The sequence below is a fragment of the Ginsengibacter sp. genome (assembly GCF_057362405.1).
Genome location: NZ_JBMQQG010000024.1, coordinates 1 through 48,833, shown reverse-complemented (window position 1 = coordinate 48,833; position 48,833 = coordinate 1). Strand labels below are relative to the sequence as shown.

Genomic DNA, 48,833 nt, shown 5'->3' with positions numbered 1-48,833 from the left:
ACAATACGTCAGAAAATATTACTGCTCTTGATACAGAAGCTGGCAACGAATTTCCGATGTGGCATAATGACGAAATTTATTTTCTTACCGATCGTGGACCAGAGTTAAGAATGAATTTGTGGAAGTATAATACTAAAACAAAAGTTGCGCAACAGATTACCAATTTCAAAGATTATGATATTCATTTCCCCTCTGCTGGCCCCGATGATATTGTTTTTGAAGAAGGAGGAAGTCTATACCTCTATAATTTTTCTTCACGCAAAATAAACGAAGTAAAGGTTTCGCTGGTAAGCGATAAAACCTTGCTGAAACCAAAAATGGAAAAGGTTGACAAGTATATTCAACACACGGAAATAAGCCCTGATGGTAACCGTGTATTGATGGAAGCAAGAGGAGATATTTTTTCCTTACCTGCGGAAAATGGTTTTATAGAAGACCTTACAAGAACTTCGGGTACAGCTGAGCGTTACCCCGCATGGTCTCCTGACGGAAAGACGATTGCTTACTGGAGTGATCAATCGGGAGAATACGAATTGTGGATAACGCCTTCAAATGAAAATAAGCCTCGCAAACTAACAAGCTACGGACCTGGTTTTCGCTACAATCTTTTTTGGTCGCCTGATAGTAAGAAGGTTGCTTTTATTGACAAGGCTATGAAAATCCAGGTATATGATTTTGAGACGGATAAAACAACTTTGATTGATCATGCAATACATTACTTCCACGGTGCATTAGAAAATTTTTCGTGTTATTGGTCACCCGATGGTCAATATCTCACTTTCAGTCATGACCTTGATAATACCCATAGTGCGGTTTATATTTTCGATTATAAAAATAAAAACCTGCACCAGGTCACCAGCGGATTTTATAGTTGTTCCAATCCAATATTTGATAGCGAAGGAAAATATCTTTACCTCTTAACGAACCAATCCTTTTCGCCTAATTACAGCGACCTCGACAATTCATTCATTTATGCTAATTCAACCCAACCCGCTGTTATTACTTTAGAGAAAACAACACCTTCTATTTTATTTCCAAAGAATGATACGGTAAGAATTATTGCGTCTGAGCCTATCACAAAAGTTGTTGAAATCAAACATAAATTTAAAAGCTTAAAAGACACCGTTGAAACGAAAAGAGAAAAGGTGAAACCTGTGGAAATTGACTTTGATGGAATTGAATCCCGCCTCGAAATTCTTCCTTTGTCCGCAGGAAATTATTCGAAACTTGGATCCGTAAAAGGAAAATTTATTTATGTTAAAACTCCACCACGTGATGAAGAAAAAGCAAAACCTTCTTTGAAATATTTTGATATTGAAAAGAAAGAAGAAAAGACCATTCTTGATAATGTCAACAATTATAAAATGTCTGCCGACAGGCAAAAATTGCTGGTGCAGCAAGGAGAATCTTTTGCAATAGTAAAGCCCGAAGAATCACAAAAGTTTGAAAAACCTATCCGCGTTGGTGAAATGCAATTGCTGGTGAATCCAATGGAGGAATGGAAACAAATTCTTACGGACGCGTGGAGAATTGAGCGTGATTATTTCTACGATCCCAATATGCACGGTGTAAACTGGAACCAGGTAAAAGAGCGATATACAAAAATGCTGGAGGGCGCTGCATCGCGGGAAGAATTAAATTACATAATAGGTGAAATGATTGGCGAATTGAATTCGTCGCACACTTACCAGGGCGGCGGCGATCTTGAGAAAGAACATAGCGAAGACGTAGGATATCTCGGAGTAGATTATGAAGCGGATGGAGATTATTATAAAATCAAAAAAATTATTAAAGGTGCCACCTGGGATGCAGAAGAAAGATCTCCCCTGGAAATGCCCGGAGTTAATATACCCGAAGGAAGTTATTTACTTGCTGTAAACGGAGTGCCGCTAACAACGGCCCAGGAACCATTCGCCATTTTCGAGGGTCTCGCCGATAAAACAATAGAGCTGACATATAATTCCACTCCATTATGGAATGGTTCAAAAACCGCCCTTGTTAAGGCAATGACAGATGAAGGGAGATTACGTTATCTCAACTGGGTGGAAACTAACCGTAAAAGGGTAGACGAAGAAACTGCAGGCGAGGCCGGATACATTTATGTTCCAAGTACAGGTACTGATGGCCAGGATGAATTGATGCGACAGTTCAATGCGCAGTGGGACAAAAAAGCGTTGATAATAGATGAACGTTTTAATAGCGGAGGACAAATTCCCGACAGGTTCATTGAAATGTTGAATCGCAAACCGCTTGCTTATTGGGCCATACGCGACGGAAAAAGCAATCCATGGCCACCCTTCGCCAACTTCGGTCCCAAGGTGATGTTGATTAATGGATGGAGCGGCTCTGGTGGCGATGCCTTTCCTGATTACTTTAGAAAAGCAGGATTAGGGCCATTGATAGGAAACAGAACCTGGGGCGGACTGATTGGAATAAGTGGAACTCCCGATCTTATTGACGGCGGCGTTGTTACTGCTCCTTCTTTCAGAATGTTTAACCCGGATGGAACCTGGTTTAAAGAAGGTCATGGTGTTGATCCCGATATTTTAGTTGACGAAGATCTCGGCTTAATGGCCAAAGGAATCGATCCACAATTGGAACGAGCAATTACAGAAATTAAAACGTTGATAAAAGATAAAGGATACAAAGTACCGGCCACTCCTGCCTACCAGGATCGTGATTAAATGGCGATTGAAACGATGGAAGTTCTTTATTGCTTCCAAACATTATTTCCACGGTTACTATCGGGCAACATATTCGCCGGATCAATGGTTACAGATTGCAAAGGTTGTGTTGTTTGCAGGTGAATGGTATGTACCGCATTTTGCAGCCATGTTTCCACAGGTAACGCTAAATTTTGTTTGCTGCCGTCTTTCAAAATTATTTCAACGGTACAAGGCATTGCCATTTTTTGAAGATTGACAATCGTTATATCGGCACCATTTTTATAATTATTGTCCTTGTAGGAAACTGATTGAACCGCTATATCGAGTTGCCAATTGTGTTGAAACCATTCCCGCCAGAACCAGGTAAGATCTTCTCCCGCCTCATTATCCATTGTTCTAAAAAAGTCATCAGGAGCAGGATGTTTAAACGACCACCTTTCAACATATTTTTTGAAAGCGTAATCAAACCTGTCGTGTCCCAATATCACTTCACGTAGTAAAACCAAACCAAATGCCGGTTTAAAATATTCAATAGGATGGCGATATTTTTCTGTGAATTCATCGGCACGATCCATCATCGTTGGAGCATCAGCATCTTTCAGATAAGGAATAATTTCATCCGCAGGATTTCCTTTGCCAGGTGCATATTCGCCATCCCTTTTTGGCGCATATTCACCATGATTGAAATTATCCGACGCATACACATCAATAAAAGTATTGAACCCTTCATCCATAAACGCATGGCGCCTTTCATTACTGCCTACTATCATCGGAAACCAGTTGTGACCAATTTCGTGGGCCGTTACCCAGTATAGTTCTCCCGCTTTATCCTGCCAGCCGTCAAAAACAATTCCGGGGTATTCCATGCCGCCCGCAGTTCCTGCTTCATTAACAGCTACCGGCCAGGGATACACGAACCATTTCCCTGAAAAATATTCAATTGACTTTTTGAGATATTCCGTAGCTCTTCCCCAGGCGCTATCGCCTGCACTTTCTACGGGATATACTGACATTGCCAAACATTTTTTACCCCCCGGCAAATTAACTTTCGCCGCATCCCATACATAAGCTTTTGAAGCACCGAAAGCAACATCTCTCGTATTCTGCATTCTAAAGTGCCATGTTTTGGTACCGGTACTTACCGGGTGAGCTACTCTTTGATCGACTTCCTTTACTGTCCGTATCATAACCGTTTTATCGCTGTTCCTTGCTTCATTGAGCCTTTGCAATTGTTGGTCCGAGAGAACTTCTTTCTCATTCTGCAACTCACCACTACCGGCAACGATCATATCATTAGGTACCGTTACGGTGTAATCGAAATCACCATATTCGCAATAAAATTCTCCGCTGCCAAGGAACGGCAATGTGCACCATCCTTCCACATCATCGTACACACACATGTGTGGATACCATTGTGCTATTTCATAAATCTTCCCATTTTTAGTAAGAACATAATCGTTTCTTCCTCCGAAAATGGGAATGACGTAGTAATATTTAATTTTGATATCAATGGTACTTTTGGAAGATAAAGCCTGCGGCAAACGAATCTGCATTCTCGTATCGTTGATGATATAATCTGCCTTAAAAGTTTTTCCTTTATACGTAACCGTTATGCTGTCAAATTGAAAACCGTTAGTGTGCCTGGTTGATCCAAATTCGGAATAGAAATTGGAACGGGCATCTTCGCGGTAAGTATTTTGATCCAGTTCCAGCCACAAAGATTGCAAGGAATCAGGACTGTTGTTAGTATAATGAATTGTTTCATTACAGGCCAGCATATTCTTCACAGTATCTATTGCAGCCTGCAAATTATAATCTGCTTTGTTCTGCCAGTACTTGGCGCCGGGAGCACCACTGGCAGAACGAAATTCATTTCCATTCTTTGTATAAAAGTTCTGTGCAAAAATTTCCTTTGGGTTGTATAAAGACTCAACTCCGGTCGGCATTTGAGCAAAAGAAGTTAAGATTGAAAGAGAAAGGATTATCGTTAAAGGATGTTTTTTACACTTCATCAGGGTACCATTTATTCAAATAAAATTATGATGTGCAAAGTAAAAGATTCAAAAAGTAAAATTTGAAAAAAAATTCCATTGACAAAAACTACATCATAAAGTATGTAAAAATGCGACATGAACTTTTAAATAGAAATCCGCTCATAGGCTAACTTTTGGCCTTAATAATTTAGTCGTTCATTGTCATTTAGTTTATCATCATTTTACAACAAATCTTCTGTATGAGGTTATTTTTATCGCTCTTTGTAATTATGCTCTTGAGTACACTGGCACACGCTCAAACGGGCAACACCGGAAGCATAACAGTCTATATAAAAGAGAATACGCAAACGGCGTTGGGAAATGTGACGGTGTCGCTTCTCAAGAATAAAGATTCGTCATTGGTTAAACTTGGCATTACCGATGATAAGGGTGCTGTTGTTTTCGATCGTCTTGCTTTTGATGCTTACCTTATTAAAGCAACAATGGTAAATTATGATAATACTTATTCTCCTTTGATCAATGTCACTTCTTCAAAAAATAATGAGGTTACACTTTCATTACATCACAACTCTTCTGTTTTGAAAGAAGTAAAAGTTGAAGCGAAAAAACCTTTCATTCAGAAACTATCCGACCGTATTGTTGTAAATGTTGATAATAGCATTATTAGCGCCGGCAGTTCTGCTATGGATCTGTTGGAACGATCTCCCGGTGTAAATATTGATCAGAATGATGTAATTAGTTTGCGCGGAAAACAAGGTGTAATAATTATGATAGATGGAAAGACGACACCGATGACCGGAACGGATCTTGTCAATTATCTTCGCGGCCTTCCTTCCGATGCAATTGACCGTGTCGACATTATTACCAACCCGTCCGCAAAATATGATGCAGCGGGCAATTCCGGTATTATAGATATTCACATGAAGAAAGATCAGCGTTTAGGCGCCAACGGTAGTGTTACGGCGGGGTATGGGCAGGGCGTTTATCCCAAATCAAATGCAGGCATAAATTTCAATTATCGCAATAGAAAAGTAAACGTTTTTGGAAACTATAATTACGCCTATCGTAAAGGATTAAATCACCTCATACTCGACAGGAATTTTTATACTAACGGTGTTTTTGATGGGGAAGACAAAAAGGATAATTACACTACGTTTCCCCTAAACTTTAATGTTGCGAGGCTGGGCGCTGATTTCTTTTTAGATAAGAAAACAATTATTGGTTTTGTTGTGAACAGCAATTTTATAAACTATCATAATTTCAACACCAATAACTCCACCGTAATCGACAATCAAAAAAACCCCTCCTATACTTTTCAAACTCATGAAAACAGCACGTCAGGGAATAACAATACCGTTGGCAACATCAACTTTAAACACACCTTTGATAGCAGCGGGAAAGAACTTACGGCAGATATCGATTATGGGGTATATCATTCAAATGCATTAACCAACAATTCGACAGACTACTATAACCTGGATGGTAGCAAGATGCAACCTTCGTACATACTATTGGGAAATCAAAAAGGGAAACTTATACTCAAAACAGCAAAAGCAGATTATGTAAATCCTTTTAAAAATGGTGCAAAGCTTGAAGCAGGGTTTAAAACCAGCGACGTATCATCTGATAACGACGCAAAGTTTTTTGATGCGAGCAACGGAACGCCACAAAACGATACCACCAAAACCAATCACTTTTTGTATGAAGAATATAATAACGCTGCATATATAAATTTTAGCAAAGAATATAAGAAATTCAATATTCAGTTAGGGATAAGGGGAGAACAAACCATTCTTAAAACGCACCAGGAAAAAGGGGACATACGTTTTGACTCTTCTTACTTTCAACTATTTCCCAGTGCTTTTTTTAATTATAAAATCAATAAAGATCAAACCTTAGGCGTTTCCGTTAGTCGCCGCATTGACCGCCCTAATTATAGTTTACTAAATCCATTTTTATTCTTAATAGATGTAAGCACTTATAATACCGGCAACACCGCTTTGCTGCCACAATTCACCTGGTCGTATGAAATGAACTATACGGTAAAAAATTTCAATTTTGCCTTGAGTTACAGTCACACTAAAGATGTTCTGAATATCGCTATCGCTAAATTCAAAGACGTATTTCCCAATAGTAATTTTGCAGACTCAAATATAACAGTAGAGATTCCCGTAAACCTCGAGGCTTCCGATTATTTTGGCTTATCTGTCTCTGCCCCTGTTCACATCGCTTCTTGGTGGAATATGGTCAATAACGCAGATTTTTATTATAATCATTTTCGCGGCAACCTTGGAGGATCCGCATTGAATAATGGAGCGCCTGCTGCCGACATTAAGACCAATAGCAATTTCACTCTTAAAAAAGGATGGACTGCAGAATTGATCGCCAGCCTTAATTCGGGTGGCCGTGATGGTTATATGGTGGCCCAACCACAGTGGGCAATTTCACCCGGCATTCAAAAATTAATTTTGAAATCAAAAGGGACTTTGAAGTTTAGCTATACTGATATCTTCTGGACCAACTTGCCTAAAGCCGTAATTACTTATCCTGGAAAATATATCGAACGCTGGCACGCTTTCCGCGAGAGTCGCATAGCGACCATAACTTTTACTTACAGGTTCGGGAAGAGTACCGTGCAAGGGGCACGAAGAAGAACCACCGGCTCAGAAGAAGAAAGACAAAGAGCGGGCAGTTAAGGAACCAGCTCATCTTAAAAACGCTAGCGCAACCCTTCTAATAATTTTAGATGTGGCTTTAAATTTTGAAGTGTTTCTTTCTGCAAAAACTTTTTGAGGTGCTTGTAGAAATGACTCTTGTCGTAGTAACCATAATGAGAAAAATGAAAGTCAGCGGGCGAGGTAGCCAGTTGATGTGTTGCCTTTCTTATTCTTAATATTTGCAATGCTTGCTTACTGCTTATGCTCGTGGTTATTTCAAAATAACGTTGAAGCGTACGTGTAGAAATTTTATATTTTGAAGCAAAGGTTTGAATTGAAGTTGTAAAATTATTTGTCGCATTGCATTGCTCAAGTATCTCCGTAACAATCTGCACGGGCCGTAAAGAGACAGAATTCCTTTGAACCATAGTTTGAAAATGAACGGTTAAAATATCTACCCGTTCGTTGAAATCAGAGGCCTTTTTTACTTCTGTGATAATTTTTTGATCGAGCAAGTAACTTAGTGGAAAAATATATTCACGGTATTCAGAAAAGTTCACTTTCTTTTCAAATATTACAGGTGACACTTTAAACTTGATTCCGAATAACCGGTTACCTGGTCTGTGAAAACATTCAATAGATTTATTTCTTGGCAAAAATCCATCTGATTTCATTTCAAAACGTTCTTGATCTACCTGCATTGTAAAAGGTGTGCCGAGGTTAATAAGGTAAGTGTATCCAATGTTTGGGAACAGCGCATCTGAAAATCCCGCGGGGTTTTGTTGCAGCAGGTCATCAAACTTCGTTTCCCAAAAGAAATCTATGAAGTGAATGATCTCTTTGGCCGGCTTAACCCTGTGATAATAATTTTCAAAATGGTCAATATCGAAAAACTCAATATGCTGCACGGTAAATATATATGCAGTAAAGTTAAGTGAGGGGAATATGTAACAATGATGCTTTTATTTAAACGGCTTAGTCAACAAAAAGCAAAAAGGACATTTACGTAATTGTGATTACAAATCTTTTGCAGGAAGTTTAATTACACCACCTTTTTTATCGGAGATAACAAGATAGCCGTTTCGGGCTTTTTCTTCAGCAATAACTTTTTCAATAGCCTTATCCAGGGCTATCTTTATTTTTCCACTCAAATCTTTTCTATTTTTAACTGGATTCATTTCGAAATGATTTTATTAAAGATTTCAAAGTTAAAGATTTCAATTTCGCTATCAATCTTACTGGTCAGTAACATTCGATCTGCCAGAGTTTAGTAATTTATCAATTTCTGAATCATTTCATCCAATCTTGATTTGGCCAGGAAGTTCTTTTCCAGTTCTGTATTAAAAGGAACAGGCGTATTAAGTGACCCACAACGCATAACAGGCGAATCTAAAAACTCAAAACAATTTTGTGCAATCCAGGAGGCAATTTCGCCCCCTATTCCACCAGTATAAGTGTCTTCATGCAGCACCAAAGCTTTACCGGTATTATTAACGGAAGTTCTAATCGCCTTATAATCCAACGGCAACAAAGTTCTCAGGTCGAGAATATCTATTGAAATTTCAGGATGGGCATCTGCATATTCTTCGGTCCACACGACTCCCATCCCATATGTAATAACGCTAACGTCGTGGCCTGCACGAACTTGTTTTGCTTTGCCGATCTCTATTTCATAATACTCTTCTGGCACTGGGCCGCTGGCACTTCTATATAATCCTTTGTGTTCGAAAAATAGTACGGGATTAGGATCATTAATAGCTGCAATCATTAAACCCTTCGCATCTTCCGGGTTAGACGGATAAACCACTTTCAAACCCGGTGTGTGCACAAACCAGGCTTCATTGCTTTGGCTGTGAAACGGCCCTGCACCTACACCGGCGCCCGTTGGCATGCGAATTACAACATCCGCATTTTGTCCCCACCGATAATGAATTTTTGCAAGGTTGTTTACAATTTGGTTAAATCCTACTGTAACAAAATCTGCAAACTGCATTTCTATTACACTTTTAAATCCCTCGAGACTTAAGCCTAAAGCTGCGCCCACAATGGCACTTTCGCATAAAGGCGTATTCCGCACTCTTTCTTTTCCAAATTCATTTACAAAACCTTCGGTTATTTTAAAAGCACCGCCATATTCCGCAATATCCTGTCCCATTAAAATAAGATTGGGATGCTCAATCATAGATTGATGCAACCCTTCCTTAATAGCATCAACAAACCGAAGCTGCTTGGCGCCGGTAGAATTAGGATCTTCCGTTTTTTCGTATCGATACACTGAAGGAGCATAGACGTCATTTAATTCATTAGCAGAATTAACGGCAATTTTTAATTTATCCGTTTCCTGGTACAGAGAAGTTTGTTTCAACTCACTTTCAATCGTTTCTCTTAACTCATCTCGTATATGCGCAAGCGATAGGTTTGTTACAATTTTTTCTTCGAGAAGAAAGCGCTCATAATTTTTAATCGGGTCCTTATCAATCCATTGGGCAAACATTTCTTTAGGCACATATTTTACGCCACTTGCTTCTTCATGCCCCCGCATTCTAAAGGTCATGCATTCGACTAAATATGGCTTTTGATTTTGTAAGCAGTACTCACGAACCTTCATTATGGTTTCATAAACCTGCAGGATATTATTGCCATCAATCTGTATTCCTTCCATGCCATAACCAATTGCTTTATCCACCAGATTTTTACAACGGTATTGCTCACTAACGGGCGTACTTAAAGCGTAGCCGTTATTTTCAACTACAAAAATTACCGGCAAATTCCACACGGCAGCAAGATTCAACGCTTCATGAAAATCGCCTTCGCTGGTTCCACCTTCTCCGGAAAATGCCACGGCAACTTTTTTCTCTTTTTTTAATTTAGCTGCAAGCGCCACACCATCTGCTACCGCAAGTTGTGGCCCGAGATGCGAAATCATACCGCAAATAAAATGTTCTTTGCTGCCAAAATGAAAGCTTCGTTCACGTCCCTTACTATAACCATCTTCAGCGCCCTGCCATTGCTGAATTAATTTATGCAAGGGCATATTGCGTCCTGTAAATACGCCAAGATTTCTATGTAACGGCATTATCCATTCATCGGGCTGCAACACATAAGTTACGCCCACGGAAATAGCCTCCTGTCCAATGCCACTAAACCATTTTGAAATTTTGCCTTGGCGTAATAAAAGCAACATCTTCTCCTCAATCAATCTCGGGTATAATAATCTTCTATAAAGTTCAAGTAATGTTTCGTCTTTAAGATTGTTTCTTTGGAACTGCATGTTGCAAATTTCAACTATTCAAGTGTAAATAAAAAAGTGGAGAAGAGAGATTACCGGGTCTTCTTTTCAAGATTCGTCAAGATGGAAGATAAAATGGACAAGAAAAGGCCGAAAACAAATGCCCACCAAAATCCCTGGATATGAATTCCGTCTACCAATTTATCTGCAAGCATAATCATTAATACATTAATCACCAGCAGAAAAATGCCAAGCGTAAGAATGGTAATTGGTAAAGTGAGAATTATTAAAATCGGTTTCAATATAGCATTAAGAAAAGCAAGCACCAATGCGAAAATTAATGCTGTAACGTAAGAATCTATAATTACATGCGGATTTAAAATCATCGATAAGCCGTAAGCAATAGCCGCTGTTATGAGAAGACGTATTAGAAATTTCATAATTTTTTTATGAAAGCTAAATCAAATTACCACCAACTCAAAAAATTCTTCTGGTTGCAAATACTTATTGGCAAGCTCTTTCAGCTCTTGTGCTGAAATATTTTTAATGGTATTCATTGCATCATAAAAATAATTTTCATCCAGGTCATTCAGGATTAAACTTTTCCATCTTGAAATTACATGGAAGGGGCCATCAATATCTCCAAGATTAACTCCCATCATATAATTTTTTACGAGCAATAATTCTTCATCGTCAATTAATTCTTCTCTAAGAATTGCCATTTCTTTATAGACTTCGTCAATCGCCGCTTCGCAAACATCCTTTCCGGCTTCCGTACTTATTACCCAGGCGCTTTCACGAATATGATTTTCAAGAAAACTATGAATACCATAAGTATATCCCTTGTCTTCCCTGATATTGCTCATAAGTCTCGAACCAAAAAAACCACCAAATAAACTGTTCAACACCATCACTTTTTTAAAATCGGGATGGTGGCGGTTTGGAAATGAGCGTGCTAAACGTATAGCGCCCTGCACTCCGTTAGGATCATTGGTTATCCTAAACTTTTTTTCAGCCGCCATTTCAGATTTATGAATTACAGAAGGAATTGATTCATTAAGGTGAAGATCACCGAAAGAATCATTCAAGAGATTCTCAAAATCTGCCGGAAGTTTACCGGCCGCAAAAATTTTACAACTGCCATTTATATAAAAATTCGCAAAAAAGTTGGCCAGATCTTCCCGGGTAATGGCCTGGAAACCATCAACACTGCTCACTCTCCCGTAAGGGTGCTGAGCGCCATATAAGTATTGGTCGATAAGCCTGTTTGCTATAAAATCACATTTCTTAAGATTCACAGAAAGTTTTTGAATACTATTCTGTTTAAAAATTGCCAGCTCCTGTTCTGGAAAAATTGAATCTGTAATTATTTCTCTTATAACAGGAAGCAGTAAGCGCAAATGTTTCGACAAACAATGCAGGGTTATTACCGAGTTCTCGTTGTGACAACTGCGATTTAAATGAGCGCCATAATATTCGAAATGTTCATTTATCTCAAGAGCTGTTTTTATAGAGGTTCCATTTTTTAAAAGATAGTTGGTGGTTGCTGCCACTAAATTTTTATTTTCAAAAGAGTTACCGGCATTAAAGACCATTTCAATTACTGCAACTTCTTCCGTTCCGTCGTTAATATAATAAACCGGGGCTCCGTTCGAAAGGGAAAATTTCGTATACGGTTTTAGTATCAGGTTAAACTCCACTGCATCTTTTATTGGTGGCGCTATTGTTCTGTTTAAAACCGAATCAGTATCTGTAGTAGAAATCATTTTTTAAAATTTAAGTAAGTGATCATCTGGTTTAATTGTCACTCAGGTAATACATCGTGCTGCAATTACTATCAACAAAAATATTGCGGCTTACATTTTGAATTTCTTCTACTGTAACCGCCTGGTATCTTTCCAACTCTTTATTCATCAAATCTGCATCGCCCAGTAATTCATAAGTGGCAAGGCTATTGGCCCTGTTTACCAAACTAATATCTTCAAAAGCCATCAGGCTTTCTGTTTTATTTTTTACTTTTTCTAATTCGGAAGCATCTACCAATTCGTCTTTCATTTTCTCCAGTTCAATGTTTATAGCGTTTTCCGCTTGTTGCATCGTTACTCCTTTTACGAGTTTCCCATCAATAAAAAGAAGCCCTGCATCAATACTACCAAAATGAGAACACTGTATGTTGCTGAACAGTTGTTGTTCCTTAACCAGGCTTTGAAATAAACGTGAAGATGCGCCGCCGCCTAAAATTTCGGTTATAAGGTCTGTTGTGTAGTACGTTTTATCAAGCCTTGAAGAAATATGCCAGCATTTGTATAATGCATCCAATGGTACGGGAGCCTTTACTTCAAGAAAAGCAGGAGCGATTTGCTTTGGTTCCTGCGGAAGTTTTCTTACATATTTTTCGCCCGAAGGAATATCGCCAAACCATTTTTCCGCTAGTCTTTTTACCTGTTCTAAATTTAAGTTACCCGCTACCGTTAGTATTGCGTTGGCAGGAGTATAATGTTTAAAAAAGAAATCTTTTACATCCTGAAGTTGGGCATTTTCAACATGACTTAATTGTTTCCCAATGGTCATCCATTTATAAGGATGCACTTTATAAGCCAACTCCCTCATCTTATGCCAAACATCGCCATAAGGCTTGTTTATATAATGTTCCTTAAATTCCTCCACAACTACCTTTCTCTGCACTTCCAGCGAGTTTTCATCAAATGCCAGAGAAAGCATCCTATCGCTTTCAAGCCAGAAAGCGGTTTCAATGTTTTCTGCAGGGATTTGTAAATAATAATTAGTGAGGTCGTTGGTTGTGTATGCATTATTTTCTCCGCCGGCCATTTGCAGCGGTTCATCATAAGACGGAATATGAATACTACCGCCAAACATCAGGTGCTCAAACAAATGTGCAAAACCGGTTTGCTTCGGATCTTCATCTCTTGCGCCAACATCGTATATAACATCAAGAACCGCCATGGGCGTGCTCCTATCTTCGTGCACAATTACCCTAAGCCCGTTATCTAAAGTAAATTTTTCAAATTTGATCATGGCAGCAAATTTGAGCCAAACCAATTCATTTTCCCAAAAAGAATTTTGAAAGTATTGCTAATAAATGCGGCCAACGCGAAATTCGAATATCATTGGCAGGTTATTACGTAGGACGAGCAGCGTTATTTTCTGCCCAACAACCTGCATCAAATTTTTATAAACATTTATATCGTTACTAAAATTTGAGTTTACCGCCACTATAATATCATCCTTTTTAAGTCCAGCCTTGTACGCAGGGGATTTTTGGATTACTTCATCTAAAACAATTTTGCCTTCAATATAATACATGTTAAGCCCTGTGTAAGAGTAATCGAAATCATCATTGAAATGGCTGTTTGGTAAAAGATGTATTTCTCTTTTACTATAATTTAAAATAACATTAAAACGACGCAAGATGTCGTTTCCAATAACACCGCCTAAAAAGGGATAAGAGGTAGCATTATATTCATCATTAAGAATGTCAGTTGGAACCTTCCTGAATTTATAAGGGCCTAATTGAACTTGCTTAATTATAGTGAGCATCATTAGTTTTCTGCCTCCCAAACCCTGTACCTGTATTTCAACCGGTTTCCTACGCTTTTTCAAAACCATACTATCATCTTCAAATTGTTTACTTATCAAAAAACAAAGCCCTGCACCGGTATCAAAGTAAAAATTAGCATTAATAGTTCTTGCATCCTTTATTATTAATGGCTGAATTGGCAACGCTGTAAAGAGTGGGTGTAACAAATAACCCTTCTTCGGATATTCAATTCTGCCGGGAGTGTACACTTCGATTTTCGAGCTATCGTAATTAATTTCTACAATATAACGGCTTAGAAAACTGTAACCCATAATCCCATCAATCTTTTCACCATACACGCTACTCAAAATATCATAATTATTGATGTAAAAATCGAGGCTATCAACAGTAAGTCCGGGCAAAACCAGTTTGTTGTTTTTTGTATAATCAACTTCCGATGATCCTGCAATACCATTAATAGATTTTCCAGAAGGAACATGCGGAATATTAAACTCTGCAGCTGTTGTGGAATCAAGCGAAATAGCCCCGCTGCCGGTATCGAGAATAAAATTGAGTGGCTCGGTAATTTTATTAAATTTTGCTTGTACAATTATAACTCCGCCGGTAAGCTGCCTGAAAGGAAATTTCGTAATAAACCTTGCGGGCTGCTCGTAAATTTCCTGGCCATTAGAAAGGTTAACAGAAAACGCCCATATTATTAAAAGCAATCCTCTTATCATAGCAAAACTGAAATTAAGTTATATGCGTGTATTTTTGTAGTCGTTTTTACAAACGGCAAATATGTTTGATACAAATAAAAAATTATGACTATTTCAAAGCTTCTTCAAAAGGCAATGCGATTTGAAAACCTTTCTGTTGAAGAAGGCACATTTTTATTTAACAATGCTGCATTATCAGAATTAATGCTCGTTGCGAATGAACTTCGTAAAATCCAGGTACCCTATAATAAAGTAACGTGGATTATTGACAGGAATGTAAATACAACTAATGTGTGCATTGCCAATTGCAAGTTTTGCAATTTTTATCGTGTACCCGGCCATGAGGACGCATATATAACCGATATAGAAACGTATAAAAGAAAAATTGACGAAACCTTTAGATATGGTGGGGAACAATTGCTTTTGCAAGGCGGCCATCATCCTGACCTGGGGCTTGATTATTATGTTGACCTGTTTAAACAATTGAAAAAATTATACCCAAAATTAAAGTTACATGCACTTGGGCCTCCGGAAGTTGCCCATATAACCAAAGTATCAAAATCAACTCATCGCGAAGTTTTAATCGCTTTAAAAGAAGCTGGCCTTGATTCGCTGCCCGGACCAGGAGCTGAAATACTAACGGATAGGGTTAGGCGCTTAATTAGTAAGGGCAAATGCGGAACCCAGGAATGGCTTGATGTAATGACGGAAGCACATAAACTCAATCTTACCACATCGGCCACCATGATGTTTGGCCATGTAGAAACGATTCAGGAAAGAATGGAACATTTAGTTAAACTAAGAGAGGTCCAGGCAAAGAAACCCGAAGGAGCTAAAGGCTTTTTAGCATTTATCCCGTGGACCTTCCAGGACGTAGATACCCTTTTGGCCAAAATAAGAGGTGTCCATAATCTTACCACTCCCGAAGAATACATCAGGATGATCGCTATGAGCCGCATTATGTTACCAAACGTAAAAAATATCCAGGCAAGCTGGCTTACGGTTGGTAAAGAAGTTGCGCAACTTTGCCTGCATGCGGGGGCAAATGATTTTGGAAGTATAATGATTGAAGAAAATGTGGTAAGCGCTGCAGGCGCTCCACACAGGTTTACCAGCAAAGGAATACAAAATGCCATCAGAGAAGCAGGGTTCGAACCTCAATTGAGGAATCAGCAATACGAATTCAGGGAAATGCCTGAATTAATGGAAGAACAGGTGATCGATTACTAAAAATAATCTATACTTTTTGCGCAGATACCGCTCTTGTAATCCTTTTAATTATTCTGCGTATTATATGTACTTTACAAGCCATTTTTTTCTTATCTAAACATTTCAATAATGAAGAGGTTTTCGATTGCCATTATTTTGTGTTTCACCATTTTTAGAGCCAGTGCCGATGAAGGAATGTGGCTCCCAATGTTGCTCGGCCAGCAAGTATATAGCGATATGGTGAAACATGGGTTGAAGCTTACCAAAGAACAATTGTACAGCATCAACCAACCTTGTATAAAAGACGCGGTGGTTATTTTTGGTACCGGGTGCACCGGTGAAATCGTTAGCAATCAAGGTTTAATTTTTACTAACCACCATTGCGGTTATGGCGTTATTGCCGGTTCAAGTACTGTAGAGCATGACTATTTGAAAGACGGCTTCTATGCATATACAAAAGACCAGGAAATAAAATCTGATCTCACAGTAACTTTTTTAGAAAGAATTGTGGATGTTACTGACCAGGTAGAGAATGCTTTGAAAGGATTAAACTATGCTGAAAGGGCAAGGAAAACAGCGGAGGTTTATAAACAAATCACGGATAAAGTCGCTGACTCTGCTAATTCCATAAGTGGGAAAGTCTACAGCATGTTTAAGGGAAACCAGTACATCATGTATGTCTATAAAATTTACAGGGATATAAGGCTTGTGGGTGCTCCGCCCGAAAGTATCGGCAAGTTTGGCGGCGATACAGATAACTGGGAATGGCCAAGGCATACCTGTGATTATTCCATCTTCAGGGTGTATACCAGCAAAGATGGAAAGCCTGCTACCTACAGCTCCGACAATGTTCCAATGAAACCTAAATATTTTTTACCAGTTTCTTTAAAGGGATATAAGGATGGCGACTTCGCTATGATTTTCGGGTATCCTGGCAGCACTAACCGTTATGAAGTTTCCTATGGCATTAAATTAAAAAACGAAATTGATAATCCGTCATTGGTTCATCTTCGGGATGTTCGCCTGAAATTTATGCATGAAGAAATGGTAAAAGACCCCGCGGTGAAATTAAAACTCGCAGAAAATTATGCGTCGGTTGCCAATTACTGGAAATTTTTTGATGGCGAGACAAAGCAACTTGAAAAATATCATGTATATGAAAACAAACAAGCCGCAGAAAATAAATTTGGGGAATGGGCAAAGGATAAGCCGGAGTATCAAAACGTATTGAGTGACTATCAAAAAAATTATGCCGCGTGGACGCCTTACGCGAAGGAGCGTGTGTATTTATATGAGGGAATTTTAGGCTCGCCCCTTATCGCCTACGCTTCCTCTTTAATAACAGTAGAAAGAGCATTGACTCAACAGGGAAAAACGGAGGCAGACGTGAAAAATGCCTTAGATGCCGCCAATGCCAAAAGGAAAACATTTCTTGAAAAAGAGAACCTTGTTAGTGATAAGGAGATCTTAGCGGCTACTGCCATGATGTTTTATACCGACATTGATAAAGATCAGCAGCCTATTGGCTTTTACCAGGGGATAAAAGATAAATTCGGTTCATTAAATGATGAGGCAACATTTAAAGCGTGGGCCAATGCGGTATTTGATAATACCATGATTTTAGATTCTGCAAAATGGGCGGCTTTCAACGCTAATCCCGATGCTGTTACACTGCAGAACGATCCGGCCTTTGCGTATGCTTCGGCTTTCGTCCAAAATTATACGCTAAAATACAGTAAGCAATACAGCGATTTTCTGGCGAAAAATGAAGATTTAGGCAGACTTTATTTAAAGGGAATTATGGAAATGAACCCTGTAGCCGCTAAAAAAATGTACCCCGATGCCAACTTTAGTATGCGTGTAAGCTACGGTAATGTAAAAAGTTATAGCCCGAGAGATGCTGTGCATTATGATTATGAAACTACCGAAAAAGGAATCTTGGAAAAATATGTTCCTGCTGATTATGAATTTAATCTTCCTGAAAATGAAATAGATTTGTTGAAGAAACGTGATTTCGGGCAGTACATTGATAAAGCAAGGAATGACCTTGTAACTGATTTCATAACTACTAACGATATAACGGGGGGCAACTCAGGTTCGCCGGTTATGGATGGAAAAGGCAATCTTATCGGTCTCGCGTTCGATGGCAATTATGAGGCATTGAGTCATAAAATTCAGTTTGATAAGGATTTGAACAGGACGATTTGTGTTGATATTCGTTATGTGCTTTGGTGCATTGACAAATTGGGCAATGCAAAAAATATTATTAATGAATTAAAGCTCGTTCGATAAATAATTATATATGAGAAGGAATGCGTTGTCTTACAGGGAGGCAGCGCATTTTTTTTTGGCTCCCATTTAAAAACTCACCCCAAGTTCTCTCCAAAGGCGAGGGACATTAACACCGGCCCTAAATGAGGTACTTTCTATTTTAATTATTTTTGAAAATGGCCTTACAAACTTTTACTCCCGAACAAGCGATTCCTAAAATAAAACAATACTGTGCATACCAGGAAAGATGCCATGCAGAAGTAAAAGATAAACTGTATTCGTATGGTTTACATAGAAAAGAAGTTGATGAAATTATTGTTCAATTAATTGGAGAAAATTATCTGAACGAGGAAAGATTTGCTATTCAATATGCCGGTGGAAAATTCAGGATAAAATATTGGGGAAAGAATAAAATAAAACAGGCGCTGAAACAAAAAAAGGTAAGTGATTATTGCATTAAAAAAGCATTGAAAGTAATTGATGATGCAGATTATAGAAAAACATTCGAAAAGCTAGCGGAGCAAAAATTGGCAACACTTAAAAGTGAAAAAAATATTTTTATAAAGAAAAAAAAGCTGCAGGATTTTTTATTGATGAAAGGCTATGAAAGCGAGTTGGTTAATGCAGAGGTGGCAAAGATTGGGAAGAAGTAAAGAAATGCTTCACTGTTTTATCTCTGGTCAATCCAATAACTTTACAGCATGTCATCTCTCACTATAACTCTAATACAAACGAATCTACATTGGGAAGATAAAAAAGCAAATCTTGAAATGTTTTCTAAAAAAATTGAAAGCATCAAGGAAATGACTGAAGTAATTATTCTTCCCGAAATGTTCAACACCGGTTTTAGTATGAAACCGGAAACACTGGCGGAAGATATGAATGGTGATACGGTACTATGGATGAAAAATATTGCTGCTCAAAAAAAAGTGATTATTACAGGAAGCATTATGGTTAAAGACCCTTCGACTAAGGCTCAGGGTGACAACAATTATTACAATCGTCTTATCTGGATGCTGCCCAATGGTGAATATGGATACTACGATAAGCGGCATTTGTTTGCTTACGGTAACGAACACGCGCATTTTAGCCCTGGTAATAAAAGATTGATTGCTTCTGTAAAAGGATGGAAAATAAATTTGCAGGTATGTTACGATCTTCGGTTTCCAGTCTGGGCAAGGCAATCGGGCGTCGGCGCCGGGCCCGAATATGATTTACTCGTATATGTTGCCAACTGGCCGGAGCAAAGAATTCATGCATGGAAAAGTTTATTAACAGCAAGAGCTATCGAGAACCAAAGCTATGTTGTTGGTGTGAACCGGGTTGGTAAAGATGGTAACGGATTTGTTCACACCGGTGAAAGCATGATCATCGATCCGCTGGGAGAAATTATTTATGGAAAAAAAGATGATGAAGATATTTTTACCTGTACGTTGCAAAAAGAAAGATTAGCCGAAATAAGAAATAGATTTCCTTTCCTCAACGACGCTGACTCCTTTATTATAAATACATAGTTTATGTCTACTGCATATTCCGCAGATAAAATTTTTACAGGCCGGCAATGGTTAAACAATTCGGCAGTGATTATTGAAAATAATTGTATTGCCGATATCATACCGCTTAGTGATCTGCCTGTATCCATTGCTGTTATACAACATGCACCCATACTGGCGCCGGCATTAATTGACATTCAAATCTATGGCGCAATATCAAAACTATATTCTGTGGATCCTTCAGTGGATACGCTTCAAAAAATGAAGACGTATTGTAACAGCGGAGGTGCAAAATATTTTCTGCCAACCATAGCAACCAATTCTGCTAATGTGTTTAGGGCAGGCATTGATGCAATGCATGAATATTGGAAGAGCGGTGGAGATGGCATTCCGGGTTTACATATTGAAGGGCCGTGGATAAATAAAATTAAAAGGGGTGCTCATATCGAAAAATTTATTCATTCCCCCGAAATTCAGGAAGTAAGAGACTTATTGGAATACGGAAAGGGAGCCATAAAAATGATCACGCTGGCGCCGGAAGTTTGCTCCAAAGAAATTGTTGAGTTGATAGAAAGCTATGGAGTTATTGTTTCAGCCGGGCACAGCAATGCGTCTTACAATGTCGCAAACGATTTTTTTAAATACATCCACCTGGCAACTCATTTATTCAACGCCATGAGTCCTTTACATCATCGTGAACCTGGCCTACCGGCTGCTATAATGCTGCATCCTGAAGTTATGGTAAGCATTGTTGCCGATGGCTATCATGTTGATTTTGCGATGATACGCCTGGCGAAAAAATTAATGGGCGATAGATTATTTTTAATCACAGACGCAGTTACTGAAACAAAAGAAGGACCTTATCCGCATGAATTAAATGGTGATAAATATGAATCTAACGGCATACTCAGCGGCTCTGCATTGACCATGATGAAGGCTGTAAAAAATTGTGTTGAGTATTGTGAAATCCCTTTGGATGAAGCGCTGAGAATGGCAAGCCTTTACCCTGCAAGAGTTTTAGGAATTGATCATGAAACCGGAAGAATTGAAAAAGGATATAAAGCCGACCTTTTGTTGATGAATGAAAAATTTGAAGTGCTGAATTGTGTGTAAGCCTGGCAAAATCTATTGCTGCTTTTCCTTAATAAATTTTCGAACCCATTCCATCTTTGTATCAACACCATTCACCACATCTTTATAAACAGGCTTAATATACACGTCAGGAATTACGCCGGTTCCTTTTTCGGCAATATGGTGGTATTGTACAATACGAAAGAACGGTAACCTCACCCGTAGTTTCGTATTCGGCAACTTAATATCAGGAATCATGATGCCTGAATTACCGTACCAGCCCCCGCCGGTTTCTTCACCTACCAATGTTACATTTGGTTCGCCTTTAACCGCGTTGCAAAATAGTGTGGAAGCAGAAAAGGTTAAGCCGTTAGTAAGAACATATACGTCTCCGTCAAAATGATTTCTTCGTTTAGGCGTAAACGTGCGCCGTTCCCAAAACCCAAAATGATAATTACCATCCGTTTCTTTATGGCTCAAAAAAAACAGACCGATATTATTAAAAAGGCCGGAGGTGATGTGCCTTGTGTAAGGCCTAAAGTTTTTACTTTTTGAATACGCGGTATCAGCCACCTTAAACGGTGTATTTCTCAAAAACTTCGCGAGCACTACGTAATTATTAATATCTCCACCTCCATTTGCTCGAATATCAATAACGAGATTCTGAATTTTATTTTTATGCATTTTACGAAAGGACCTTTTAAAAAAATTTTTTAAATGCCCTTTTGAAAAACTATTAATCGTCATCAGGGCAAATGAAGTATCAATTTGCAACGACCGGATATTTTCCAGTCTGCCTGATCTGCTTATTTCTTTTTCAGGTTTTTCCTGCTTCTTTATTTTGCCGGTTGAATCGGACGGCGGGTTGAAATAGGGAATTGAAATAAATTTTTGCGCCCCTGTGCTATCAATATATCCAACGTTATAGGTTTTATATAATCCAAAGATATTGCGATGAAAGTAGGGGAAGCTGGTGCTTAAGCGTATATAATTTACATTGTCTGAATAACCATCTTCTACCATATAATCAAACATGATGTTGATGATATCAGCGCTGCTGATTCCATTAATTGAGGTGATGATAGTTCCTCTTTTAATAACAGAATCATTTTTATTGAGATTGTAATTAACCACCATTGTATCGTTCCATATTTTCAGATATAAAGGGAAAGAAGGGATACTCTTATGTCTTATAAATTTATTCCATCCCTTACTCATACTAAAACTGGTATGCCCGCAATGAATGGTAGAAGTTAGGGGAGCCAATATCTTCCAGCCAAATTGCAGTTCCGTCATTGAATCTTCAATGGCTTTGTAGCCTTCGTTAAAAAAATAATCCATACTATCCTTTGGCGTGTACCAGTATAATGACGGATGTTTCTTTTCCAGGATATTACGGAGTAATGTATAATCCTGTTGTAAAGCTTCTTTCGGATATTTTTTATCAGGATCATAATTTTTCGAAACCGAGCAGGAACTAAAAAACGCAACAATAAGCAGGGGGGAAAAAAGCCTCATGGTTTGCAAAACTCTGTATTAAAAATGTAATTCGGTGGTAATAGTTTAAGAGGAATTTTTGTTAGCAAAACTTATTTCACTTAAAAGCATTCCATCCCTGCGCCGTTAGTTTATGGGTATTTCCTCCCTTGGTAATAAGAACAGAACCTTCTTCCTGTTCGGTTACATGGCCTACAATACTTATGTCGTTATTTGATGCAATGTTATTGTAATCGCCCTGGTCGATTGTAAAAAGTAATTCATAGTCTTCGCCGCCACTTAGTGCGCAAGCCGTTGGGTCTATTTCTAATTTATAAGCAAACTGCCGGGCCATTTCATTTATGGGAATTTTTTCTTCGTATAAGACACATCCTTTTTTGCTCTGCTTGCAAATATGTAATATTTCACTGCTTAATCCATCGCTGATATCAATCATAGATGTGGGCATAATTTTTTCAGTAACAAAAAATTCAATAATGTCTTTTCTTGCTTCGGGTTTTAAAAAACGTCCGATAATATAATCCTGGTTTTCGAGATCTGGCTGTACACCTTTCGTTTCGAGGAATACTTTTTTTTCTCTTTCCAACAGCGTTAATCCCAAAAAAGCGCCGCCTAAATCGCCGCTTACACAAATAAGATCGCCGGTTTTTGCGGTACTTCTTCTTACATATTTGTCCGGGGCAACTTCGCCAATTGCAGTAACAGAAATGACAAACCCTTTTTGAGAAGAAGTAGTATCTCCACCAATTAAATCGACATTGTATCTTTCGCAGGCAGCATAAACGCCTTCATAAAACTCATCAAGCGCTTCCAGACTAAAGCGATTACTGAAAGCAATGCTTAAAGTTACTTGTTGCGGCGTTGCATTCATTGCGTATATGTCACTCAGGTTTACAATTACACTTTTATAACCCAAATGTTTTAACGGCGTATACATTAAATCAAAATGAATACCTTCTACCAACATGTCGGTTGTAACCACCACTTGCTTACCAAAATGATCAAGAACCGCAGCATCGTCGCCAACACTTACAATGGTAGAGGCATTCCTGATCTCATTATTTTTTGTGAGGTGATCGATGAGACCAAATTCGCCGAGCGATGATATTTCTGTTCGTTCTGCCATAATTTTTTTAAATGTACGATGTTTGATGTACGACGTCAATGATTCCGTCACCCTATTTTTTTCTTAATGTTTTTAAAGCAGAAACAATCACTTTTAAAAGTTGTTCTCCTTCTTTATATATCTCCGATCTTATCTCTTTTGTCTTAATTAAATTCTACAATCATTTCAAGAAAGAATAGAGATTCATCTAATTCCTCTTCTACAATTTTAAATTTATTTATAAAATCTGCATTTGATTTTGCTCTTCATGTCGCCCGGTAATTTGCACCTACTGAGCCACCTGATCAAATTAATTGCCGTAAGCAAGATTAACTGAATTCATTTCCAATGATAAAACTAAATGTCCTCAATTAACAGCAATTTGATTTGCCCGTTTCAACATCTCATCAGTTGTCATAGACATCTTTTTTTTTGATAGGATAACTATGGACCGAAATCTTCTCACACATCGTACATCAAACATTATACACCGTACAATATTAGAGATTCACATCCTAACTAACTCTTCCCTGCACCCATTCTATCAGTTCATCATGAATTATTCCATTTGTTGCAATAATTCCGGGCTGGTAGGGAGAATATGTATCTCCTTTTAAATCTGTCACCTTTCCGCCCGCCTCTTCAACGATGATAAAACCAGCGGCGCTGTCCCAGGCATTCAACTGGTGTTCATAAAATCCATCGAAGCGGCCGGCTGCAACCCAGCAAAGATCGATGGCCGCACTGCCGAGTCTGCGAACAGGAATTCCTTTTCTTATTAATCTTTCAAAAACCTGTAACGGACCGTTGGGTTGATCTAAATAAGTATATGGAAACCCGGTAACCAGGCAACTCCTTAGTACTTCCGTTTTATTACTAACTGTAATTTTTTTATCATTTAATGTTGCGCCTTGTCCTCTTTCTGCAAAATAAAATTCTTTAAATATAGGATTGTAAACTGCACCCATAATCATTTTTTCATTTTGCTCCAGGCCGATGCTGACACAACATATAGGAATACCATTAGCAAAATTAACCGTACCGTCGATCGGATCAACAATCCATTTAAATTCACTTGCCGTAATTTTTTCTGCAGTTTCTTCACTCACAATTCCATGCTCAGGAAAGGCCTTTTTTATCACTGCCTGGATTGCTTTATCGGCAGCGTGGTCTGCTTCAGTCACTAAATTATTGATTCCTTCTTTGTTACTGATAGTAAATGTGCCGTTAAAGAATCGCATTAATTCCTTCGCTCCGGCTTCTGTTGCTTCTATAAGAGTTTGTTTATACATTCCGCAAAGATTATAAATGTTTATTTATTTTGCGGCATTAATTGATTTATCGTTTAAATGCTGACTCTCCGCATCGACATCTATATTAATTTATGGCCAGATTTTTTACAATTTTTAACACTCACCCTTTAACCACCTAACTATTCATTAATCTTGCTACTCTCGGTAATCATAGTAAATTATAACGTAAAGTATTTCCTTGAGTATTGTCTTTACTCGGTTGTAAAAGCCTTAAAAAATATTGATGGAGAAATATTTGTTGTTGATAATAACTCAACAGATGGAAGCAAAGATTTTTTCCAAAATAGTTATCCAGGAGTAAATTTTATTTGGAACACAACAAATGAAGGTTTTGCAAAAGCCAATAATAAAGCACTGCTGCAAGCCTCCGGAGATTATATACTTTTTCTTAATCCCGACACAATTGTTTCCGAAGATTGTTTTGAAAAATGTATTGCGTTCCTCCGGTCAAAAAAAAATTTAGCAGCTTGTGGTGTCAAAATGATTGATGGCTCCGGCAGGTTCCTGAAAGAAAGTAAGAGGGCGTTTCCTGCACCAATGACTTCTTTGTATAAGTTAACCGGACTTTCAAAGATTTTTCCCAAGTCAAAGACCTTTTCAAAATACCATCTTGGTTATCTCGATGAAAATAAAAATCACGAAGTTGATGTATTGGCAGGAGCTTTCATTATGGTTCCCAAAATAATTATAGACCAAATTGGGGGCTTCGATGAAAGCTTTTTTATGTATGGTGAAGATATTGACATAAGCTACCGCATTCAAAAAGCCGGTTATACAAATTTTTATTTTGCCGAAACCTGTGTGATTCATTTCAAAGGTGAAAGTACCAGGAAGGGAAGTCTTAATTATGTAAAGATGTTTTACAAGGCCATGAGTGTTTTTGTAAAAAAACATTATGGAGGAACTACAGCGGGTTTGTTTAATTTTTTTATACATGTTGGTATTTTTTTCAGAGCAGGTTTATCTGCTACTGCACGTTTTTTTAGCCTTGGAAAACCCAGGATGCCACACGTAAATAATGAAATAACTGAATCAATTATCGCCGGATCAGAGGAAGATTTCAAAGAGGTTGCAACTCTGTTTCAAACATGCGGAATAAATAGAAGCGCCGTTGGCCGCATTTCAGGAGACGAGATCGCCAGAGCTAATAACACCGGGTCTTTGAATAAAATAGTTGAAGTTCTATCAGCAAAAAATGCGAAGGAAATTATTTTCTGTGAGGGCCAACTCTCTTTTAAGCAAATTATTTCGACGCTGCCTTACATTCCAAACGGTATTGACATTATTTTTTATGTTGCAACGCTGCATTCGTTAATTAGTAGTTCCAATAGAAACGAAGCAGGGATTTTTATTTCGAAAGAAAATAGATAGCGTATAGGCGACCCCGTTGGCAGCTGAATACTATTTTAGCGATTAAAGTCTGCAACAATTATAGATTTTTTCTGTTCGTATTAGGGTTAATGTGTTAATATCATTATCAATTTTAAATTTCCAATAACTATTTCCGAAATTTGCACGCTAAACAAAATAATGAATGGCATATAATAATTACAGACCGTCTCAAAAAATTCCACCGGTTGTTTTAAACCTTATTATCATTAATGTTATTGTTTTTGTAGCTCAATTGGTTTTTGATGACACCTTCAATCTTACGGGCAGATTTGGCCTTTATTCTTATAACGATCCACGTTTTGAGCCTTATCAATTGGTTACGCACATGTTTTTACACGGCGGGTTCATGCATATATTATTCAATATGTATGCGCTGTGGCTCTTTGGGGCAGTATTGGAACGAATCTGGGGGCCAAAAAAGTTTTTTATTTTTTATTTTGTTTGTGGACTTGCCGCAGGTTTAGCAGAAATGTTTTTTGTGCCCGGAGGTCCCGCCATTGGCGCATCGGGCGCAATTATGGGACTTCTCGGAGCCTTTGCTTATACGTTTCCTAACACTGAATTTTTTATTATTCCATTCCCTTTTCCCATTAAGGCAAAATATATGGCGGCTATTTTTGCAGCCTTCGACCTCTTTGGCGGATTTGCCGGAGGAGATAATGTGGCACATTTTGCGCATATAGGAGGCCTGGCGATGGGCCTCATTTTAGTAATCATCTGGAACCAAACCGATAAGAAAAGGTTTTATTAAATTTTTAGCAGGCGTCTTTAACTGGAAGGAAATTGGTAATTTTATATCCCTTTCCCTTATAAAACAGAATAGAACAAAATGGGAGAATCCGAAAGATATATTGACCGTCGAGTTAAAAAAATAACCCTTGGTGAAGACAACAATGCGCTCATCGCCCTTATCAGCATAAATGCAATTGGGCTGATTATTCCCGGTTTAATTAAAATTATTTATAAGATTGTTGATCCTGCAAGCACGGCTTTCTACACTCATATTTTGCCCTGGTTTATATTACCGGCAAAACTCGCTGGTCTCGCACGGAATCCGTGGACGGTCTTAACTTATATGTTTGTGCATACGCAATTTATTGTTGCATTCACGAACATGCTTTGGTTGTGGGCTTTTGGTTCCATTTTGCAGGATATGTCGGGTAATAAAAAACTAATTCCGATCTATTTATATGGTGGCCTGGCGGGAGCCCTTGTTTTTATAGCCACCAGTTATGCTTTCCCGCCAAGTAATTTCCCTTTTTTTGAAGGAGCCAGTGCTTCTGTTATGGCAATAGCAATTGCGACAACGGCCCTTGCTCCCGATTATCGCATTTTTCGAATGTTGAATGGCGGTATCCCCCTTTGGGTGCTTACAATTTTATTTGTCGTACTAGATTTTGCCAGTATTGGAACCGGTGCACCTGCACAACATTTGGCACATTTTGCCGGAGGCCTCATTGGGTTCTTTTTTATTGTTGCTCTTCGCCGTGGGCACGATTGGGGGGGTTGGATGATTAAATTTTATAATTGGTTCATGGATCTGTGCAATCCTGATAAAAAAATATTGACTCCCCAAAAAACCCGGGAAAAAATGTTTTATAAAACCGGTAACCAAAAACCTTTTGAAAAACACTCGATCATTACCCAGCAACGAATCGATGAAATTCTTGACAAGATTAATCAAAAAGGATTTCATTTATTATCCGAGGAAGAGAAAAATATTTTAAAAAGGGCGGGGGAGGCTGATTTTTGATAACTGCTTATTGTTTTCAACTCATCTTATTAAAGTGTTATTTATGTAAATGGAAAAACCATTTCTGCGCAGGTTTGCAAAAAAAATTTTTATTGTTACCAACCTTCTCATCGCAATATTATTTCTTGCTGGTGCTTACGTAAAATATTTTAATCCCGCCCGTTGGTGGTTTTTGGGATTGTTCACTTTTATTCTTGCATATCTTTTAGTAGGGCTCTTTTTCTTTCTCATATTCTGGCTGTTTAAAAAATCATGGTGGAGCATCGTTTCAGCCATTACTATTGTTGCGGGATGGCAGGCCGTCATCAACATCTTTCCCCTCAATTTTTCTTCTTCTTTTACAATGAAGAAAAAACCGGGAAGCATTCGTGTAATGAGCTGGAATGTTGAGCAATTTAATATTCTTCATCATAAAGAACATCCTGAAGTAAAAAAGGAGATGTTTGACCTGATAAACGAATACGATCCTGATATTGCTTGTTTCCAGGAAGTGGTGGCTGGTGATAAGAAGAAAGGCATTAACTATTTTCCAGACATAAAAAAAGCCTTAAGATTCGTAGATTATTTTTATTCCTATAGCATCCGGGACGATTTTGATAAAGACCATCATTTCGGCAGAATTATATTTTCGAAATTGCCTATTATTAATAAACAAACTGTAGTTAATTATCCCAATGATTATAACGCTACATTCCAGTACATTGATGTTCTTGCCGGAAACGATACCATTCGGGTATTTAATATTCATCTACAATCATTAAAATTTACCCAATCAAACCTGAGCTATCTCGACAATGCCAGCATTAACAGCGATAGCAATATAACAGAATCAAAAAGCATCATTTCAAAAATAAAAAAGGGGTTTATCAAGAGATCTATCCAGGCAAATTTTATTAAAGACGAATTGGATCACAGCCCTTACCCTGTAGTTCTTTGCGGCGATTTTAATGACGTGCCCAATTCGTATGCTTACGAAACAATTGGCGCTGGCCTTCAAAACGCCTTTGTAGAAAAGGGTTTCGGAATCGCAAGAACATTCAGCACGATATCTCCTACGCTGCGTATCGATAATATTTTTATGGATAAAGCTTTTGCTGTAACTCAGTTTACAAGAGTCAAAAAATTGCTCAGCGATCATTTCCCGATAATAGCTGATTTAATTCCTCCACAAAACACCAAATAATTTTTATCTTTATCGAAATGAATACTCAATTTTCTTACCTTTTTTATTGTTGTACCTGTTGCTCATAGGGCATTCGGTATACCTTTGCCGTTAACACCTCCAAAAAACATATTGTCCGTTTTTTTAAATACAAGAGATTTTTATGTCGCTCAAATTATACAACTCACTAACCCGGCAAAAAGAAACCTTCAAGCCCATAACGCCACCGCATGTTGGCATGTACGTTTGCGGTCCCACCGTTAGTGGGGAAAGCCATTTGGGGCATGCCAGGCCTTATATCACCTTCGATGTTGTTGTAAGATATTTAACCCATCTTGGTTATAAAGTAAGATATGTTCGTAACATAACTGATGCCGGCCATTTTGAAGAAGAAGGGAGGGAGGCCGAAGATAAAATATCAAAAAAAGCAGTGCTTGAAAAAGTGGAACCAATGGAGTTGGTGCAGAAATACACAAATCTCTTTCATTGGGCCATGAAACAATTTAACACGCTGGACCCTAATATTGAACCAACCGCCACAGGGCACATTGTAGAGCAGATAAACATGATTGAAAAAATTATTGAAGCCGGCTATGCCTATGCCGTAAATGGTTCTGTTTATTTTGATGTAAAGAAATACGCCGAAATTCATAATTATGGAGAGCTCAGCGGGCGCATTATTGATGATCTTTTGGAAACAACCCGGATGTTGGAAGGCCAGGACGAAAAAAGAAACAAAGCTGATTTTGCTTTATGGAAATCTGCTCCGCCGCAACATGTTATGCGCTGGAAAAGCCCTTGGGGTGAAGGTTTCCCCGGCTGGCATATTGAGTGCTCTGCTATGGCAACAAAATATTTAGGCGCCAGGTTCGATATTCACGGGGGTGGAATGGACCTTCAGTTTCCACACCATGAAAGTGAGATTGCCCAAAGCTGGATCTGCAATCATGTAGAACCTGCAAAATATTGGATGCACAATAACATGATAACGATCAACGGGAAGAAAATGGGTAAGAGCTATAACAATGTTATAAAACTTACCGAGATGTTTAGTGGCAATCATCCACTGTTAACGCAAGCCTTCAACCCGATGACGATACGTTTTTTTATTTTACAAACGCATTACAGGAGTACGCTTGATTTTAGCAGCGAAGCATTAGTGGCCGCAGAAAAAGGTTTAAAAAGGTTGTGGGATGCCTATGAAATTTTAAAGAAACTGGAGGATAACAATTCTAATCTGCCGTCCGACGCGGAACTGGATGAAAAGATAAACAAGCTTATAGATGAATTTGACGATTTTATGAACGATGATTTTAATACGGCGAAGGTTTTGGCCAACATGTTTGAAATAGTTCCTGTTATCAATTCTTTGAAAGATGGAATAATCGAAAAAAAATCAATTTCTTCGGCTACGCTTAGCCGTATGAAAGATGGTTTTACAAATTATATTGAACATATTCTTGGGTTGCAATCTCTTTCTCAAAATAATGAAACCCTTAATGGTGTTATGCAATTATTGGCAGATATAAGAAAAGAGGCGAGGTCCAAAAAAGATTTTTCTACTTCGGATAAAATAAGGAAGCAGCTTGCTGAATTGGGGATTGAAATGAAAGACGAAAAGGATGGCGGCATTAGCTGGAACCCGATTTGATAAGGAATTATAAAATACATTCTACATATCTATGGAGCATATTATTCATTTGTCAAAAGATAAAAAACTAAAAAAGATTATTGATTCGCAACAGCCTTTTGCCTTAAAAAGGAGAAATAAAGTTTACCTGAATTTATGTTCTTCTATTTTGAGCCAGCAACTAAGTACAAAAGTTGCGGATGTTCTATACAAACGTTTTCTTGATTTATTTGGAGGCAAAGAACCGACTGCCCAACAAATTTTAGATACACCGGCTACAGTTTTTCGCAGCATCGGTTTTTCAAATGCAAAAGCTTCTTATGTTCATAATGTTTGCCGCTTTTTTATAGAAAATAAAATAACCGACGCCCGCTTACATAAAATGAGTAATGAAGAAGTGTTTGATTTACTGACTCAAATTAAAGGTGTGGGCAAATGGACGGTAGAAATGATATTAATGTTTACGTTGGGCAGGGAAGATATTTTTGCTCATGATGATCTTGGTCTCAGGCAAAGTGTTATCAAATTATACAAGCTAAAAGAAACTGATAAGAAATTATTGAGGGAAAAAATTGAGAAGATATCGCTTAAATGGTCTCCTTATCGCACCTATGCGAGCCGGTATTTATGGGGCTGGAAAGATGGAGAGTAGTGGCCTCTTTGCTCTCCAGGGCAGGGTTCAGAGAAACAATATAATTTAGGCTCTTTGTTCATTTACTGCGAAAAAATTTGATCAAACCCTCCTCCAGGGGTAGGGAAGCTTTACTTCTTTTTTACTAACGGATTGTTTAACCCGTTTACAACATTATCTACTACGACAAAATTGCGAAGTTTCGAAAAAAATTGTGTAAGCGTTTTGCATCCATACGTACGCACATCAAAACTCGGGTCTAACTTTCTGAGGTTAATACCAAGAGTTGAAATATATGCTTCATTACTTTCGTTTATGCTCATATCGTAAGCCTTATTGATCAGTTTGATATCAACAGAAGCTTTTTCTTTGTGTTTCTTTTCGGCTTCCTGCTTTTCTGGCTTTTCCGCTTTAGGTTCAAGGTTCTCCACGTAAGTAAAAATCTCGCATGATTTCACAAAAGCATTTGGCGTTTTTTGTTCACCAATTCCCATAACGAATATTCCATCTTCGCGTATGCGCTTTGCCAGGCCTGTATAATCACTGTCGCTTGACACTATACAAAATCCATCCACCAAATTATCATGCAAAATGTCCATGGCATCGATAATTAATGCGCTGTCTGTTGAATTTTTTCCTGTGGTATAAGAGAATTTTTGAATCGGGTTAAACGCCATTTCATTCAACAGGCCTTTCCAATGATTCATATGCTGGGTAGTCCAATCGCCATAAACCCGACGTATGGTAACCTTTCCATACTTGGACGCTTCTTCTAAAACGAGGTCCATCATTTTAGCCTGTGCATTATCCCCATCTACCAGCAAGGCAATCTTTTGATTTTTTATATCCATAATTTTATATTGACACAAATTTATGATTAAACGCCCATAACACAGTTTGGCCGGTTTTATTAAGCTCATTTCAATTTAATTTTCCTATCTTGATTTCATTAATGCGAATATTTTATCTTTGGCATTACTAAACATGTTATATGAAGTTTATCGTTTCCTCAACACAGTTATTAAAACACCTTCAGCAAATAAGTGGCGTTATAAATGCAAATACGGTTTTGCCTATTCTTGAAGATTTTTTGTTTGAAATTGAAAAGAATAAACTTACCGTAGTGGCTACTGACCTTGAAACGGTAATGAAAATAAACATGGATATTGAAGCAAAAGACAGCGGTAAAGTTTGTATTCCTTCAAAAATATTATTAGACTCTCTCAAAAATATTCCTGAGCAGCCGCTCACTTTTAATATTGATAAAAATTTTGGTGTTGAAATTACAAGCGATAATGGCAAGTATAAAGTGATGGGTGAAAATCCTGACAATTTTCCGAAAGAACCCGTGGCAGATACAACCAATGCCTTCACCATGCCTTCTGCTGCTTTGGTTACCGCAATTAATAAATGCCTTTTTGCTGTTAGTAATGATGACCTGAGGCCTGCGATGACTGGCGTTTTCTTTGAGCTTTCCGATAAAGGGATCACTTGCGTTGCAACAGATGCTCACCGTTTGGTTCGTTTTACAAGGCTTGATGTTTCCTGCCCCAAAACAGATACATTCATTGTTCCGAAGAAGCCTTTAAATCTATTAAAAGGAGCGCTTCCATCAAACGATGATGGACTGGAAATTTCTTACAATAAAAATCATTTATTCGTAAAACATGGCGGAACAGAACTCGTGTGTCGCCTTATAGATGCAAGGTTCCCGGATTATAAAGTTGTTATCCCCACAGACAATCCTTATAAGCTTACCGTTAATAGAAATGATTTTCAAAACGCATTGAGAAGAGTGAGTGTATTTAGTAATAAAAGTACTAACCAGGTAGCGCTAACCATTACCGGGAGCGAGTTGCAACTTGCCGCACAAGACATCGATTTTAGTTTTGAAGGCAACGAACGCATGACCTGCCAATACGATGGCGAAGATCTTCAAATAGCTTTCAATGCCAAGTTTTTAATTGAAATGCTGAATGCAACCGACTCGGAAGAAATTATTATAGAATTAAGCACTCCCACAAAAGCGGGCATTATTAAACCTTCCGAAAAAACTGAAGACGAAGTTCTGTTGATGCTCGTGATGCCGCTGATGCTTAATAGCTAAAAATGCTATTCTGAAACTTACACGCTGCCTGTAGCTTTTTGTCTTTGCATTCCGGCATTCACCTGATTTTACTTCTTCCCTGGGACATAATATTTAAACCTTCGTGCAGAAAGTATTTCAGTATTTTTAATGATTCTTCAATTAAACCCAACTAACATGATCTGGATCGTCCTCGGAATTCTTCTTTTTATAATAACAAGTATTATTGTTAAAACTAACCCTGAGTTTTACAAGTACAAAGGTCTCGGCAGAATTCTCGGCTTGTCTTTTATTGCCATAGGAATTCTTGTAGCCTGTATTGTTCAAATAAATGTAGGCGAAACAGGCGTGAAGGTTTTATTTGGCAAGGTGCAACCGGATGTTTTAAGTAGCGGATTGCATTTCGTAAACCCACTTCTAGACATTCAAAGAGTAGATATTAAAACGCAGAATTATACCATGAGCGGCGTTAATGATGAGGGCGACAAGGCTGGCGATGATGCCATTAAAGTACTTGCCAGTGATGGATTGGAAGTGACGATTGACCTTACAGTTTTATACAGGGTAATTGGAAGTGAGGCTCCTAAATTATTAAGCGAGACCGGGCCAGATTTTAAAGATAAAATTGTGCGTCCTTTAACCCGTACAAAAATCAGGGATAATGCTGTTTATTACCAGGCTATCGAATTATTTAGTAACAAAAGAGATGAATTTCAACAAAGAATTTATAAAAGCATTGAAGATAATTTCAGGCAACGAGGTCTATTACTGGAACAGTTATTAATAAGAAATATTACATTGCCTAATTCTGTGAAGGCGTCTATTGAATCAAAAATAAATGCAGAGCAAGATGCAAAAAAAATGGAATTTGTTCTGCAAAAAGAAAAACAGGAAGCAGAAAGGAAAAGAGTCGAGGCGCAGGGCATTGCCGATTATCAACGCATAATTAATACAGGCCTTACAGATAACCAGTTACAATATGAGCAGATACAGGCTATCAAAGAATTGGCTTTAAGCACGAATGCAAAAATAGTAATGATGGGAAAAGGTAACACTCCGGTGATTATCGACGGAAAATAAATTTCTATGGAATTAGTAACCGTAAGAACTTTTAGTAATCATATTTCCGCCAATTTGTTGCTCATTAAATTGAGAAATGGCGGCATAGAATGTTATTTAAAAGATGAAAATACCGTAACAATGGATCCAATATTGACCTACGCTGTTGGGGGTATTAAATTAGTAGTGAAAAAAGAAGACTCAGAGGAAGTTCTTAAAATTCTACGGCAGTTCGATGAAGATTACATGCAAAAAGCGGTTTGCCCAAAATGCGGTTCTCATAAAATAGAACTCGTTCCAAAAAGAAACACCTCTAATATGGTTACGGCTATTTTAAGTTGGATTTTTTCGAGTTATGCCGTTTCTGCAGAAAACGTTTATAAATGCAGCAATTGTGGATATGAGAGCAGCACGTTACCCGAGCCTTTAATTTCAGATTCCGGTACATTTGAATCCGAAAATCTAAATTAACTTTTTTTGAAATCCCATTTTGTTTCGCGTTGCTGTGTAACTATTTATTATGAAATCAATTGCGCTTATTCCTGCACGTTATGAAGCTACCCGTTTTCCCGGTAAGCTTATGCAAATGCTCGGCGATAGAACTATTATACGACATACGTATGAAAATACCGTTGCCACTTTATTGTTTGATGAAGTGATAGTTGTAACTGACAGCCATATTATTTTTAATGAAATTGTAGAAAATGGAGGATATGCATTGATGAGCCGGGGTCAGCATGAAAGCGGGAGCGAACGCATTGCCGAAGCTGCTGCCGATATTGATGTAGATGTGATTGTGAATGTCCAGGGCGATGAACCTTTTGTAAAAAAGCAACCGCTCCAGGATCTCTTAGCTGTTTTCACCAGTGATCACCATCATCATGTACAAGTAGCTTCCTTGATGCATGAAATACATGACGAGGATTTAATTATTACTCCCAATACAGTTAAAGTAGTTATCGACAAATTTTCAAACGCACTAATGTTTAGCAGAAGTGTTATTCCGTTTAGAAGAGATAAGACTGCAAAGGTTACTTATTATAAGCACATTGGCATTTATGCTTACCGTAAAGACGCATTGATGAACTTTACCATGTGGAAACCAACTCCAATGGAAGCAAGCGAAAAACTAGAGCAACTTCGTTATCTCGAAAACGGTGTTAAAATTAAAATGGTACTCACCAACGAATCTCCGGTTTCTATAGATACTCCTGAAGATTTGCGGAAGGCTAAAAAACTAATAGCTTCTATTTAGAAAAAAATGCGGTTCAACCGTTAATTCCACAGCATTCTCAATCTTAGGCAAAATTATTGTAGTTTTCAAAACCTTAAACGTATATTAATGCCTATGATAGCTAATTTAAAATTCATTTTTTCAACAGCGATAATTGCATTATTAATTTCTTGTAATGAGAACGATAAAATAAGCATTGAAAAATCTGCTTCGGCTTTTGATATAAAGCAGGCGGAAGCATCAATCACGCAAAGTAATCAGAATTTTATGAAAGCATTTAAAGCTGGCGATTCCATCGGTGTTGCAGCGTGCTATACAAGCGATGCTAAAGCTATGGCAGCCCACATGCCCTCAATAGTAGGTAGAAATAATATTATGCATTTTTTTAGCGAATCGATGAAAGATGGATTGAAGAAAATTAAGCTTACAACAAATCTGATTTCCGGGGATAGCAGTATCGTGGCTGAAGAAGGAACTTATGCATTGTCTGATAGTAGTGGAAAAAGTATCGACAAAGGAAAATATATTGTTCTTTGGAAACAGGAGGCCGGCAACTGGAAAATGTTTCGCGATATATGGACCACCGATTTGCCCGATTCTGCATCTTTAAAAAAATCTGCTGTTAGTAACCGGTCTAACGGAAATCATTAAACGAAATTTTTTTACAGATATGACTAAAAAGCCAATAAAAAACTTATTAAAGCCTGGTAAATACTTATCCCTAATAAAATATCCCCTGGACCTGATGCGCACGAAAAAAGTGCTGCAGGTAAATCCCACTGTGGAGACATTTAGAAAGGACGCTGAAACTACCAAGGTTTGTGTATATGACTTCAATAAAGATTCATTAAGTGAGAAATATTTTAGAACTCCATCCGAAACCTACCAGTACCTGGAAACAAAAAATGTGAGCTGGATAAATATTGATGGGCTTAGAAAAAAAGATGTGAATGATATGTGTGCTCACTTTAATATCCATCCGCTTATTGCAGAAGATATTTTAAGTATTGGACAGCGACCAAAAGTTGATGAAATAAATGGGATGGTTTACTGCTTGTTAAGTATGTTATATTTTAATAAAGAAGAGAAATATGTTGAGGCTGAACAAATAAGCATTCTCCTTGGCAAAAATTTTGTTTTAAGTTTCCAGGAAGACGCGTCAAAAGATGTTTTTAATCCTTTGCGTGATAAGCTTCGGATTGTGGGAAGTAAGATCAGGCAAAATGGTGCAGACTTTTTATTTTATAGTCTTATCGACATGATCGTTGATAATTATTTTATTGTAATGGAAAAACTCGGGGAGGAAATTGAGGCGCTTGAAGAAGATATTATCCGCCGGGCCGACACCCGCTCTCTTGCGCAAATAAATACCATTCGAAAAGAAATGATTGTTTTAAAAAGAAACGTAGCACCGGTGAGAGATCTCGTAAATGGAATTTTGCGCAGCGAAAGTGAACTTATAGAAACAAAAACAGAAAATTATTTTAAAGATGTTTATGACCATATAGTGCAGGCAAATGACCTTGCAGAGAACTATCGCGATATGATGATCAACCTGCAGGACCTTTACCTGAGTAAAGTAAATTTAAAAATGAATGAGGTAATGAAAGTAATGGCGGTTGTGACTTGTTTACTGGCTCCTGCTACCGTAATCGGTGGAATTTTTGGAATGAATTTTAATAAAATTCCATGGATCCACAATGATTATGGGTTCTTTATTGCCGTAGGTTTTATGCTCCTGATTCCTGTGTGGATGATAATAATATTTAGAAAAAGGGGATGGTTTTAATTTCTTTTTTTATAAACAGGAACGGTGCTGCAAGGTTCGCCGTACATTATACTTTGTGCAACCGGCATTAATAATTTAGTAACCTCCGCATAAATAGAAGCGGGTATTTCTTTTTCGCCACAACCTTTTATTACAACTCTCTTTCCTTCAAAATCTTTTATGTCAATCTTTTTAAGATTCTTTAAAAAAAGAACCTCTTGCATGAAAGATTCATTACCTACTATTACATCTTTCGCCACCGGTTGTAAATAACTCACGGCAAGCATATAGGCCCACAGCGGAATTATCGCGTCTGCCGAACACGTTATGCAAACGTTTTTATTTATATAAACAGACCAGTCATTTTTCTTTAAACTCTCCCTGTAATCTTTTTCTCTCAGGATGAGTTCCATAAATAAGTAATCTTTCAAATCAAAAACAATACTATCTCCTTCCGGGAAAAATTTTTCAAGGTCTATTGTTTCCAACGAGCTTTGGGCTACTTTATTTACAATTTCTTCTTCCATAATTTTCCTATTAATGTAAAGTTACGAACATCATTATTTATGAATAAGAGCTTAACAATTCATCGCCATATTCCGTAATCAAGGAAACTTCTTTTTTGAGGGTCTATAAAAACAAAAAAGCCACCTCGCAGATGGCTTTCGTTTTAATTGAAAATTATTTTAAAAGAATTTATTTCTATAATCTTTTATAGTCGCCATTTTCTTTAATGCGGCAAAAGACTGGCCAAGCGCTGATTGTGATGCACGGTTTATTTCAGCTGCTTTTTGTTGAGCAAGCATTTCGGGTGTGGCCGGCGCCTTGGCAGCAATACTGTTTACTTTTATTACAAACACTCCTGTATTACCAGGTATTGGAGGCGAAACTTTTGCCTGATATTCTTTATCAAAGGCGGCTCCGGCAACTTTTGGTTCATTCCCTACTCCATTAATAATCTGCGCATCAAAAGTAAGCGTTGAGTCTGCGCCGGTGGTTAATACTTGTTGGTTATAAACTTTAGCCGCTGCGTCCAACGTCGTTGGGTTATTCAGTTTACTTTTTATCTCGTCTGCTTTTTTAATATTTCTTATCGTTGATTCAACCATTGGCCTGGCAGTTTTTACATCGGGTGTTCCTTCTTTTACCTTCCTGTCAACAATTGCCACTATAAAATCGTCTTTAATTGAAAACGGTTCGGAAACCTCTCCTTCTTTAGCACCAAAAGCCCATCTTACAATTTGCCTCGCATCTTGCAAACCGCCCAACTGAAAATCATTTTCTTTTACTGTTGTTGGTACCGTAATCTCTTTTAATCCGTTTTTAGCAACATAATTATCGAACGCCTGTTTGTCTCTTGCCTGACTGTAAAGCTTGTTCGCGGCAGCATTTGCATCATTAATCGTTTCGTCACTTGGCACTATTTCTTTTGCCATATAGGCAATTTTATAGGCTGGTTCCAGATTCTTCTTGTCCAGTATTTCAATATAGTGCCAGCCAAATTGTGTTTTTACTACCTTCTTTGTTTCTCCTTTTTCATTCAATAAAAAATCGCCAAATTCTTTTGCAAACCCTTCGCTTTGAATTGTATTGAGATCAAAGGTCATTACGCCTTTATCTTTATGAGCAGCCTGGTCGGTACTATATCTCGCCTCAAGCGAATCGAAATTAGCACCATTCTTAATTGCAATTGCAATGCTGTCTGCCAATTTGTGAGCTGTGCTATCCGGAGTTGTCGGTTGTCCGTTCTGCTGGTCAACAGTCCCAATTAATATATGGCGGCATTTAATGCTGTCGGGTAGGATTTTTGTTGAAACCTTCTTTGCAAGAACATAGTCTTTCGAATCAAGATAAGGGCCAAAAACGCCCCCATCCTGCAAAGCAATTATTGAATCTTTAAATGGCATTTGAAGTTTTGATTTTGGCGTATACCCGTCAAAGTAAGTCATAGCCGAAGAGTTCCTGGCCAGAAAGGCACTGGCATTTGAATCTGATTTAAACTGGGGCTTTAAATCTTCAAGTGATTTTTTGATAGCACCACTATCTTTGCTATTTGCCGAAGCGCTGAAAGAAACATAAGATATGATCAACCCTCCATCCTGTTTAAATTTTAATTTGTTTTTACTAACATAGCTTTCAATATCATCATCCGTTACTTTAACCGTACTGTCGTTAATTAAACTATAAGGAATTGCCACGTAGGAAATATTGGCAAAATTGCTTTTTTGCGCTTCCTGGACCTTTGAAAGCCAACCAGGAATATAAATGCTGCCAGCGATCATTGAAGTATACTTTGTATACAAGTTATTTAACCGCATTGGTTCGATCACCTGCGAATTGATTGCTTTTCTTTGCTCCTCATTTTTTGATTTCCTTGTTTGTGCCCACCACTGCTGGGCCTGGACTATATCATATTGGCCGGTTTCCTTGTTGGTGAAAGCTTGTTTCAATTGTTGTGGCGCATCGTCGCTGAACATAATGGAACTCATTTCCTTTGGCGTGAAAGTAATGCCCAAATCGTCAAATTGACCGGTAACTATTTTTTCGGCCACCATTTGATCCCATGTGGATTGCCTTATTTGGTCTGTGGGTGCAGCCGACCCATTATTTTGGTATTGCTGTTCCATTTCCTTAACCTTGTCATCAAAGTCGGACATTTCAATCTTATCACCATTAACAATACCAATAGTGGTTGTATTTCCGCCTCCAAATAACTTACCGGTGCCACTTCTTGAATCCATTAATATAAAACCAATAAGGCTAAGCGCAATTATTGCTATTACGATAACAGCCCCTCTCTCACGAATTGTCTGAATTATTGACATAGATTTTGTTCTCTTAATTTTAAATGGACGGCAAAAATAGTGTAAAATAACTTAGGAACAAACTGTGGAAAACTCATATAAAACAGGATACACAAGACATTTGGAGGAAAGAAAATATTAAAAATGCATTAAGTGAATTATAACAATAATATTATCAACAAATGCCTGTGCGAAAATTTCATTTGCTGTTGATAAACGCACGTGTACAGAAAAATCAATCTTTATAAAAAAAGAAAAGAAAATGGTTTTTTGGCAAAAGGTACTGTTAAAAATAAAAACGAACATTTTCCCACGGGCCCGTTCACAAAAATATTGTGTGACGTGACACATTTTTTTATCCTCATCAATTTTTATCTACTTATGTTTATAAAGGCGTTAAACACGCTACCATATGTTAAAGAATACTGTTAAGTTTTTGTGTAATGATGTGGATAAAACATATCATTTAATTTTGCATCAATAAGGAAATACTTAGTATCCACAAATTCACATACATAATAGTAATAAGCTATTAAATAAATAATGTATTAATATTAAATACTATGGCAGATATACACATTGAGGCGGCAAAAAGTAATTTAGAGAAAAAAGGTTTTCTCGATATTGATATTGATGTTAACTTGGACTTGTTTGCAGAAATTGAAAGACTAAAAAAAGAAAAAAATGCGATTATACTTGCTCACTACTACCAGGAACCGGATATACAGGACGTTGCAGATTTTATTGGCGATAGCCTTGGCCTTGCACAAAAGGCACAATCCACAAATGCTGATATAATTGTTTTCGCCGGGGTGCATTTTATGGCCGAAACAGCAAAAATTTTGAACCCGCATAAAAAAGTCTTATTACCAGATTTGAAAGCGGGTTGTTCTCTAGCTGATTCTGCGCCACCTGAACTTTTTAAAAAATTCAAAGACCAATACCCGGACCACGTTGTTATTAGCTACATTAATTGTTCTGCAGGTATTAAGGCGCTTAGCGATATTATATGCACATCTTCTAATGCCCAGGCAATTATTGAAAGTTTACCTAAAGATCAAAAGATAATATTTGCACCTGATAAAAATTTGGGGGCCTATTTGAAAAAGAAAACCGGAAGAGACATGATTTTATGGAACGGATCCTGCATAGTCCATGAAATATTTAGTCTTGAAAAAATTACGAAACTTAAGATCAGACACCCTAAAGCAAAAATAATAGCACATCCTGAATGCGAAGAGCCCGTCTTGAGAATTGCAGATTTCATTGGCAGCACAACTGCACTTTTAAAATATAGCATTGAAAACGAGGCCCGGGAATTTATAGTTGTAACGGAGACGGGTATCCTACATCAAATGCAAATTAAGTCGCCAGGTAAAACTTTTATCCCAGCTCCCCCCGATAATATGTGTGCTTGCAACGATTGTCCTTATATGAAATTAAACACGCTGGAGAAATTATACTTATGTATGGAATATGAAGAACCGCAGATAATAATGGATGAGGAGTTATTGATAGCTTCTAAAAAACCGATTGAGAGGATGCTTGAAATAAGCAAGAAGTACGGATTGTAGAATTCATTCAGTTAGTGAAAATACTAAGTCGTTGCACTGCTTCACTCAAAGTACTTTCTTTTTTCGCAAAGCAGAATCTTAAAACCTTATCATCATTAGATTTTTTATAAAAAGATGATAGGGGTATTGTGGCAACTCCGGCTTGCTCAGTAAGTTTTATTGCAAAGTCATTTTCTTTTTCGTTACTAATAGCCGAATAATTATATAGTTGAAAGTAACTTCCATACGAAGCAAGTGGTGTAAACTTTGTGCTCTTCATTAAATTATGAAAGAAATCTCTTTTCTTTTGTAAAGAACTTGCTAATCCAAGGTAAACATTTTTTATTTTTAAAAATTCAGCCAGAGCAAATTGAACAGGAGAATGACAGCTAAAACAATTAAACTGGTGTACTTTTCTAAATTCTTTCATTAAATAATCCGGAGCAATACAGTAACCGATTTTCCATCCAGTGCAGTTATATACTTTCCCAAAAGAAAATGAAATAAAACTGCGTTCATATAGATCCGGATATTTTAAAATACTTTCATGTTGTAGCCCGTCGAAAACAATATGTTCATAAACCTCGTCACTCATAATTAATATTTTCGTTCCTGACACGATGTTTTGCAGTTGCGACATATCACTCGCATCAAGAATATTGCCTGTGGGATTATTAGGAGAATTAATAATGATCATTCTTGTCGCGTGGGTGATTTTTTCTTTAACCACTTTCCAATCAATTTTATAGTAAGGATATGAAAGAGGAATCCTTATTGCGTTTGCACCGTTGATCTCGATATTGGGAATATAGCTATCGTATGCTGGCTCAAATACAATTACCTCATCTCCTGGCTGCAATACAGATGTAAGTGCAGTATAGATTGCGTAAGTGCCGCCGGGTGTTATGGTAATCTCTGTTTCGGGATTTAAAATTTTTTTGTAAAGAAAATGAACTTTTTCGGCTATACTTTCCCGTAATGTTAACAGACCGTTCATGTGGACATATTGATTATAACCATTTTTCATTGCTTTATAAACCAAATCAATTAAACCTTCATTCATTGGAAAATCCGGGAAACCCTGGCCAAGATTAATAGCATTATGCTTTACAGCAAGGGAGCTCATAACCGAAAAGATAGTTTGCCCTGTATTGGGAAGTTTGCTTCTGACAGAAAGATTATTCAAGAGTATATAATTGATTAAGATTAATCAAAAGTATACATTACTTATTTTCGAAAAGCAAGGTTTGTTTTAGATTGATATACAAAAAAGAATAGGGGAATAATCCAGATAAATTGCGAAAGATACTTAGTAACGTCTTGAAAAAGATAAGCACGCGGAGCCGGATCCGCATTTGGGATTCCAAAAATAACGGGCACGGAATTACCGAATGTCCAATTTAGGTATTTAGAATCTCCATTATAGAATTTTTTAAGAGAGTCCGCGGAGCCTTTCCAATACTTTTCTTTTCTTTCCTTTTCTTCTATTTTAGGTTCCATATTTGGGTCAAAAAAATACCAATTGTTCTTAAAACAAAGTTCTGTAGCATAGTGATGAGGAAAACCTACACTCCTATAAGGAACTTTTTTTTCTTTCATTACACTCATGATAACAATCGCTTGCTGGGAGCATCCGGCGTAGGGATACCTGAGAATTTCATCAGGATCTACGGGTGCGGCTAGTCCTCGACCTAAGAAAAGTTGGCCGATTACCGCAAGCCAATTTTGTTGTAACGTATAACTCGAGAAACCATGGTAAAAGCGCTTTCTTAAAATAGAGGCAACTAAAACACCATATCCCAAAGAGCCTGGTTTTATATGGTTGACATTTGCAATACTATCCGAATAAGCAACCAGTTTTTGAACTGAATTTATACCGGATAAGGAAGGATCAAATAATTCCTTCCTATTATATTCGGGTTTCTTTTCCAGGGAAATATTGAAAAGAAGCGGCAGAAAAAGCAACACGGCCAGTAACAGGGTTAAAATCTTCATGTGCATCTGTTGTTAACAAAATCTCAAGACAGAAGAAGAACGCGAAACCTACGAAATTATTATTTTGAGGTTGCATTTACCTATTTTGTCGCCGTAATTCGATGCCATTCAGGAATTCTTACAGATATTTATCTCCTTTGCTTCTTTTTATTTCTGCAACATATTCTTTTATGTGTTGCTCTTTTTCCTTCTTGCAAACTAATAACACATCATCGGTATCAACAACAATAAAATCTTCAAGTCCTTGCAGCACCAGAAGTTTGTTGCTGGCGGAATGTACCATATTTTTTGATGAATCGAAAAATATTACATTATCGCCCGAAAATGCGTTTCCGAGAGAATCTTTTTTAAGATTTTCATACGCACTTCCCCAGGTTCCGAGATCGCTCCAACCAAATTCTGACGGAATAACATAAACATTGTCTGCTTTTTCCAAAATACCATAGTCAATTGAGATATTAACGCATTGCGGATAAATCAAATCAATAACAGCCTGTTCGCCGGAAGTAACAAGTTCCTTTTTTGCACTATCAAAAATTTCATGTATTTCTGGGAGGTATTTTTCAAACGCTTTTATGATGCTTTCGGTACGCCAGGCAAAAATTCCAGCATTCCATAAAAAATCACCGCTAATCAGAAATTTTTTAGCAAGCTCACTGTCTGGTTTCTCAGTAAAGGTTTTTACCTTATAAACATTATCACTTACGGCATATTGCTCATGTTGTATATATCCATAGCCGGTGTTTGGCGAAAGGGGTTTTATGCCAAGGGTAATAAGTGCATTATTTTTTTCAGTAAACTCTAGTGCTTCAAGACTAACTTTTCTAAATGAAGTGTCGTCAAGAACAAGATGGTCGGCGGGCGCACATATCAAGTTACTTTTTGGATTTAATTGATGAAGCTTGTAAGAAATGTAGGCAATACAAGGGCCGGTATTTTTACGTGATGGTTCACATAGAATATTTTCCTGTTTCAGCTGTGGTAATTGCTTTTCAACAATTTCTTTGTATTGAGAAGAAGTTACTACGTAAATATTTTCATTTGGGATGTATTTCGCAAACCTTTCGAAGGTCGATTGTATTAATGTTTTACCAACATTTAACAAATCAAGAAATTGCTTGGGGTTGTCGAGGCGGCTTACTGGCCAGAAACGGCTGCCAATGCCACCAGCCATTATTGCCACAAAGTTATTTTCATTCATTTTTTGGAGTTTAAATTATTCCTTCCCTAATAAGATCGTGCAAATGTACAATACCTGCATAGTGGTTCTTCTCAATTACTATTAGTTGGGTAATATTTTTTTTGCGCATCATATCAAGTGCATCGATAGCGAGCTCTGTACTTTCAATAGTTTGGGGATTCCTGGTCATTATATCTTTTGCGATCACATGTGCCGTAACGAAATTTTTTTCGAGCATTCTCCTCAAATCACCATCAGTTATAATACCCGAAACAGAATCGCGATCGTCTAAAATCACGGTTGCCCCTAAGCGATTCTTTGTCATTTCTATTATAACATCTTTTAACGGGCTCCCTTCTTTTACCGCAGGTTTTTCATTATTGGTGATAAGATCGGTTACACGCAAATAAAGTTTCTTGCCAAGTGTTCCTCCAGGGTGAAATTTAGCAAAATCTTCAGTGCTAAATCCTTTTAATTCCATAAGGCAAATGGCAATAACATCTCCCATTACCATTTGTGCTGTCGTACTAGTTGTAGGCGCAAGATTATTAGGGCAAGCTTCCTCAGACACAGTAGTATTTAAAATAATGTCTGCACACTTCACAAGGTAGCTTTGCATATTTCCACACATGCCAATAATAATATTTTTAAAGTTTTTTATAATTGGTACCAACACTTTAATCTCCGGACTTTCCCCACTTTTACTGATAATCATTACAATATCATTTTGCTGTACCATGCCAACGTCACCGTGAATAGCATCTGCCGCGTGAAGAAAAGCTGAAGGAGTGCCTGTACTGTTAAGGGTTGCGACAATTTTTTGAGCAATTATTGCACTTTTACCAATTCCGCTTATAACAAGCCTGCCATCACACTTATGAATAGCTGTTATGGCTTTTTCAAAATCGCTATCTAACAATCCAGAAAGATCGCTTATTGATTGGGCTTCGATATCGATTGTTTTTTTTGCGGTTGCAATTATTTTATTTTTCATTCTAAATAGTTATGAAAAATTTCATTTAAACTGATAGACAATATTTGAGACATTTTTATGCGTGTAAACCTACTTTAATTGGTTGGTTGGGCAAAGTAAAATGATTTAGACTTGCTAATATTTTTCTTCGTAACTTAACTATAATATATTTTTTATAAAGAAAGGTTATAAAAGTGAAATCTTCCTTTTATTAATTCTTTTAAAAATCAATTAGATTAACTTTGGAATCCTTTAAAAAACCTACTTTGAGAAAAGAATACCATGCCTACAAGTAAAATTAAACCGCAAAAAACACCTACAAAGAAATCTACCGGGAAAAGCGCAAAAAGCCAGGAATCTGAAAACCTCTCCGATCATCTTCAACAAAATTTTGGGTTCGATGCGTTTAAAGAACCACAGGAAGCAATAATCAATAGTCTTTTAGCTGGTAAGGATACTTTTGTAATAATGCCAACCGGCGGAGGAAAGAGCCTTTGCTACCAGTTACCTGCAATAATTAGTAAAGGTTGTGCAATAATTGTTTCTCCTCTTATCGCACTTATGAAAAACCAGGTTGACTTGGTAAGAGGTTACAGTAGTACCGATCATATTGCTCACTTTTTAAACAGCACCTTAAATAAGGGTCAACAAAAAGTTGTTAAAGATGACCTTACGTCTGGTAAAACAAAAATGTTGTACGTAGCGCCTGAGACGCTTACAAAGGAAGAGAATGTTGAGTTTTTTAAGGATCTGGAAATTTCTTTTTTTGCCGTAGACGAGGCCCATTGCATCAGTGAATGGGGACATGATTTCAGGCCCGAATACAGAAGGCTTAGGGAAATTATGGATGAAATAGACAAAAAAATACCAGTTATTGCTCTTACAGCTACAGCCACGCCGAAGGTGCAAAGCGATATTGTGAAGAATCTTGGATTACGCGATCCCAATATTTTTATCTCATCCTTTAACAGGCCAAATCTATATTATGAAGTACAGCCAAAATTAAAAAAGGATCAGGTAATTAAAAGTATCGTGAAATTTATTTCTCATAACAAAGGAAAGAGTGGGATTATTTATACATTGAACAGGAAGACTACCGAGGAACTCGCTCAGACACTTATGGCAAATGGAATAAAGGCGGTAGCTTACCATGCGGGGCTCGATTCTAAACTGAGGTCAGCCCGGCAAGACCAGTTTCTGGGCGAAGATGTTCAGGTAATTGTCGCCACTATAGCATTTGGTATGGGTATAGACAAGCCTGACGTTAGGTTTGTAATTCACTATAATATTCCAAAATCGATAGAGAATTATTACCAGGAAACAGGTCGTGCAGGAAGAGATGGTTTGGAAGGAAAATGTATACTTTATTATTCGCATAAGGATGTGTCTAAACTGGAACACCTGATGCGTGATAAATCTTTGTCTGAAAGAGAAGTGGGAGGGCAATTAATTAATGAGACCGTGGCATATTGCGAAAGTGCCGTATGCCGGAGAAAAATACTGCTAAGTTATTTTGGAGAGGAATATAGCAACGATAATTGTGGCGGTATGTGCGATAATTGCAAAAATCCGAAAGAGTTTCATGAGGCTAAAACGGAAACCTTGATTGCACTGAAAGCCATAAAGGCACTAGGTGAGCGCTTTCCCATTACATATGTTATTCCAGTCATTCTGGGTAAGGCAAATCCCCAAATCAAGATGTATCGTCATGATGAATTGCCTGTATTTGGAACAGGAAGAGAAAAAGACGAACATTTTTGGAATTCCTTGATAAGGCAAATGCTATTGGAAAATCTTATAAAGAAAGATATCGAGGATTATGGTGTTTTAAAATTAGCTCCGAAAGGGGAATCCTTTTTGAAAAAGCCCATATCATTTAAAATTGCATTAAATCACATTTTTGAAGACGTGGGGGAAGATGACGAAGACGAGGGTGCCACAGAGACGGTAGCATCAGACGAAAAACTTTTTGAGTTGTTAAAAGTCCTGCGCCAGCAGGAGGCAAAGAAAAGGAATCTCCCTCCCTTTGTTATTTTTCTTGAAAACAGCCTTTTAGATATGTCAACTCTTTATCCAACGACTTTAAAGGAATTGGAAAAATGCCAAGGGGTAAGTGTGGGAAAAGCTTTGAAATTTGGGAGACCTTTTGTAAATCTTATTGAAAAATATGTTGAGGAAAATGATATTGAAAAGCCCGATGACTTTGTAATGAAAAGTGTTGTTAATAAGAATAGTAATAAAATTTTCATTATACAGAATGTTGACAAAAAAATGCCACTTGAAACTATCGCTAAAAATAAGACCTTAAAACTAGAGGAATTATTGGAGGAAATGGAAACCATCGTAGCGAGCGGTACAAGACTTAACCTTGATTACGCAATTGAAGAGTTAGTGGAAGAATATGAACAGGAAGAAATTATAGATTATTTCAAAGGATGCCAAACGTCCAGCCTGGATATAGCAAAAGAAGAACTATCCGAAGGAAATTATACACTTGAACAGTTAAAAATTATGCGGATAAAATTTTTGAGCGAATATGGGAATTAATAGGCCACTCTTTTTCCATATTTATACCTTCATTAAAAATGAATTTTTATTTCAGGTGAATATTTATATTTTTGCCGCCCATCGGTGCGGTAGCTCAGTCGGTAGAGCAAAGGACTGAAAATCCTTGTGTCGGCGGTTCGATCCCGCCCCACACCACTTTCAGGGTAATGTGGACAAAAATAGTTGGTGATTTTATTGATTTTAGGTTTGAACTTTATGTATCAGTTTGAAGAGGAAGCGGGCTCTGCTGAAGAGCAACCTGCCAGTAATAAAGCTGATGCTAAACGATAAAAAGGAGTTGATT

At 37.6% G+C, this 48,833-nt stretch carries 39 protein-coding genes and 1 tRNA gene; 22 read left to right on the top strand and 18 right to left on the bottom strand.

The genetic code is table 11. The features are described 5' to 3' along the window. Window positions 1–2,684 (top strand): S41 family peptidase (locus ACO1O5_RS02005; RefSeq protein WP_486267959.1); only part of this gene is annotated, 2,684 nt, incomplete at its 5' end. Window positions 2,685–2,710: 26 nt separating this feature from the next. Here the strand turns inward: ACO1O5_RS02005 and ACO1O5_RS02000 are convergent. Continuing rightward, window positions 2,711–4,678: a M1 family metallopeptidase gene (locus tag ACO1O5_RS02000; RefSeq protein WP_486267958.1), complete on the bottom strand. Its 1,968-nt coding sequence runs from the start codon at window positions 4,676–4,678 to the stop codon at window positions 2,711–2,713. A 221-nt stretch (window positions 4,679–4,899) separates the two neighbouring features. Between ACO1O5_RS02000 and ACO1O5_RS01995 the strand changes: the two genes are divergently transcribed. After that, window positions 4,900–7,356 (top strand): outer membrane beta-barrel protein, encoded by a 2,457-nt coding sequence (locus ACO1O5_RS01995; RefSeq protein WP_486267957.1) that lies wholly within the window; start codon window positions 4,900–4,902, stop codon window positions 7,354–7,356. A gap of 23 nt (window positions 7,357–7,379) precedes the next feature. On the opposite strand, the gene ACO1O5_RS01990 is transcribed toward ACO1O5_RS01995, so the two are convergent. From ACO1O5_RS01990 to ACO1O5_RS01960, 7 genes are all read right to left on the bottom strand, one after another. Next, complete coding sequence (locus tag ACO1O5_RS01990) at window positions 7,380–8,225, bottom strand: helix-turn-helix domain-containing protein (RefSeq protein WP_486267956.1); 846 nt, start codon at window positions 8,223–8,225, stop codon at window positions 7,380–7,382. 108 nt (window positions 8,226–8,333) lie between these two features. After that, window positions 8,334–8,495, bottom strand: a complete 162-nt coding sequence (locus ACO1O5_RS01985; RefSeq protein ID WP_486267955.1) for a hypothetical protein — start codon at window positions 8,493–8,495, stop codon at window positions 8,334–8,336. An 89-nt stretch (window positions 8,496–8,584) separates the two neighbouring features. Then, complete coding sequence (locus ACO1O5_RS01980; RefSeq protein WP_486267954.1) at window positions 8,585–10,588, bottom strand: alpha-ketoacid dehydrogenase subunit alpha/beta; 2,004 nt, start codon at window positions 10,586–10,588, stop codon at window positions 8,585–8,587. 50 nt (window positions 10,589–10,638) lie between these two features. Continuing rightward, window positions 10,639–10,986, bottom strand: coding sequence for a phage holin family protein (locus ACO1O5_RS01975; RefSeq protein ID WP_486267953.1), 348 nt, complete (start codon window positions 10,984–10,986; stop codon window positions 10,639–10,641). Between the two features lie 21 nt (window positions 10,987–11,007). Next, a complete protein-coding gene (locus ACO1O5_RS01970; RefSeq protein WP_486267952.1) occupies window positions 11,008–12,312 on the bottom strand; it encodes a M16 family metallopeptidase in 1,305 nt (434 codons plus the stop codon). Window positions 12,313–12,343: 31 nt separating this feature from the next. Continuing rightward, window positions 12,344–13,582 (bottom strand): M16 family metallopeptidase, encoded by a 1,239-nt coding sequence (locus ACO1O5_RS01965; protein ID WP_486267951.1) that lies wholly within the window; start codon window positions 13,580–13,582, stop codon window positions 12,344–12,346. Window positions 13,583–13,639: 57 nt separating this feature from the next. Then, a complete protein-coding gene (locus ACO1O5_RS01960) occupies window positions 13,640–14,824 on the bottom strand; it encodes an aspartyl protease family protein (protein ID WP_486267950.1) in 1,185 nt (394 codons plus the stop codon). Between the two features lie 84 nt (window positions 14,825–14,908). Between ACO1O5_RS01960 and mqnC the strand changes: the two genes are divergently transcribed. The 5 genes from mqnC (at window position 14,909) to nagA (ending at window position 20,889) form a co-directional block, all read left to right on the top strand. Next, the gene (gene mqnC, locus ACO1O5_RS01955) at window positions 14,909–16,033 is read left to right on the top strand and encodes a cyclic dehypoxanthinyl futalosine synthase (protein WP_486267949.1); all 1,125 of its coding nucleotides are present in this window, start codon (window positions 14,909–14,911) and stop codon (window positions 16,031–16,033) included. Between the two features lie 108 nt (window positions 16,034–16,141). Continuing rightward, window positions 16,142–18,304, top strand: coding sequence for a S46 family peptidase (locus tag ACO1O5_RS01950; protein WP_486267948.1), 2,163 nt, complete (start codon window positions 16,142–16,144; stop codon window positions 18,302–18,304). Between the two features lie 155 nt (window positions 18,305–18,459). Next, window positions 18,460–18,936 carry a regulatory protein RecX gene (locus tag ACO1O5_RS01945; RefSeq protein WP_486267947.1) on the top strand — a complete coding sequence of 159 codons (477 nt, stop codon included), beginning with the start codon at window positions 18,460–18,462 and terminating at the stop codon, window positions 18,934–18,936. Between the two features lie 48 nt (window positions 18,937–18,984). Next, window positions 18,985–19,797, top strand: a complete 813-nt coding sequence (locus ACO1O5_RS01940; RefSeq protein ID WP_486267946.1) for an amidohydrolase — start codon at window positions 18,985–18,987, stop codon at window positions 19,795–19,797. Window positions 19,798–19,800: 3 nt separating this feature from the next. Continuing rightward, on the top strand, window positions 19,801–20,889 hold the full coding sequence (gene nagA, locus ACO1O5_RS01935; RefSeq protein WP_486267945.1) for an N-acetylglucosamine-6-phosphate deacetylase: 1,089 nt from the start codon (window positions 19,801–19,803) through the stop codon (window positions 20,887–20,889). Window positions 20,890–20,901: 12 nt separating this feature from the next. On the opposite strand, the gene ACO1O5_RS01930 is transcribed toward nagA, so the two are convergent. The 3 genes from ACO1O5_RS01930 to ACO1O5_RS01920 form a co-directional block, all read right to left on the bottom strand. Beyond that, window positions 20,902–22,365, bottom strand: coding sequence for a S41 family peptidase (locus ACO1O5_RS01930; protein ID WP_486267944.1), 1,464 nt, complete (start codon window positions 22,363–22,365; stop codon window positions 20,902–20,904). A 76-nt stretch (window positions 22,366–22,441) separates the two neighbouring features. Continuing rightward, window positions 22,442–23,470, bottom strand: coding sequence for a thiamine-phosphate kinase (gene thiL / locus ACO1O5_RS01925; RefSeq protein ID WP_486267943.1), 1,029 nt, complete (start codon window positions 23,468–23,470; stop codon window positions 22,442–22,444). A 494-nt stretch (window positions 23,471–23,964) separates the two neighbouring features. Beyond that, window positions 23,965–24,741, bottom strand: coding sequence for an inositol monophosphatase family protein (locus tag ACO1O5_RS01920; RefSeq protein WP_486267941.1), 777 nt, complete (start codon window positions 24,739–24,741; stop codon window positions 23,965–23,967). Between the two features lie 153 nt (window positions 24,742–24,894). On the opposite strand from ACO1O5_RS01920, the gene ACO1O5_RS01915 reads away from it, so the two are divergent. From ACO1O5_RS01915 to ACO1O5_RS01890, 6 genes are all read left to right on the top strand, one after another. Further along, window positions 24,895–26,133, top strand: a complete 1,239-nt coding sequence (locus ACO1O5_RS01915) for a glycosyltransferase family 2 protein (RefSeq protein WP_486267940.1) — start codon at window positions 24,895–24,897, stop codon at window positions 26,131–26,133. 163 nt (window positions 26,134–26,296) lie between these two features. Further along, entirely contained in the window at window positions 26,297–26,905 is a 609-nt protein-coding gene (locus tag ACO1O5_RS01910; RefSeq protein WP_486267939.1) for a rhomboid family intramembrane serine protease, read from the top strand. A gap of 78 nt (window positions 26,906–26,983) precedes the next feature. Then, window positions 26,984–27,907: a rhomboid family intramembrane serine protease gene (locus ACO1O5_RS01905; protein ID WP_486267938.1), complete on the top strand. Its 924-nt coding sequence runs from the start codon at window positions 26,984–26,986 to the stop codon at window positions 27,905–27,907. A 49-nt stretch (window positions 27,908–27,956) separates the two neighbouring features. Then, window positions 27,957–29,090, top strand: a complete 1,134-nt coding sequence (locus ACO1O5_RS01900) for an endonuclease/exonuclease/phosphatase family protein (protein ID WP_486267937.1) — start codon at window positions 27,957–27,959, stop codon at window positions 29,088–29,090. 142 nt (window positions 29,091–29,232) lie between these two features. Next, complete coding sequence (gene cysS / locus ACO1O5_RS01895; RefSeq protein ID WP_486267936.1) at window positions 29,233–30,720, top strand: cysteine--tRNA ligase; 1,488 nt, start codon at window positions 29,233–29,235, stop codon at window positions 30,718–30,720. A gap of 31 nt (window positions 30,721–30,751) precedes the next feature. After that, on the top strand, window positions 30,752–31,351 hold the full coding sequence (locus ACO1O5_RS01890; RefSeq protein WP_486267935.1) for a DNA-3-methyladenine glycosylase family protein: 600 nt from the start codon (window positions 30,752–30,754) through the stop codon (window positions 31,349–31,351). Between the two features lie 110 nt (window positions 31,352–31,461). On the opposite strand, the gene ACO1O5_RS01885 is transcribed toward ACO1O5_RS01890, so the two are convergent. After that, window positions 31,462–32,181 carry an NYN domain-containing protein gene (locus tag ACO1O5_RS01885; protein WP_486267934.1) on the bottom strand — a complete coding sequence of 240 codons (720 nt, stop codon included), beginning with the start codon at window positions 32,179–32,181 and terminating at the stop codon, window positions 31,462–31,464. 140 nt (window positions 32,182–32,321) lie between these two features. Between ACO1O5_RS01885 and dnaN the strand changes: the two genes are divergently transcribed. From dnaN to corA, 6 genes are all read left to right on the top strand, one after another. Next, entirely contained in the window at window positions 32,322–33,437 is a 1,116-nt protein-coding gene (dnaN, locus tag ACO1O5_RS01880; protein ID WP_486267932.1) for a DNA polymerase III subunit beta, read from the top strand. Window positions 33,438–33,593: 156 nt separating this feature from the next. Next, window positions 33,594–34,496, top strand: a complete 903-nt coding sequence (locus tag ACO1O5_RS01875; RefSeq protein WP_486267930.1) for a prohibitin family protein — start codon at window positions 33,594–33,596, stop codon at window positions 34,494–34,496. Window positions 34,497–34,502: 6 nt separating this feature from the next. Then, window positions 34,503–34,946, top strand: coding sequence for a putative signal transducing protein (locus ACO1O5_RS01870; RefSeq protein ID WP_486267928.1), 444 nt, complete (start codon window positions 34,503–34,505; stop codon window positions 34,944–34,946). A gap of 49 nt (window positions 34,947–34,995) precedes the next feature. After that, window positions 34,996–35,730 carry a 3-deoxy-manno-octulosonate cytidylyltransferase gene (kdsB, locus tag ACO1O5_RS01865; RefSeq protein ID WP_486267926.1) on the top strand — a complete coding sequence of 245 codons (735 nt, stop codon included), beginning with the start codon at window positions 34,996–34,998 and terminating at the stop codon, window positions 35,728–35,730. A gap of 93 nt (window positions 35,731–35,823) precedes the next feature. Next, complete coding sequence (locus tag ACO1O5_RS01860; protein WP_486267924.1) at window positions 35,824–36,360, top strand: YybH family protein; 537 nt, start codon at window positions 35,824–35,826, stop codon at window positions 36,358–36,360. A gap of 94 nt (window positions 36,361–36,454) precedes the next feature. Further along, the gene (gene corA / locus ACO1O5_RS01855; protein ID WP_486267922.1) at window positions 36,455–37,498 is read left to right on the top strand and encodes a magnesium/cobalt transporter CorA; all 1,044 of its coding nucleotides are present in this window, start codon (window positions 36,455–36,457) and stop codon (window positions 37,496–37,498) included. Here the strand turns inward: corA and ACO1O5_RS01850 are convergent. Next, the gene (locus tag ACO1O5_RS01850; protein ID WP_486267920.1) at window positions 37,495–38,004 is read right to left on the bottom strand and encodes a DUF2480 family protein; all 510 of its coding nucleotides are present in this window, start codon (window positions 38,002–38,004) and stop codon (window positions 37,495–37,497) included. The two genes, corA and ACO1O5_RS01850, sit on opposite strands and share 4 nt — an antisense overlap. A gap of 159 nt (window positions 38,005–38,163) precedes the next feature. Further along, entirely contained in the window at window positions 38,164–40,302 is a 2,139-nt protein-coding gene (locus ACO1O5_RS01845; protein WP_486267918.1) for a SurA N-terminal domain-containing protein, read from the bottom strand. A 542-nt stretch (window positions 40,303–40,844) separates the two neighbouring features. On the opposite strand from ACO1O5_RS01845, the gene nadA reads away from it, so the two are divergent. After that, window positions 40,845–41,855, top strand: coding sequence for a quinolinate synthase NadA (nadA, locus tag ACO1O5_RS01840; RefSeq protein WP_486267916.1), 1,011 nt, complete (start codon window positions 40,845–40,847; stop codon window positions 41,853–41,855). A gap of 7 nt (window positions 41,856–41,862) precedes the next feature. Here the strand turns inward: nadA and ACO1O5_RS01835 are convergent, their stop codons facing one another. From ACO1O5_RS01835 to ACO1O5_RS01820, 4 genes are all read right to left on the bottom strand, one after another. Next, the gene (locus tag ACO1O5_RS01835; RefSeq protein WP_486267914.1) at window positions 41,863–43,020 is read right to left on the bottom strand and encodes a methionine aminotransferase; all 1,158 of its coding nucleotides are present in this window, start codon (window positions 43,018–43,020) and stop codon (window positions 41,863–41,865) included. Between the two features lie 41 nt (window positions 43,021–43,061). Next, a complete protein-coding gene (locus tag ACO1O5_RS01830) occupies window positions 43,062–43,829 on the bottom strand; it encodes a hypothetical protein (RefSeq protein WP_486267912.1) in 768 nt (255 codons plus the stop codon). A gap of 118 nt (window positions 43,830–43,947) precedes the next feature. Continuing rightward, on the bottom strand, window positions 43,948–45,030 hold the full coding sequence (locus ACO1O5_RS01825; RefSeq protein ID WP_486267910.1) for a mannose-1-phosphate guanylyltransferase: 1,083 nt from the start codon (window positions 45,028–45,030) through the stop codon (window positions 43,948–43,950). 10 nt (window positions 45,031–45,040) lie between these two features. After that, complete coding sequence (locus ACO1O5_RS01820) at window positions 45,041–46,003, bottom strand: KpsF/GutQ family sugar-phosphate isomerase (protein ID WP_486267908.1); 963 nt, start codon at window positions 46,001–46,003, stop codon at window positions 45,041–45,043. A gap of 261 nt (window positions 46,004–46,264) precedes the next feature. On the opposite strand from ACO1O5_RS01820, the gene recQ reads away from it, so the two are divergent. Together recQ and ACO1O5_RS01810 are read left to right on the top strand one after the other, a co-directional pair. Beyond that, the gene (gene recQ / locus ACO1O5_RS01815; protein WP_486267906.1) at window positions 46,265–48,529 is read left to right on the top strand and encodes a DNA helicase RecQ; all 2,265 of its coding nucleotides are present in this window, start codon (window positions 46,265–46,267) and stop codon (window positions 48,527–48,529) included. Between the two features lie 83 nt (window positions 48,530–48,612). Then, window positions 48,613–48,685 (top strand) — tRNA-Phe (locus ACO1O5_RS01810). Window positions 48,686–48,833: the final 148 nt, after the last annotated feature.

Coding starts and splice junctions, on each gene's coding strand:
- ACO1O5_RS02000 (WP_486267958.1), bottom strand. CDS start 4,678: ATGAAGTGTAAAAAACATCCTTTAACGATAATCCTTTCTCTTTCAATC.
- ACO1O5_RS01995 (WP_486267957.1), top strand. CDS start 4,900: ATGAGGTTATTTTTATCGCTCTTTGTAATTATGCTCTTGAGTACACTG.
- ACO1O5_RS01985 (WP_486267955.1), bottom strand. CDS start 8,495: ATGAATCCAGTTAAAAATAGAAAAGATTTGAGTGGAAAAATAAAGATA.
- ACO1O5_RS01980 (WP_486267954.1), bottom strand. CDS start 10,588: ATGCAGTTCCAAAGAAACAATCTTAAAGACGAAACATTACTTGAACTT.
- ACO1O5_RS01975 (WP_486267953.1), bottom strand. CDS start 10,986: ATGAAATTTCTAATACGTCTTCTCATAACAGCGGCTATTGCTTACGGC.
- ACO1O5_RS01970 (WP_486267952.1), bottom strand. CDS start 12,312: ATGATTTCTACTACAGATACTGATTCGGTTTTAAACAGAACAATAGCG.
- ACO1O5_RS01965 (WP_486267951.1), bottom strand. CDS start 13,582: ATGATCAAATTTGAAAAATTTACTTTAGATAACGGGCTTAGGGTAATT.
- ACO1O5_RS01960 (WP_486267950.1), bottom strand. CDS start 14,824: ATGATAAGAGGATTGCTTTTAATAATATGGGCGTTTTCTGTTAACCTT.
- mqnC (WP_486267949.1), top strand. CDS start 14,909: ATGACTATTTCAAAGCTTCTTCAAAAGGCAATGCGATTTGAAAACCTT.
- ACO1O5_RS01950 (WP_486267948.1), top strand. CDS start 16,142: ATGAAGAGGTTTTCGATTGCCATTATTTTGTGTTTCACCATTTTTAGA.
- ACO1O5_RS01945 (WP_486267947.1), top strand. CDS start 18,460: ATGGCCTTACAAACTTTTACTCCCGAACAAGCGATTCCTAAAATAAAA.
- ACO1O5_RS01940 (WP_486267946.1), top strand. CDS start 18,985: ATGTCATCTCTCACTATAACTCTAATACAAACGAATCTACATTGGGAA.
- nagA (WP_486267945.1), top strand. CDS start 19,801: ATGTCTACTGCATATTCCGCAGATAAAATTTTTACAGGCCGGCAATGG.
- ACO1O5_RS01930 (WP_486267944.1), bottom strand. CDS start 22,365: ATGAGGCTTTTTTCCCCCCTGCTTATTGTTGCGTTTTTTAGTTCCTGC.
- thiL (WP_486267943.1), bottom strand. CDS start 23,470: ATGGCAGAACGAACAGAAATATCATCGCTCGGCGAATTTGGTCTCATC.
- ACO1O5_RS01920 (WP_486267941.1), bottom strand. CDS start 24,741: ATGTATAAACAAACTCTTATAGAAGCAACAGAAGCCGGAGCGAAGGAA.
- ACO1O5_RS01910 (WP_486267939.1), top strand. CDS start 26,297: ATGGCATATAATAATTACAGACCGTCTCAAAAAATTCCACCGGTTGTT.
- ACO1O5_RS01905 (WP_486267938.1), top strand. CDS start 26,984: ATGGGAGAATCCGAAAGATATATTGACCGTCGAGTTAAAAAAATAACC.
- ACO1O5_RS01900 (WP_486267937.1), top strand. CDS start 27,957: ATGGAAAAACCATTTCTGCGCAGGTTTGCAAAAAAAATTTTTATTGTT.
- cysS (WP_486267936.1), top strand. CDS start 29,233: ATGTCGCTCAAATTATACAACTCACTAACCCGGCAAAAAGAAACCTTC.
- ACO1O5_RS01890 (WP_486267935.1), top strand. CDS start 30,752: ATGGAGCATATTATTCATTTGTCAAAAGATAAAAAACTAAAAAAGATT.
- ACO1O5_RS01885 (WP_486267934.1), bottom strand. CDS start 32,181: ATGGATATAAAAAATCAAAAGATTGCCTTGCTGGTAGATGGGGATAAT.
- dnaN (WP_486267932.1), top strand. CDS start 32,322: ATGAAGTTTATCGTTTCCTCAACACAGTTATTAAAACACCTTCAGCAA.
- ACO1O5_RS01875 (WP_486267930.1), top strand. CDS start 33,594: ATGATCTGGATCGTCCTCGGAATTCTTCTTTTTATAATAACAAGTATT.
- ACO1O5_RS01870 (WP_486267928.1), top strand. CDS start 34,503: ATGGAATTAGTAACCGTAAGAACTTTTAGTAATCATATTTCCGCCAAT.
- kdsB (WP_486267926.1), top strand. CDS start 34,996: ATGAAATCAATTGCGCTTATTCCTGCACGTTATGAAGCTACCCGTTTT.
- ACO1O5_RS01860 (WP_486267924.1), top strand. CDS start 35,824: ATGATAGCTAATTTAAAATTCATTTTTTCAACAGCGATAATTGCATTA.
- corA (WP_486267922.1), top strand. CDS start 36,455: ATGCGCACGAAAAAAGTGCTGCAGGTAAATCCCACTGTGGAGACATTT.
- ACO1O5_RS01850 (WP_486267920.1), bottom strand. CDS start 38,004: ATGGAAGAAGAAATTGTAAATAAAGTAGCCCAAAGCTCGTTGGAAACA.
- ACO1O5_RS01845 (WP_486267918.1), bottom strand. CDS start 40,302: ATGTCAATAATTCAGACAATTCGTGAGAGAGGGGCTGTTATCGTAATA.
- nadA (WP_486267916.1), top strand. CDS start 40,845: ATGGCAGATATACACATTGAGGCGGCAAAAAGTAATTTAGAGAAAAAA.
- ACO1O5_RS01830 (WP_486267912.1), bottom strand. CDS start 43,829: ATGAAGATTTTAACCCTGTTACTGGCCGTGTTGCTTTTTCTGCCGCTT.
- ACO1O5_RS01825 (WP_486267910.1), bottom strand. CDS start 45,030: ATGAATGAAAATAACTTTGTGGCAATAATGGCTGGTGGCATTGGCAGC.
- ACO1O5_RS01820 (WP_486267908.1), bottom strand. CDS start 46,003: ATGAAAAATAAAATAATTGCAACCGCAAAAAAAACAATCGATATCGAA.
- recQ (WP_486267906.1), top strand. CDS start 46,265: ATGCCTACAAGTAAAATTAAACCGCAAAAAACACCTACAAAGAAATCT.